50 protein-coding genes (2 of these 50 cut by a window edge) are annotated in these 57,671 nt (G+C 55.6%); 33 read left to right on the forward strand and 17 right to left on the reverse strand.

The window, feature by feature from the left end; translation table 11 throughout:
• The 22 genes from ilvI to mutT all read left to right on the forward strand — a co-directional run.
• A protein-coding gene (gene ilvI, locus ACMGG5_RS09395; protein ID WP_061715972.1) for an acetolactate synthase 3 large subunit crosses the window boundary here: on the forward strand, positions 1–531 show its final stretch. 1,194 nt of this gene lie to the left of the window's left edge; 531 of the gene's 1,725 nt are visible here — the last part of the coding sequence; its start codon lies off the left edge, out of view; it ends in the stop codon at positions 529–531.
• Between the two features lies 1 nt (position 532).
• Positions 533–1,024: an acetolactate synthase small subunit gene (ilvN, locus tag ACMGG5_RS09400; RefSeq protein WP_008501994.1), complete on the forward strand. Its 492-nt coding sequence runs from the start codon at positions 533–535 to the stop codon at positions 1,022–1,024.
• A gap of 179 nt (positions 1,025–1,203) precedes the next feature.
• Positions 1,204–2,211: a catabolite repressor/activator gene (cra, locus tag ACMGG5_RS09405; RefSeq protein ID WP_008501993.1), complete on the forward strand. Its 1,008-nt coding sequence runs from the start codon at positions 1,204–1,206 to the stop codon at positions 2,209–2,211.
• A 600-nt stretch (positions 2,212–2,811) separates the two neighbouring features.
• Positions 2,812–3,270 carry a division/cell wall cluster transcriptional repressor MraZ gene (gene mraZ / locus ACMGG5_RS09410; protein ID WP_021240528.1) on the forward strand — a complete coding sequence of 153 codons (459 nt, stop codon included), beginning with the start codon at positions 2,812–2,814 and terminating at the stop codon, positions 3,268–3,270.
• A 2-nt stretch (positions 3,271–3,272) separates the two neighbouring features.
• On the forward strand, positions 3,273–4,214 hold the full coding sequence (rsmH, locus tag ACMGG5_RS09415) for a 16S rRNA (cytosine(1402)-N(4))-methyltransferase RsmH (RefSeq protein WP_021240527.1): 942 nt from the start codon (positions 3,273–3,275) through the stop codon (positions 4,212–4,214).
• Entirely contained in the window at positions 4,211–4,576 is a 366-nt protein-coding gene (gene ftsL, locus ACMGG5_RS09420; RefSeq protein WP_008501989.1) for a cell division protein FtsL, read from the forward strand. The genes rsmH and ftsL overlap by 4 nt, the downstream gene beginning before the upstream one ends.
• Positions 4,577–4,591: 15 nt before the next feature.
• Complete coding sequence (locus ACMGG5_RS09425) at positions 4,592–6,358, forward strand: peptidoglycan glycosyltransferase FtsI (protein WP_420277781.1); 1,767 nt, start codon at positions 4,592–4,594, stop codon at positions 6,356–6,358.
• Positions 6,345–7,832 carry a UDP-N-acetylmuramoyl-L-alanyl-D-glutamate--2,6-diaminopimelate ligase gene (gene murE, locus ACMGG5_RS09430; protein ID WP_420277782.1) on the forward strand — a complete coding sequence of 496 codons (1,488 nt, stop codon included), beginning with the start codon at positions 6,345–6,347 and terminating at the stop codon, positions 7,830–7,832. Before ACMGG5_RS09425 ends, murE begins: the two co-directional genes overlap by 14 nt.
• A complete protein-coding gene (gene murF / locus ACMGG5_RS09435; RefSeq protein WP_420277783.1) occupies positions 7,829–9,187 on the forward strand; it encodes a UDP-N-acetylmuramoyl-tripeptide--D-alanyl-D-alanine ligase in 1,359 nt (452 codons plus the stop codon). The genes murE and murF overlap by 4 nt, the downstream gene beginning before the upstream one ends.
• Positions 9,181–10,263, forward strand: a complete 1,083-nt coding sequence (gene mraY / locus ACMGG5_RS09440) for a phospho-N-acetylmuramoyl-pentapeptide-transferase (protein ID WP_008501985.1) — start codon at positions 9,181–9,183, stop codon at positions 10,261–10,263. The genes murF and mraY overlap by 7 nt, the downstream gene beginning before the upstream one ends.
• A 2-nt stretch (positions 10,264–10,265) precedes the next feature.
• On the forward strand, positions 10,266–11,582 hold the full coding sequence (gene murD, locus ACMGG5_RS09445; protein WP_420277784.1) for a UDP-N-acetylmuramoyl-L-alanine--D-glutamate ligase: 1,317 nt from the start codon (positions 10,266–10,268) through the stop codon (positions 11,580–11,582).
• A complete protein-coding gene (ftsW, locus tag ACMGG5_RS09450; protein WP_420277785.1) occupies positions 11,582–12,826 on the forward strand; it encodes a cell division protein FtsW in 1,245 nt (414 codons plus the stop codon). The genes murD and ftsW overlap by 1 nt, the downstream gene beginning before the upstream one ends.
• Positions 12,823–13,887 carry an undecaprenyldiphospho-muramoylpentapeptide beta-N-acetylglucosaminyltransferase gene (gene murG / locus ACMGG5_RS09455; RefSeq protein ID WP_023334504.1) on the forward strand — a complete coding sequence of 355 codons (1,065 nt, stop codon included), beginning with the start codon at positions 12,823–12,825 and terminating at the stop codon, positions 13,885–13,887. The genes ftsW and murG overlap by 4 nt, the downstream gene beginning before the upstream one ends.
• A 56-nt stretch (positions 13,888–13,943) precedes the next feature.
• The gene (murC, locus tag ACMGG5_RS09460) at positions 13,944–15,419 is read left to right on the forward strand and encodes a UDP-N-acetylmuramate--L-alanine ligase (protein WP_420277786.1); all 1,476 of its coding nucleotides are present in this window, start codon (positions 13,944–13,946) and stop codon (positions 15,417–15,419) included.
• Positions 15,412–16,332: a D-alanine--D-alanine ligase gene (locus ACMGG5_RS09465; RefSeq protein ID WP_420277787.1), complete on the forward strand. Its 921-nt coding sequence runs from the start codon at positions 15,412–15,414 to the stop codon at positions 16,330–16,332. The genes murC and ACMGG5_RS09465 overlap by 8 nt, the downstream gene beginning before the upstream one ends.
• A 1-nt stretch (position 16,333) precedes the next feature.
• Entirely contained in the window at positions 16,334–17,176 is an 843-nt protein-coding gene (gene ftsQ, locus ACMGG5_RS09470; RefSeq protein ID WP_024907461.1) for a cell division protein FtsQ, read from the forward strand.
• The gene (ftsA, locus tag ACMGG5_RS09475; protein ID WP_023334508.1) at positions 17,173–18,429 is read left to right on the forward strand and encodes a cell division protein FtsA; all 1,257 of its coding nucleotides are present in this window, start codon (positions 17,173–17,175) and stop codon (positions 18,427–18,429) included. The genes ftsQ and ftsA overlap by 4 nt, the downstream gene beginning before the upstream one ends.
• A 63-nt stretch (positions 18,430–18,492) precedes the next feature.
• Positions 18,493–19,644 carry a cell division protein FtsZ gene (gene ftsZ, locus ACMGG5_RS09480; protein ID WP_008501978.1) on the forward strand — a complete coding sequence of 384 codons (1,152 nt, stop codon included), beginning with the start codon at positions 18,493–18,495 and terminating at the stop codon, positions 19,642–19,644.
• A gap of 101 nt (positions 19,645–19,745) precedes the next feature.
• The gene (lpxC, locus tag ACMGG5_RS09485) at positions 19,746–20,663 is read left to right on the forward strand and encodes a UDP-3-O-acyl-N-acetylglucosamine deacetylase (protein ID WP_008501977.1); all 918 of its coding nucleotides are present in this window, start codon (positions 19,746–19,748) and stop codon (positions 20,661–20,663) included.
• Positions 20,664–20,942: 279 nt separating this feature from the next.
• On the forward strand, positions 20,943–21,446 hold the full coding sequence (secM, locus tag ACMGG5_RS09490) for a secA translation cis-regulator SecM (protein WP_073961640.1): 504 nt from the start codon (positions 20,943–20,945) through the stop codon (positions 21,444–21,446).
• Positions 21,447–21,504: 58 nt separating this feature from the next.
• The gene (secA, locus tag ACMGG5_RS09495; protein WP_024907463.1) at positions 21,505–24,210 is read left to right on the forward strand and encodes a preprotein translocase subunit SecA; all 2,706 of its coding nucleotides are present in this window, start codon (positions 21,505–21,507) and stop codon (positions 24,208–24,210) included.
• Between the two features lie 57 nt (positions 24,211–24,267).
• Positions 24,268–24,660 carry an 8-oxo-dGTP diphosphatase MutT gene (gene mutT, locus ACMGG5_RS09500; RefSeq protein WP_023310403.1) on the forward strand — a complete coding sequence of 131 codons (393 nt, stop codon included), beginning with the start codon at positions 24,268–24,270 and terminating at the stop codon, positions 24,658–24,660.
• Positions 24,661–24,694: 34 nt separating this feature from the next.
• Here the strand turns inward: mutT and yacG are convergent, their stop codons facing one another.
• From yacG to coaE, 3 genes are read right to left on the reverse strand one after another with little or no spacing between them, the layout of a single operon-like run.
• Complete coding sequence (gene yacG / locus ACMGG5_RS09505; protein WP_045401034.1) at positions 24,695–24,889, reverse strand: DNA gyrase inhibitor YacG; 195 nt, start codon at positions 24,887–24,889, stop codon at positions 24,695–24,697.
• Positions 24,890–24,898: 9 nt separating this feature from the next.
• Entirely contained in the window at positions 24,899–25,642 is a 744-nt protein-coding gene (gene zapD, locus ACMGG5_RS09510; protein WP_252073773.1) for a cell division protein ZapD, read from the reverse strand.
• A complete protein-coding gene (gene coaE, locus ACMGG5_RS09515; RefSeq protein ID WP_048989643.1) occupies positions 25,642–26,262 on the reverse strand; it encodes a dephospho-CoA kinase in 621 nt (206 codons plus the stop codon). The genes zapD and coaE overlap by 1 nt, the downstream gene beginning before the upstream one ends.
• A 228-nt stretch (positions 26,263–26,490) precedes the next feature.
• Here coaE and ACMGG5_RS09520 point away from each other — a divergent pair, with 228 nt between their 5' ends.
• The gene (locus tag ACMGG5_RS09520) at positions 26,491–27,534 is read left to right on the forward strand and encodes a GMP reductase (protein WP_023310407.1); all 1,044 of its coding nucleotides are present in this window, start codon (positions 26,491–26,493) and stop codon (positions 27,532–27,534) included.
• Positions 27,535–27,577: 43 nt separating this feature from the next.
• Here ACMGG5_RS09520 and hofC read toward each other — a convergent pair whose 3' ends face one another.
• The 4 genes from hofC to nadC form a co-directional block, all read right to left on the reverse strand.
• Positions 27,578–28,762, reverse strand: coding sequence for a protein transport protein HofC (gene hofC, locus ACMGG5_RS09525; protein WP_420277788.1), 1,185 nt, complete (start codon positions 28,760–28,762; stop codon positions 27,578–27,580).
• Complete coding sequence (gene gspE, locus ACMGG5_RS09530) at positions 28,752–30,134, reverse strand: type II secretion system protein GspE (RefSeq protein WP_420277789.1); 1,383 nt, start codon at positions 30,132–30,134, stop codon at positions 28,752–28,754. The genes hofC and gspE overlap by 11 nt, the downstream gene beginning before the upstream one ends.
• Positions 30,135–30,144: 10 nt before the next feature.
• Positions 30,145–30,582, reverse strand: coding sequence for a prepilin peptidase-dependent pilin (gene ppdD / locus ACMGG5_RS09535; protein ID WP_024907471.1), 438 nt, complete (start codon positions 30,580–30,582; stop codon positions 30,145–30,147).
• 174 nt (positions 30,583–30,756) lie between these two features.
• Entirely contained in the window at positions 30,757–31,650 is an 894-nt protein-coding gene (gene nadC / locus ACMGG5_RS09540; RefSeq protein WP_248166007.1) for a carboxylating nicotinate-nucleotide diphosphorylase, read from the reverse strand.
• 87 nt (positions 31,651–31,737) lie between these two features.
• Here nadC and ampD point away from each other — a divergent pair, with 87 nt between their 5' ends.
• Together ampD and ampE are read left to right on the forward strand one after the other, a co-directional pair.
• Entirely contained in the window at positions 31,738–32,289 is a 552-nt protein-coding gene (ampD, locus tag ACMGG5_RS09545; protein WP_420277790.1) for a 1,6-anhydro-N-acetylmuramyl-L-alanine amidase AmpD, read from the forward strand.
• 9 nt (positions 32,290–32,298) lie between these two features.
• Entirely contained in the window at positions 32,299–33,153 is an 855-nt protein-coding gene (gene ampE, locus ACMGG5_RS09550) for a beta-lactamase regulator AmpE (protein ID WP_048989638.1), read from the forward strand.
• Between the two features lie 18 nt (positions 33,154–33,171).
• On the opposite strand, the gene ACMGG5_RS09555 is transcribed toward ampE, so the two are convergent.
• The 4 genes from ACMGG5_RS09555 to ACMGG5_RS09570 all read right to left on the reverse strand — a co-directional run bounded on the left by ACMGG5_RS09555 (position 33,172) and on the right by ACMGG5_RS09570 (position 37,339).
• On the reverse strand, positions 33,172–34,122 hold the full coding sequence (locus ACMGG5_RS09555) for a family 43 glycosylhydrolase (protein WP_420277791.1): 951 nt from the start codon (positions 34,120–34,122) through the stop codon (positions 33,172–33,174).
• 10 nt (positions 34,123–34,132) lie between these two features.
• Positions 34,133–35,530: a glycoside-pentoside-hexuronide (GPH):cation symporter gene (locus tag ACMGG5_RS09560; RefSeq protein ID WP_061715960.1), complete on the reverse strand. Its 1,398-nt coding sequence runs from the start codon at positions 35,528–35,530 to the stop codon at positions 34,133–34,135.
• 164 nt (positions 35,531–35,694) lie between these two features.
• Positions 35,695–37,065 carry an aromatic amino acid transporter AroP gene (gene aroP / locus ACMGG5_RS09565; protein WP_024907477.1) on the reverse strand — a complete coding sequence of 457 codons (1,371 nt, stop codon included), beginning with the start codon at positions 37,063–37,065 and terminating at the stop codon, positions 35,695–35,697.
• Between the two features lie 46 nt (positions 37,066–37,111).
• Complete coding sequence (locus tag ACMGG5_RS09570; RefSeq protein ID WP_081112054.1) at positions 37,112–37,339, reverse strand: hypothetical protein; 228 nt, start codon at positions 37,337–37,339, stop codon at positions 37,112–37,114.
• Positions 37,340–37,602: 263 nt separating this feature from the next.
• On the opposite strand from ACMGG5_RS09570, the gene pdhR reads away from it, so the two are divergent.
• The 4 genes from pdhR to lpdA all read left to right on the forward strand — a co-directional run bounded on the left by pdhR (position 37,603) and on the right by lpdA (position 44,664).
• Complete coding sequence (gene pdhR / locus ACMGG5_RS09575; RefSeq protein WP_014882565.1) at positions 37,603–38,367, forward strand: pyruvate dehydrogenase complex transcriptional repressor PdhR; 765 nt, start codon at positions 37,603–37,605, stop codon at positions 38,365–38,367.
• 123 nt (positions 38,368–38,490) lie between these two features.
• A complete protein-coding gene (gene aceE, locus ACMGG5_RS09580; protein WP_061715959.1) occupies positions 38,491–41,154 on the forward strand; it encodes a pyruvate dehydrogenase (acetyl-transferring), homodimeric type in 2,664 nt (887 codons plus the stop codon).
• A 14-nt stretch (positions 41,155–41,168) separates the two neighbouring features.
• Positions 41,169–43,064 (forward strand): pyruvate dehydrogenase complex dihydrolipoyllysine-residue acetyltransferase, encoded by a 1,896-nt coding sequence (gene aceF, locus ACMGG5_RS09585; protein ID WP_032649787.1) that lies wholly within the window; start codon positions 41,169–41,171, stop codon positions 43,062–43,064.
• Positions 43,065–43,239: 175 nt separating this feature from the next.
• Complete coding sequence (lpdA, locus tag ACMGG5_RS09590) at positions 43,240–44,664, forward strand: dihydrolipoyl dehydrogenase (protein ID WP_003856313.1); 1,425 nt, start codon at positions 43,240–43,242, stop codon at positions 44,662–44,664.
• A gap of 52 nt (positions 44,665–44,716) precedes the next feature.
• Here the strand turns inward: lpdA and ACMGG5_RS09595 are convergent, their stop codons facing one another.
• Both ACMGG5_RS09595 and ACMGG5_RS09600 read right to left on the reverse strand, forming a co-directional pair.
• The gene (locus ACMGG5_RS09595; protein WP_420277792.1) at positions 44,717–45,508 is read right to left on the reverse strand and encodes a DUF2950 family protein; all 792 of its coding nucleotides are present in this window, start codon (positions 45,506–45,508) and stop codon (positions 44,717–44,719) included.
• Positions 45,509–45,518: 10 nt separating this feature from the next.
• Positions 45,519–47,081 (reverse strand): DUF3300 domain-containing protein, encoded by a 1,563-nt coding sequence (locus ACMGG5_RS09600; protein WP_061715958.1) that lies wholly within the window; start codon positions 47,079–47,081, stop codon positions 45,519–45,521.
• Between the two features lie 399 nt (positions 47,082–47,480).
• Between ACMGG5_RS09600 and acnB the strand changes: the two genes are divergently transcribed.
• Entirely contained in the window at positions 47,481–50,078 is a 2,598-nt protein-coding gene (gene acnB, locus ACMGG5_RS09605) for a bifunctional aconitate hydratase 2/2-methylisocitrate dehydratase (protein WP_420277793.1), read from the forward strand.
• Positions 50,079–50,268: 190 nt separating this feature from the next.
• Positions 50,269–50,631, forward strand: coding sequence for a protein YacL (gene yacL / locus ACMGG5_RS09610; protein ID WP_024907483.1), 363 nt, complete (start codon positions 50,269–50,271; stop codon positions 50,629–50,631).
• Positions 50,632–50,662: 31 nt separating this feature from the next.
• Here the strand turns inward: yacL and speD are convergent, their stop codons facing one another.
• The 3 genes from speD to ACMGG5_RS09625 form a co-directional block, all read right to left on the reverse strand.
• On the reverse strand, positions 50,663–51,457 hold the full coding sequence (speD, locus tag ACMGG5_RS09615; RefSeq protein ID WP_023334531.1) for an adenosylmethionine decarboxylase: 795 nt from the start codon (positions 51,455–51,457) through the stop codon (positions 50,663–50,665).
• A complete protein-coding gene (gene speE, locus ACMGG5_RS09620; RefSeq protein WP_420277794.1) occupies positions 51,458–52,327 on the reverse strand; it encodes a polyamine aminopropyltransferase in 870 nt (289 codons plus the stop codon). It abuts the gene before it with no gap.
• Between the two features lie 114 nt (positions 52,328–52,441).
• A complete protein-coding gene (locus ACMGG5_RS09625) occupies positions 52,442–52,789 on the reverse strand; it encodes a YacC family pilotin-like protein (RefSeq protein ID WP_014882582.1) in 348 nt (115 codons plus the stop codon).
• Positions 52,790–52,934: 145 nt separating this feature from the next.
• Between ACMGG5_RS09625 and cueO the strand changes: the two genes are divergently transcribed.
• The gene (gene cueO, locus ACMGG5_RS09630) at positions 52,935–54,503 is read left to right on the forward strand and encodes a multicopper oxidase CueO (protein WP_420277795.1); all 1,569 of its coding nucleotides are present in this window, start codon (positions 52,935–52,937) and stop codon (positions 54,501–54,503) included.
• Positions 54,504–54,653: 150 nt separating this feature from the next.
• Here the strand turns inward: cueO and ACMGG5_RS09635 are convergent, their stop codons facing one another.
• Positions 54,654–57,044, reverse strand: a complete 2,391-nt coding sequence (locus ACMGG5_RS09635) for a glucose/quinate/shikimate family membrane-bound PQQ-dependent dehydrogenase (RefSeq protein WP_090419026.1) — start codon at positions 57,042–57,044, stop codon at positions 54,654–54,656.
• Positions 57,045–57,252: 208 nt separating this feature from the next.
• Between ACMGG5_RS09635 and hpt the strand changes: the two genes are divergently transcribed.
• A protein-coding gene (gene hpt / locus ACMGG5_RS09640; protein ID WP_008501948.1) for a hypoxanthine phosphoribosyltransferase crosses the window boundary here: on the forward strand, positions 57,253–57,671 show its 5' portion. The gene runs 118 nt beyond the window's last position; the window shows 419 of its 537 coding nt (coding positions 1–419); its start codon is at positions 57,253–57,255; the stop codon falls past the right edge of the window.

The raw sequence follows: 57,671 nt of genomic DNA on the forward strand, positions 1-57,671 counted from the left end.
CAGATGTTTGCCGCCCTGTATTACCCGTTTGATAAACCGCGACACTGGATCAACTCCGGTGGTTTAGGAACCATGGGCTTTGGTCTGCCTGCCGCGCTGGGCGTGAAGCTGGCGTTGCCGAATGAAACCGTCGTCTGCGTGACCGGTGATGGCAGTATTCAGATGAACATTCAGGAGCTGTCTACCGCGCTGCAATATGAACTGCCGGTACTGGTGCTGAACCTGAATAACGGGTATCTCGGTATGGTGAAGCAGTGGCAGGATATGATCTACTCTGGCCGTCATTCTCAGTCATACATGAAATCGCTGCCGGACTTTGTTCGTCTTGCTGAAGCTTACGGCCATGTAGGCATGCGGGTAACCGATCCGGCTGAGCTGGAAGCGAAGCTCGCGCAAGCGCTTGAGCACGTTAAAAACAACCGCCTCGTCTTTATGGATGTGATTGTTGATGGGACCGAACACGTTTATCCGATGCATATTCGTGGTGGTGGTATGGATGAAATGTGGTTAAGCAAAACGGAGAGAACCTGATATGCGCCGGATATTATCTGTTTTACTGGAAAACGAGTCTGGCGCACTGTCGCGCGTCATTGGTCTTTTTGCGCAGCGCGGCTATAACATTGAAAGCCTGACCGTTGCCCCGACGGAAGACCCGACGCTGTCGCGCATGACGATCCAAACCGTCGGCGATGCCAAAGTGCTTGAGCAGATTGAGAAACAGCTGCATAAGCTGGTTGATGTGCTGCGCGTGAGCGAGCTGGGGCAGGGGGCCTACGTTGAACGAGAGGTCATGCTGGTGAAAATCCAGGCCAGCGGCTACGGGCGTGAAGAAGTTAAACGCAATGCGGATATTTTCCGCGGACAGATTATTGACGTCACCCCTTCTCTTTATACGGTTCAGCTGGTTGGGACAAGCGACAAGCTGGATGCTTTCCTGGCGTCAGTGCGGGATGTCGCAAAAATTGTCGAGGTCGCGAGATCGGGTGTAGTCGGTCTGTCACGCGGCGAGAAAATCATGCGTTAGTTGTCAAAAAGGTTCGCCTCTTTCTGCCCGGTCACCAAAGCCGGGCTTTTTTTTGCGTAATCAGCCGACAACGCAGATAAAAGCGGTTGCCGCGAAGGCTTTTCTGCGTTTAGATGTTAAAAGATTTAACCATAACCTTGACAGGGCCATGGACTCTTTTCTTTTTTTAAGGGGCAATTGTGAAACTGGATGAAATCGCCCGGCTAGCCGGCGTGTCACGAACAACGGCCAGCTATGTGATTAACGGTAAAGCAAAGCAGTACCGTGTTAGCGACAAGACCGTTGAAAAAGTTATGGCGGTGGTTCGTGAGCATAACTACCATCCGAATGCTGTCGCAGCCGGTCTGCGTGCCGGGCGTACCCGCTCTATTGGTCTGGTGATCCCTGACCTGGAAAACACCAGCTATACCCGTATCGCCAACTATCTTGAACGTCAGGCGCGTCAGCGCGGCTATCAGTTGCTGATTGCCTGCTCAGAAGACCAGCCCGATAACGAGATGCGCTGCATTGAGCATCTGCTCCAGCGTCAGGTGGATGCCATTATCGTGTCGACCTCCTTGCCGCCAGAGCATCCGTTCTACCAGCGCTGGGCGAATGACCCGTTCCCAATTGTGGCGCTGGATCGCGCGCTCGATCGCGAGCATTTCACCAGCGTGGTGGGTGCGGATCAGGATGATGCAGAAATGCTGGCCGCAGAGTTGAGAACGTTCCCCGCGGAAACGGTGCTGTATCTTGGCGCGTTGCCCGAGCTTTCCGTGAGCTTCCTGCGTGAGCAGGGATTCAGAACCGCCTGGAAAGACGATCCGCGCGAGGTTCACTACCTCTATGCCAACAGCTACGAGCGTGAAGCCGCCGCGCAGCTGTTCGAGAAATGGCTGGAAACGCATCCGATGCCTCAGGCGTTGTTCACCACGTCGTTTGCGCTGTTGCAGGGCGTCATGGACGTGACCTTACGCCGGGAAGGTAAACTGCCCTCCGACCTGGCGATTGCCACGTTCGGGGATAATGAGCTGCTCGACTTCCTCCAGTGCCCGGTGCTGGCGGTAGCACAGCGTCACCGCGATGTGGCTGAACGCGTGCTGGAGATTGTGCTGGCAAGCCTGGATGAGCCGCGCAAGCCGAAACCGGGCCTGACGCGTATCAAACGTAATCTCTACCATCGCGGAATTTTAAGCCGCCAAAAATGAAAATGACCGGGGCGGCGAAATCTGCCCCCTTTTGTTGCGATAATTCGTGCAGATAATTCCCGGAGAGAAATTAGGATAATTCTTGAGGGATCCTAATCACCTATTTTTCTTAATTCATTCTGGCTTTTAAATTGTCTTTTTAAGAACGTCCGGTCGATTTTAAACGGCATTCTTTGTATTATTTTGTTACAAACCCTTTTCGGTCGATGAATAATCAGACGTTTTTCCTCCTCCTTTGCCAGCTTACGTGGCAACCGCTGAGCTTACCGAGTGCCTGGGTGAATCTGGCGCTGTTATCCCCTGAGAATCTGTCATAAAATGCTGCCCGCGTCGCAAACTGACACTTTATATTTATCTGCGATGATATTGAGTGAGCTTTAACGCTAGTGTGCATATTCGGTTTTTTTCTTACAAATATTCATAACGTTAATTTTGCCTCGCCAGTTGTGCAGTTATTAACCAGGACTGTTTATCTCTGTAAATAGAGGGCTTCCGAGTCCTTATATGGAGAGTCCTGGCTTGACAAGCTTTTCCCTCGCTCCGTAAACTCCTTTAGGTGGGAATTTGTGGGTTAAAGTGGTGAGGAGGGGTGAGACTGGCATGTTCCGTGGAGCTACGTTAGTCAATCTCGACAGCAAAGGGCGTTTATCGGTACCAACCCGATACCGCGACCAGCTGATTGAGAACGCTGCGGGTCAAATGGTTTGCACCATTGACATTAACTCCCCCTGCCTGCTGCTTTACCCCTTGCCTGAATGGGAAATTATTGAGCAAAAGCTGTCGCGACTGTCGAGCATGAACCCGCAGGAACGCCGCGTACAGCGGCTGTTATTGGGACATGCCAGTGAATGTCAGATGGATAACGCAGGGCGATTACTGATTGCCCCTGTGTTGCGGCAACATGCCGGTCTGACCAAAGAAGTGATGCTGGTCGGGCAGTTCAACAAGTTTGAACTGTGGGATGAAACGACCTGGTATCAACAGGTCAAGGAAGATATCGACGCTGAGCAGTCTGATTCCGCGACATTATCGGAACGGCTGCAGGACTTGTCTCTATAAATATGATGGAAAATTATAAACATAAAACGGTGTTACTGGACGAGGCCGTAAACGGCCTGAATATTCGTCCGGATGGCATCTACATTGATGGCACGTTTGGTCGCGGTGGTCACTCACGTTTGATTCTCTCCCAGCTTGGAGAGGAAGGACGTCTGCTGGCAATCGATCGCGATCCGCAGGCTATTGCCGTTGCACAGACCATCAATGACCCACGCTTTTCCATCGTGCATGGACCTTTCTCTGCGCTCGCGGATTATGTCGCTGAACGCGGCCTGACGGGCAAGATCGACGGGATTCTTCTCGATCTTGGCGTCTCTTCACCCCAACTTGATGATGCTGAACGTGGTTTCTCCTTTATGCGTGATGGTCCGCTGGACATGCGGATGGACCCGACGCGCGGTCAGTCTGCCGCTGAGTGGCTACAGACCGCTGACGAAGCCGATATTGCATGGGTCATCAAAACGTTCGGCGAAGAGCGCTTTGGCAAACGTATTGCGCGCGCCATCGTCGAGCGCAATCGCATTGAGCCAATGACCCGCACTAAAGAGTTGGCCGAAGTGATCGCGGCGGCGACACCGGTGAAGGATAAGCACAAACATCCCGCGACCCGTACCTTCCAGGCGGTTCGCATCTGGGTAAACAGTGAACTGGAGGAAATAGAGCTGGCGCTAAAAAGCTCGCTCGACGTGCTGGCCCCGGGTGGGCGGTTATCCATCATCAGCTTCCATTCGCTGGAAGACCGTATTGTGAAACGCTTCATGCGTGAACAAAGCCGCGGTCCGCAGGTGCCAGCGGGGCTGCCGATGACGGAAGAACAACTCAGGAAGCTGGGTGGCCGTCAGTTGCGAGCATTAGGCAAGTTGATGCCGGGCGAAGAAGAAGTGGCAGAGAATCCACGCGCCCGTAGTTCAGTGCTGCGTGTTGCAGAGAGGACGAACGCATGATCGGCAGAGTGACAGAGACCCTAAGCAAAGTTAAGGATTCGTTAGGAAGCAACGAGCGCCATGCCTTGCCTGGCGTGATCGGCGACGATCTTTTGCGGTTTGGGAAACTGCCACTCTGTCTGTTCATTTGCATCATTGTCACGGCAGTTACGGTGGTGACCACCGCCCACCATACACGTTTATTGACTGCGCAACGCGAGCAGATGGTACTGGAACGCGATGCGCTGGATATTGAATGGCGAAATCTGATCCTTGAAGAAAACGCGCTCGGCGATCATAGCCGGGTTGAACGGATCGCAACGGAAAAGCTGCAGCTGCAGCATGTTGATCCTTCGCAGGAAAATATCGTAGTACAAAAATAAGGGAAAACGCGACGCATGAAAGCAGCGGCAAAAACGCTAAAACCAAAACGTCAGGAAGAACAGGCCAACTTTGTCAGTTGGCGTTTTGCGTTGCTTTGCGGCTGCATTTTACTGGCGCTGGGTTTCCTGCTCGGACGCGTGGCCTGGCTACAAATCGTCGCCCCTGACATGCTGGTTCGCCAGGGCGATATGCGCTCTCTGCGCGTCCAGGAAGTGTCGACATCCCGTGGGATGATCACCGACCGCTCGGGTCGTCCGCTGGCGGTGAGCGTGCCGGTGAAGGCTATCTGGGCCGATCCGAAAGAACTGCATGATGCTGGCGGCATCACGCTTGATAACCGATGGAAGGCCCTTGCGGATGCGCTGAAGATGCCGCTGGACCAGTTATCTTCACGCGTGAATACCAACCCGAGAGGGCGCTTTATCTATCTGGCGCGTCAGGTGAATCCTGACATGGCAGACTACATCAAAAAATTGAAGCTGCCGGGGATCCATCTGCGCGAAGAATCCCGCCGGTACTATCCATCCGGCGAAGTGACTGCTCACCTCATTGGCTTTACTAACGTTGATAGCCAGGGGATTGAGGGCGTTGAAAAAAGCTTTGATAAATGGCTGACCGGTCAGCCCGGTGAGCGCATTGTGCGTAAAGACCGCTATGGTCGCGTGATCGAGGATATTTCCTCAACGGACAGCCAGGCAGCACACAACCTTGCGCTGAGTATCGATGAGCGGTTACAGGCGCTGGTTTACCGCGAGCTGAACAACGCCGTGGCCTTTAACAAAGCGGAATCGGGCAGTGCCGTGTTAGTTGATGTCAACACGGGTGAAGTGCTGGCGATGGCCAATAGCCCGTCCTACAACCCTAACAATCTTACCGGTACGCAAAAGGATATTATGCGTAACCGTACCATCACCGACGTGTTCGAACCGGGTTCGACCGTTAAGCCGATGGTCGTCATGACTGCACTTCAGCGCGGTATCGTTAATGAAAATACCGTACTGAATACCGTTCCTTACCGAATTAACGGTCACGAAATCAAAGACGTGGCGCGCTACAGCGAATTGACCCTGACCGGGGTGTTACAGAAGTCGAGTAACGTCGGTGTTTCAAAGCTGGCGTTAGCGATGCCGTCCTCAGCGTTAGTAGAGACTTACTCACGTTTTGGGCTTGGAAAGGCGACCAATTTGGGGTTGGTCGGAGAACGCAGTGGCTTATATCCTCAAAAACAACGGTGGTCTGACATAGAGAGGGCCACCTTCTCTTTCGGCTACGGGCTAATGGTGACACCGTTACAGTTAGCGCGAGTCTACGCAACGATCGGCAGCTATGGCGTTTATCGTCCGCTGTCGATTACCAAAGTTGATCCACCGGTTCCCGGTGAGCGTATCTTCCCGGAATCGACCGTCCGTACTGTTGTTCATATGATGGAAAGCGTGGCGCTGCCCGGCGGCGGCGGCGTGAAGGCGGCAATCAAAGGTTATCGCATCGCTATCAAGACCGGTACGGCGAAAAAAGTGGGGCCGGATGGCCGCTATATCAACAAATACATTGCCTATACCGCAGGCGTTGCGCCTGCAAGCAATCCGCGTTTTGCGCTGGTGGTCGTTATTAACGATCCACAGGCGGGTAAATACTACGGCGGCGCCGTCTCCGCGCCTGTGTTCGGGGCTATCATGGGCGGCGTGTTACGTACCATGAACATTGAACCGGATGCGCTGGCGACGGGCGAAAAAAGTGAATTTGTAATTAATCAAGGCGAGGGTACAGGTGGCAGATCGTAATTTGCGCGACCTTCTCGCTCCGTGGGTGCCAAATGCACCGGAGCGAGCACTGCGAGAGATGATACTGGACAGCCGCGTGGCTGCTTCTGGCGATCTTTTTGTGGCGGTGGTCGGTCATCAGGCGGACGGGCGTCGTTATATCCCGCAGGCGATTGCGCAAGGTGTGGCTGCCATTATTGCTGAGGCTAAAGATGAGGCAACCGACGGTGAGATCCGTGAAATGCACGGGGTGCCGGTTATCTATCTCAGCCAGTTAAACGAGCGTCTTTCCGCACTGGCGGGGCGTTTTTATCACGAACCTTCCGACCAGCTGCGCCTGGTTGGCGTGACGGGTACCAACGGTAAAACCACCACCACGCAGCTGATGGCGCAGTGGGCCAAGCTGCTGGGTGAAACCGGTGCGGTGATGGGGACCGTGGGTAATGGCCTGCTGGGCAAAGTGAGCCCAACGGAAAACACCACCGGCTCCGCGGTAGACGTACAGCATGTGCTTGCCGGTCTGGCAGGGCAGGGGGCAACCTTTGCTGCGATGGAGGTCTCTTCGCACGGTCTGGTACAGCACCGCGTCGCGGCGCTGAAATTTGCCGCTTCCGTGTTTACCAATTTGAGCCGCGATCATCTTGATTATCATGGTGATATGGAGCATTACGAAGCCGCGAAATGGCTGCTGTTCTCTACTCACCATTACGGACAAGCCATCATCAACGCCGACGACGAAGTGGGCCGCCGCTGGCTGGCGAAGCTGCCGGATGCGGTTGCAGTGTCGATGGAAGACCATATCAATCCAAACTGCCACGGCCGCTGGCTGAAGGCGGTTGAAGTGAATTACCACGACAGCGGGGCGACAATCCGCTTTGCCTCTTCCTGGGGTGAAGGTGAAATTGAAAGCCGCCTGATGGGCGCGTTTAACGTCAGCAACCTGCTGCTGGCGCTGGCGACGCTGCTGGCGCTGGGGTATCCAATGGCTGAGCTGCTGAAAACCTCAGCACGTCTGCAGCCAGTTTGCGGCCGTATGGAAGTGTTCAGCGCGCCGGGCAAACCGACCGTTGTGGTTGATTATGCCCACACGCCGGACGCGCTGGAAAAAGCGCTGGAAGCGGCGCGCCTGCACTGCACAGGGAAGCTCTGGTGCGTGTTTGGCTGCGGCGGCGATCGCGACAAAGGCAAACGCCCGCTGATGGGGGCTATTGCCGAGCAGTTTGCAGATATTCCGGTAGTCACCGATGACAACCCGCGTACGGAAGAGCCGCGCGCCATCATTAATGACATTCTGGCGGGCATGCTGGACGCGGGCCGCGCTCGCGTGGTGGAAGGCCGTGCGGAAGCCGTGACTAACACCATCATGCAAGCGCGGGAGAATGATGTTGTCCTGCTGGCGGGTAAAGGCCATGAAGATTATCAGATCGTTGGCAATCGCCGTCTGGACTACTCGGACCGCGTAACGGCAGCACGTCTGCTGGGAGTCGTGGCATGATTAGCATCACGTTAAGCCAGGCCGCTGCCATTCTGCAGGGCGACCTGCACGGGCAAGACCTGACGATTGATGCCGTCACGACGGACACCCGCAAAATCACCGCAGGCTGTCTGTTTGTGGCGCTGAAAGGCGAGCGTTTTGACGCGCATGATTTTGCTGAACAGGCCAAAGAGAACGGCGCCGGTGCGCTGCTGGTCAGCCGCAAGCTGGATATCGAACTGCCGCAAATTGTGGTGAAAGATACGCGTCTCGCGTTCGGTGAGCTGGCCGCCTGGGTCCGTCAGCAGGTCCCTGCGCGCGTTGTCGCCCTGACCGGATCATCAGGCAAGACGTCGGTGAAAGAGATGACGGCGGCGATCCTCAGCCAGTGCGGGAATACGCTTTATACCGCGGGCAACCTCAATAATGACATCGGCGTGCCGATGACATTACTCCGCCTGACCAAAGAACATGAATTTGCGGTGATCGAGTTAGGGGCAAACCACCAGGGCGAAATCGCCTGGACCGTGAGTCTGACTCGCCCGGAAGCCGCACTGGTGAATAACCTCGCGGCTGCGCATCTGGAAGGCTTTGGCTCGCTGGAAGGCGTAGCAAAAGCCAAAGGTGAGATTTACACCGGCCTGCCGGATGACGGTATCGCCATCCTGAACGCCGATAACAACGACTGGCTGAACTGGCAGAGCATTATTGGTTCGCGTAAAACCTGGCGCTTCTCGCCGAATGCGGTCAACAGTGATTTTACCGCGACCAATATCCACGTGACGTCGCACGGCACAGAATTCACCCTCACCACCCCAACGGGTGGTGTCGATGTGCTGCTGCCGCTGCCGGGTCGCCATAACATCGCCAATGCGCTTGCGGCGGCGGCGTTGTCGACGGCGGTGGGCGCGTCGCATGAAGCGATTAAAACCGGGCTGGCGAACCTGAAAGCCGTGCCGGGACGTCTGTTCCCGATTCAGCTTTCGGAAAATAAGCTGCTGCTGGATGACTCCTACAACGCGAACGTTGGCTCGATGACGGCGGCGGTGCAGGTGTTATCTGAAATGCCGGGCTATCGCATCATGGTAGTTGGCGATATGGCAGAGCTGGGCGACGAAAGCGAAGCCTGTCATACCCAGGTCGGTGAAGCGGCGAAAGCGGCGGGGCTGGACTGTGTGCTGAGCGCAGGAAAACTGAGCCAGGCGATTAGCTATGCCAGCGGCGTTGGCGAGCATTTTGCTGACAAAGCCGCGTTGATAGAGCGCCTCAAAGCGTTGATTGCAGAAAAACAAATTGTGACTGTGTTAGTGAAAGGTTCACGTAGTGCCGCCATGGAAGAGGTTGTGCACGCATTACAGGAGAACGGGACATGTTAGTTTGGCTGGCCGAACATTTGGTCAAATATTATTCAGGCTTTAACGTCTTTTCATATCTGACGTTTCGCGCCATCGTCAGCCTGCTGACTGCGCTGTTCATCTCGTTGTGGATGGGCCCGCGCATGATTGCCCGTCTGCAAAAACTCTCTTTCGGTCAGGTTGTACGTAACGACGGTCCGGAATCGCACTTCAGCAAACGCGGCACGCCGACCATGGGCGGGATCATGATCCTGACCGCCATCGTCGTTTCCGTGCTGCTGTGGGCCTATCCCTCCAACCCGTACGTCTGGTGCGTTCTGACGGTACTGGTGGGTTACGGGATCATCGGTTTTGTTGATGATTACCGCAAAGTTGTTCGTAAAGACACCAAAGGCCTGATTGCCCGCTGGAAATATTTCTGGATGTCGGTGATTGCGCTGGGCGTGGCCTTCGCGCTGTATCTGGCCGGGAAAGATACGCCAGCCACCGAGCTGGTCGTGCCGTTCTTTAAGGACGTGATGCCACAGCTGGGGCTGTTCTACATCCTGCTGGCCTACTTTGTGATTGTCGGTACCGGCAACGCCGTAAACCTGACCGACGGTCTGGATGGCCTGGCCATTATGCCAACCGTCTTTGTCGCCGCCGGTTTTGCGCTGGTGGCATGGGCGACCGGTAACATGAACTTTGCGAACTACCTGCACATCCCTTATCTGCGCCACGCGGGTGAGCTGGTGATCGTCTGTACGGCGATTGTCGGCGCGGGGCTGGGCTTCCTGTGGTTCAACACTTATCCGGCGCAGGTCTTTATGGGGGACGTCGGTTCTCTGGCTTTGGGCGGTGCGCTCGGCATTATCGCCGTACTGCTGCGTCAGGAGTTCCTGCTGGTGATCATGGGCGGTGTGTTTGTGGTTGAAACCCTGTCGGTGATTTTGCAGGTCGGTTCCTTCAAGCTGCGCGGTCAGCGCATCTTCCGTATGGCGCCGATTCACCACCACTATGAACTGAAAGGCTGGCCGGAGCCGCGCGTGATTGTGCGCTTCTGGATTATTTCGCTGATGCTGGTGCTGATTGGCCTGGCAACGCTGAAGGTACGTTAATCATGGCAGATTACCAGGGCAAAAAAGTCGTTATCATCGGGCTGGGCCTTACGGGGCTCTCCTGCGTGGACTTTTTCCTCGCGCGTGGCGTGACGCCGCGCGTGATGGATACGCGTGTCTCTCCGCCGGGTCTGGACAAACTGCCTGAACAGGTTGAACGCCACCTTGGTGGTCTGAATGATGACTGGCTGCTGGCAGCCGATCTGATTGTCGCCAGCCCGGGAATGGCGCTGGCGCATCCTTCACTGAGCGCTGCCGCGGATGCGGGCGTTGAGATTATCGGCGATATTGAGCTGTTCTGCCGCGAAGCACAGGCGCCCGTTATCGCCATTACCGGTTCTAACGGTAAAAGCACCGTCACTACCCTGGTGGGTGAAATGGCGAAAGCGGCGGGCATGAACGTCGGCGTTGGCGGTAACATTGGTTTACCCGCTCTGATGCTGCTGGACAAAGGCTGTGAGCTGTATGTTCTCGAGCTTTCCAGCTTCCAGCTGGAAACAACCTCCAGCCTGCACGCTGCGGCTGCGACAATCCTCAACGTGACTGAAGATCACATGGACAGATATCCATTTGGTCTGCAGCAGTACCGTGCCGCCAAGCTGCGCGTTTATGAGAATGCCAAAGTCTGCGTAGTGAATGCCGATGATGCGCTGACCATGCCGGTGCGTGGCGCAGACGATCGCTGCATCAGCTTCGGTATTACGATGGGGGATTACCACCTGAACCGCCAGCTGGGCGAAACCTGGCTGCGCGTGAAGGGTGAGAAAGTGCTGAACGTGAAAGAGATGAAGCTCACTGGTCAGCACAACTATACCAATGCCCTGGCGGCGCTGGCGCTGGCAGATGCAGTAGGGTTGCCACGCTCCTCCAGCCTGAAAGCATTAACCACGTTTTCTGGGCTGGCACACCGTTTCCAGCTGGCGCTGGAGCACAACGGCGTACGCTGGATCAACGACTCTAAAGCCACCAACGTGGGCAGCACGGAGGCCGCGCTGAACGGCCTGCACGTTGACGGCACGCTGCATTTGCTGCTGGGCGGCGACGGTAAATCAGCGGATTTCTCCTCCCTGAAACCGTATCTTTCCGGTGATAACGTCCGTCTGTACTGCTTCGGCCGTGACGGCAGCGAGCTGGCTGCACTGTGCCCTGAGGTCGCCGAGCAAACCGAAACCATGGAACAGGCGATGCGGCTGATTGCTCCTCGCGTGAAGCCAGGCGATATGGTGCTGCTCTCTCCGGCCTGCGCCAGCCTCGATCAATTCAAGAATTTCGAACAGCGTGGTGATGTCTTTACCCGCCTGGCGAAGGAGTTAGGCTGATGCGTTTATCTCTCCCTCGCCTGAAAATGCCGCGCCTGCCAGGATTTGGGATCCTGGTGTGGTTGTTTGCGGCACTCAAAGGCTGGGTGATGGGCTCTCGTCAAAAAGATAACGATAGCCTGGTCATGTACGATCGCACGCTGTTCTGGCTCACGATGGGGCTGGCAGCGGTCGGCTTTATTATGGTGACGTCAGCCTCAATGCCTGTCGGGCAGCGTCTGGCGAACGATCCTTTCCTGTTTGCCAAGCGTGATGGTCTGTACATCATCCTGGCGTTTTGCCTGGCGCTGGTGACCTTGCGTCTGCCAATGGAGTTCTGGCAGCGGCACAGTACGGCGATGCTGATCGCCTCGATTATTATGCTGCTGATCGTACTGGTGGTGGGGAGCTCTGTTAACGGGGCATCGCGCTGGATCGCCTTTGGCCCGCTGCGTATTCAACCTGCGGAATTTACCAAGCTCTCCCTGTTCTGCTACCTGGCTAACTACCTGGTGCGTAAGGTAGATGAAGTGCGTAACAACCTGCGCGGCTTCTTAAAACCGATGGGCGTGATTCTGGTGCTGGCGGTATTACTGCTGGCGCAGCCTGACCTCGGTACCGTTGTCGTGCTGTTCGTTACCACCCTGGCGATGCTGTTCCTGGCGGGCGCGAAGCTGTGGCAGTTCATCGCTATCATCGGAATGGGGATTTCGGCGGTTGTGCTGCTGATCCTCGCCGAGCCTTACCGTATTCGCCGTGTAACCTCGTTCTGGAACCCGTGGGAAGATCCGTTCGGCAGCGGTTATCAGCTGACTCAGTCGCTGATGGCCTTTGGTCGCGGCGAAGTCTGGGGACAGGGTCTGGGTAACTCGGTACAGAAACTGGAGTATTTACCGGAAGCGCACACTGACTTCATCTTCTCCATTATTGCGGAAGAACTGGGTTATATCGGTGTGGTATTAGCGCTATTAATGGTATTCTTCGTCGCTTTCCGCGCCATGTCCATCGGCCGGAAAGCGCTGGAGATCGATCACCGCTTCTCAGGATTCTTAGCCTGTTCAATTGGTATCTGGTTTAGCTTCCAGGCATTGGTTAACGTCGGGGCCGCAGCGGGTATGCTGCCGACCAAAGGTCTGACGTTGCCGTTGATCAGTTATGGTGGTTCCAGTCTGTTGATTATGTCGACGGCCATCATGCTGTTGTTACGCATAGATTATGAGACGCGTCTGGAAAAAGCCCAGGCGTTTACACGAGGTTCACGATGAATCAACCGAAGCGGTTAATGGTGATGGCAGGCGGTACCGGCGGACACGTGTTCCCGGGACTGGCGGTTGCGCACCATTTAATGGATCAGGGCTGGCAGGTACGCTGGCTGGGAACCGCAGACCGCATGGAAGCCGATCTGGTACCGAAGCACGGTATCGAGATCGACTTTATTCGTATTTCCGGCCTTCGGGGCAAAGGCCTCAAGGCAATGCTGCTGGCACCGGTGCGTATTTTTAACGCCTGGCGTCAGGCGCGCACCATCATGAAGCGCTTTAAGCCGGATGTGGTGCTGGGCATGGGCGGCTATGTCTCGGGTCCTGGCGGGCTGGCGGCGTGGTCGTTAGGTATTCCCGTTGTGCTGCATGAGCAGAACGGTATTGCCGGTCTGACCAACAAATGGCTGGCGAAAATCGCCACCAAAGTTATGCAGGCGTTTCCCGGCGCGTTCCCGAAAGCGGACGTCGTAGGTAACCCGGTGCGTGTGGACGTGCTGGCGCTGCCGCTGCCGGACGCTCGTCTGACGGGCCGTGAAGGGCCGGTGCGTGTACTGGTCGTCGGCGGCTCTCAGGGCGCGCGCATCCTAAACCAGACGATGCCGCAGGTTGCCGCAAAGCTGGGGGATGCCGTGACGATCTGGCACCAGAGCGGAAAAGGCGCTCAGCAGACCGTTGAGCAGGCTTACGCAGACGAAGGTCAGCCGCAGCATAAAGTCACAGAGTTTATCGACGACATGGCGGCAGCGTATGCCTGGGCCGATGTCGTGGTCTGTCGTTCAGGTGCCCTGACGGTGAGCGAGATCGCCGCCGCCGGTCTGCCTGCCCTGTTTGTGCCGTTCCAGCACAAAGACAGACAGCAGTACTGGAATGCGCTGCCGCTTGAGAAAGCCGGTGCCGCGAAGATATTTGAGCAGCCACAATTTACCGCCGACGCGGTCGCCACCACCCTGGCGGGCTGGAACAGAGACGCACTGCTGGAGATGGCGCAACGCGCGCGCGCGGCCGCTATCCCTGATGCGACGGAACGGGTGGCAAAAGAAGTGAGCCTGGCAGCCCAGGCTTAACCCTCGCAGCGCGTGAAGCGCGGCACGAATTTTAAGTAGTCGATGGCGTTTAGAGAATGAATACACAACAACTGGCAAAACTGCGTTCAATCGTGCCCGAGATGCGTCGCGTCCGGCACATTCACTTTGTTGGCATCGGTGGTGCTGGCATGGGCGGTATTGCCGAAGTGTTAGCTAACGAAGGCTATCAGATCAGCGGGTCTGACCTGGCGCCAAACCCTGTTACGCAGCAGCTGGCGTCGCTTGGGGCGACTATCTATTTCAACCATCGTCCGGAAAACGTGCGCGATGCGAGCGTGGTGGTGGTCTCAAGCGCCATCTCCTCTGACAATCCGGAAATCGTTGCCGCGCATGAAGCGCGCATTCCGGTGATCCGCCGTGCAGAAATGCTGGCGGAACTGATGCGTTTCCGTCACGGCATCGCTATTGCCGGGACCCACGGTAAAACCACGACCACGGCGATGGTCTCCAGTATTTATGCGGAAGCGGGTCTCGATCCGACCTTCGTCAACGGCGGTCTGGTCAAAGCCGCAGGCGTACATGCGCGTCTGGGCCACAGCCGTTATCTGATTGCCGAAGCGGATGAGAGCGACGCGTCGTTCCTGCACCTGCAGCCAATGGTGGCGATTGTCACCAACATCGAAGCTGACCATATGGATACCTACCAGGGCGACTTCGAAAACCTAAAGCAGACCTTCATCAACTTCCTGCACAACCTGCCGTTCTATGGACGCGCGGTGATGTGCGTAGACGATCCGGTGATCCGCGAGCTGCTGCCGCGCGTGGGTCGTCAAATCACCACTTACGGCTTCAGCGAAGACGCTGATGTCCGCGTGGAAGAGTACAAACAGATTGGTGCGCAGGGGCATTTCACGCTGGCGCGTCAGGACAAAGAACTGCTGCACGTCACGCTGAATGCGCCAGGTCGCCATAACGCCCTCAATGCCGCAGCGGCAGTGGCCGTCGCGACGGAAGAAGGCATTGATGATGATGCGATTCTGCGCGCGCTGGAAAGCTTCCAGGGCACCGGCCGTCGTTTCGACTTCCTCGGTGAATTCCCGCTGGACGCCGTGAACGGTAAAGCCGGCACAGCGATGCTGGTGGACGACTACGGCCACCATCCGACCGAAGTGGACGCCACCATCAAAGCCGCACGTGCAGGCTGGCCTGACAAAAATCTGGTGATGATCTTCCAGCCGCACCGCTTCACGCGTACGCGCGATCTGTACGACGATTTCGCCAGCGTCCTGTCACAGGTTGATACCTTGTTAATGCTGGATGTTTATTCAGCGGGCGAAACTCCGATTCCGGGCGCAGACAGTCGTTCTTTATGTCGCACCATCCGTGGACGCGGTAAAGTGGACCCTATTCTGGTTTCTGACCCTGCACAGGTGGCGGAAATTCTGGCACCGGTCCTGGCAGGTAACGATCTGATTCTGATTCAGGGCGCGGGAAATATCGGCAAAATCGCCCGTACCTTAGCTGAAATCAAACTGAAGCCGCAAACTCAGGAGGATGAGCATCATGGCTGATAAGATTGCTGTCCTGTCTGGCGGCACCTCCGCCGAGCGTGAGGTTTCCCTGAATTCCGGCGCGGCTGTGCTCGCGGGCCTGCGTGAAGGGGGCGTCAATGCGCACCTGGTCGACCCAAAAGAGGTCGACGTGAAGCAATTAAAAGCCATGGGCTTCGATAAAGTCTTTATCGCTTTGCATGGTCGCGGCGGTGAAGATGGCACCCTGCAGGGGCTTCTGGATTTGATCGGCATGCCGTACACCGGCAGCGGCGTGATGGCCTCCGCTATCTCTATGGATAAACTGCGCAGCAAACTCCTGTGGCAGGGCGCGGGGTTACCCGTTGCGCCATGGGTTGCGCTGACGCGTCGCGAATTTGAATTGGGCCTGCCGGATAGCGTTAATACACGCATTGCTGAACTGGGCTTACCGGTTATTGTAAAGCCCAGCCGGGAAGGCTCCAGTGTGGGAATGTCCAAAGTCGACAAAGCTGAAGATCTTTCGTCCGCTTTAGCACTGGCATTTCAACATGATGAAGAAGTTCTGATTGAAAAATGGCTCAGCGGGCCAGAATTTACCGTCGCGATGCTTGGCGAAGAAATTTTACCGTCAATCCGCATCCAACCCGCTGGAGTCTTCTATGATTATGAGGCGAAGTATCTCTCTGATGAGACGCAATATTTCTGCCCTTGTGGTCTTGAAGCCGAGCGTGAAGCAGATTTACAGTCCCTGGTGCTTAAAGCCTGGCATGTTCTGGGATGCCGCGGCTGGGGACGCATCGACGTGATGCAGGACAGTGATGGGCAATTTTATTTGCTGGAAGCCAATACCTCTCCGGGAATGACCAGTCACAGCCTTGTGCCGATGGCTGCGCGTCAGGCGGGGATGAGTTTCTCGCAGTTAGTCGTACGCATTCTGGACCAGGCAGGCTGATATGTCTCAGGCTGCATTGAACACGCGCAACCGCGATGACGAGGACGAATACACCTCTTCACGCCGCAGTAATGGAACGCGTCTTGCAGGCATCATTTTCCTGCTCGGGGTGTTGTGCACTGTGTTTATCAGCGGCTGGATGGTCCTGGGCTGGATGGAAGATGCGCAGCGGTTGCCGCTCTCTAAGCTGGTGGTCACCGGCGAGCGCCACTACACGCGTAACGACGATATTCGTCAGTCAATACTGGCGCTGGGCTCGCCTGGCACCTTTATGACGCAGGACGTCAATATTATCCAGAGCCAGATAGAACGTCTGCCATGGATAAAACAGGCGAGCGTAAGAAAGCAATGGCCTGATGAATTGAAGATTCATCTGGTTGAATATGTGCCCATTGCGCGTTGGAATGATCAGCACATGGTTGACGTAGACGGAAATTCCTTCAGCGTCCCGACCGATCGTGTCAACAAGCAAAATTTACCGATGTTGTATGGCCCTGAAGGCAGCGAAAACGAAGTGTTACAGGGTTTTCGCGAGATGGGTCAGGTGCTGGCGAAGGACAGGTTTACGTTAAAAGATGCTGCCATGACGGCGCGCCGTTCCTGGCAGCTGACGTTAACGAACGGCATTAAGCTCAACCTGGGACGCGGAGACACAATGAAGCGTCTGGCGCGTTTTGTCGAACTTTACCCGGTTTTACAGCAGCAGGCACAGACTGACGGCAAACGGATAAGCTACGTTGATTTGCGCTATGACTCAGGCGCAGCAGTCGGTTGGGTACCGGCTCCGGTCGAGGAACCTAATCAGCAACAGAATCAGGCACAGGTACAGGCAGAACAACAATGATCAAGGCGACGGACAGAAAACTGGTAGTTGGACTGGAGATTGGCACCGCGAAGGTTGCCGCTTTAGTAGGGGAAGTTCTGCCCGACGGTATGGTCAATATCATTGGCGTAGGCAGTTGCCCGTCCCGTGGTATGGATAAAGGTGGGGTAAACGATCTTGAATCGGTGGTGAAATGCGTTCAGCGCGCCATCGATCAGGCTGAATTGATGGCAGATTGCCAGATTTCTTCTGTCTATCTGGCCCTTTCTGGTAAGCACATTAGCTGCCAGAACGAAATTGGTATGGTGCCGATTTCTGAGGAAGAAGTGACGCAGGAAGACGTTGAAAACGTCGTGCACACGGCGAAGTCCGTGCGCGTCCGCGATGAGCATCGCGTGCTGCATGTCATCCCGCAGGAATATGCGATTGACTACCAGGAAGGGATCAAGAACCCGGTCGGTCTTTCTGGCGTACGTATGCAGGCAAAAGTGCACCTGATCACATGTCACAACGATATGGCGAAGAACATTGTAAAAGCCGTTGAACGTTGTGGCCTGAAAGTTGACCAACTTATTTTCGCGGGTCTGGCGGCAAGTTATTCCGTGCTGACCGAAGATGAACGTGAACTGGGTGTCTGTGTGGTCGATATTGGTGGTGGTACAATGGATATCGCCGTATATACCGGCGGTGCGTTGCGCCACACCAAAGTGATCCCGTACGCAGGGAACGTCGTGACCAGCGATATTGCTTACGCTTTTGGTACGCCGCCGAGCGATGCAGAAGCGATTAAAGTGCGCCACGGCTGTGCGCTGGGGTCTATTGTTGGCAAAGATGAGAGCGTTGAAGTGCCGAGCGTTGGTGGTCGTCCACCGCGCAGCCTGCAGCGCCAGACGTTGGCAGAGGTGATTGAGCCGCGCTATACCGAGCTGCTCAACCTGGTCAACGAAGAGATTTTACAGTTACAGGAACAGCTTCGTCAGCAGGGCGTTAAACATCATCTTGCGGCGGGGATTGTATTAACCGGCGGCGCAGCGCAAATTGAAGGTCTTGCGGCCTGTGCACAGCGCGTGTTCCATACGCAGGTGCGTATTGGTGCGCCGCTGAATATCACCGGTTTAACGGATTATGCTCAGGAGCCGTATTATTCAACGGCCGTGGGCCTGCTCCACTACGGGAAGGAATCTCATCTCAGTGGTGAAGCAGAAGTGGAAAAACGCGTCTCAGTGGGGTCGTGGGTCAAACGACTGAACAACTGGTTGCGAAAAGAGTTTTAATTTTTTTAAGAGACCGGAGAGAATTAGCGGTCTCGGGCGACAGGCACAACGGAGAGAGAAATTATGTTTGAACCTATGGAACTGACCAACGACGCGGTGATTAAAGTCATCGGCGTCGGTGGCGGCGGCGGTAACGCCGTAGAGCATATGGTGCGTGAACGCATTGAGGGTGTTGAGTTCTTCGCAGTTAACACCGATGCACAGGCACTGCGTAAAACGGCTGTAGGCCAGACTATCCAGATCGGCGGTGGTATCACCAAAGGGCTGGGAGCAGGGGCTAACCCGGAAGTGGGTCGCAATGCGGCTGAAGAAGATCGTGAAGCCCTGCGCGCTGCACTGGAAGGTGCGGACATGGTCTTCATCGCAGCAGGTATGGGTGGCGGTACCGGTACCGGCGCAGCACCTGTTGTGGCTGAAGTGGCAAAAGATTTAGGTATCCTGACCGTTGCTGTCGTGACCAAGCCTTTCAACTTTGAAGGCAAGAAGCGTATGGCGTTCGCGGAGCAGGGTATCACCGAGCTGTCCAAGCATGTGGACTCGCTGATCACCATCCCGAACGATAAGCTGTTGAAAGTTCTGGGTCGCGGTATCTCCCTGCTGGACGCATTCGGTGCAGCAAACGACGTGCTGAAAGGTGCGGTTCAGGGTATCGCTGAACTGATTACCCGTCCTGGCCTGATGAACGTTGACTTTGCAGACGTTCGCACCGTGATGTCCGAAATGGGCTACGCGATGATGGGCTCTGGCGTGGCGAGCGGTGAAGACCGTGCAGAAGAAGCGGCTGAAATGGCTATCTCTTCTCCACTGCTGGAAGATATCGATCTGTCTGGTGCGCGCGGCGTGCTGGTCAACATTACCGCTGGCTTCGACCTGCGTCTGGATGAGTTCGAAACCGTGGGTAACACTATCCGTGCGTTCGCCTCTGACAACGCTACCGTGGTAATCGGTACTTCCCTTGACCCTGAAATGAACGACGAGCTGCGTGTTACCGTTGTTGCGACCGGTATCGGTATGGACAAACGTCCTGAGATCACCTTAGTGACCAACAAGCAGACTCAGCAACCGGTAATGGATCGTTACCAGCAGCACGGTATGTCTCCTCTGACTCAGGAGCAGAAACCGGCCGCGAAAGTGGTGAACGACCCAACGCCGCAAACGGCGAAAGAGCCAGATTATCTGGATATCCCGGCGTTCCTGCGTAAGCAAGCTGACTAAGAATTGGCTGGAATTAGGGGATTTGCGCTCTTTGTGCTAAACTGGCCCACCGTTAGTGATATACACTCTCGGTTGGATAGTTAATTTGGCGAGATTATACGATGATCAAACAAAGGACACTTAAACGTATCGTTCAGGCGACAGGTGTCGGTTTACATACCGGCAAGAAAGTCACGCTGACGTTACGCCCTGCGCCGGCCAATACCGGGGTCATCTATCGTCGCACCGACTTGAATCCACCGGTAGATTTTCCGGCCGATGCCAAATCTGTGCGTGATACTATGCTCTGTACTTGTCTGGTGAACGAGCATGACGTGCGGATTTCTACCGTAGAGCACCTGAACGCCGCCCTGGCGGGTCTGGGTATCGACAACATTATTGTTGAAGTCGATGCGCCAGAAATCCCGATTATGGATGGCAGTGCTGCACCGTTCGTCTATCTGTTGCTGGATGCCGGCATCGAAGAACTGAACTGCGCGAAGAAATTTGTACGCATCAAAGAGACCGTTCGCGTCGAAGATGGCGACAAGTGGGCTGAATTCAAACCGTACAATGGTTTCTCGTTGGACTTTACCATCGACTTTAACCATCCGGCAATTGACTCCAGCACCCAACGCTATGCGATGAACTTCTCTGCTGATGCGTTTATGCGCCAGATCAGCCGAGCCCGTACATTTGGCTTCATGCGTGATATCGAATATCTGCAGTCCCGCGGCCTGTGCCTGGGCGGCAGCTTCGATTGTGCCATCGTTGTTGACGATTATCGCGTACTGAACGAAGACGGCCTGCGTTTCGAAGATGAATTCGTTCGTCACAAAATGCTGGATGCTATCGGCGACCTGTTCATGTGTGGTCACAACATCATTGGTGCATTTACCGCGTTCAAATCCGGTCATGCGCTGAACAACAAACTGTTGCAGGCCGTCCTGGCAAAACAGGAAGCCTGGGAATATGTGACCTTCGAAGACGAAGCTGAACTGCCGCTGGCTTTCAAAGCACCAAGCATGGTTCTGGCGTAACGGTTCAAACCGTTTCGTAAAAAAATCGACTGGTTAACCTGGTACTCTCTCCGACCAGGAAGACCAGTCGTTTTTATTTTTACCCTTCTTCGTTTGCCCCGGCGTTATCTCTCGTTTGTCTTACGCAGAAAATGTGTGCGTTAGCTGCATTCTTGACCGTTTTTTCCCGCGGCGGCACCTCATTCCTGCTGATGTACATTAGCTTTAGTGGTACTATCTGGGCGCTAAAAAGAATAACTGAACTCAGCCTCTGCAAGGCTGGCTTATTGGGTGGAGCAGGTGAGCGGAATACTGACGCGCTGGCGACAATTTGGCAGACGTTACTTCTGGCCGCATCTCTTATTAGGGATGGTCGCGGCGAGTTTCGGCTTGCCTGCGCTCAGCAACAGTGCCGAAGCGGCGACGCCCGCGAAAACCTCTACCACCAAACACGATCTCAACACGCGGGTTAACTTTACAAACCTCGCGTGGCTTGAAGCCAGCCGCCGCCCGAATTTCTCCGTTGATTACTGGCACCAGCACGCTATCCGCACGGTTATCCGTCATCTCTCCTTCGCGATGGCACCACAGGCCATGCCTGTTGCGGAAGAGACGCTTCCGGTGCAGGCACAGCATCTTGCGCTGCTGGACACGCTCAACGCGCTGCTCACGCAGGACAGCCAGCCGCCGGTTATGGTTCGCCAGACGACGCAGCTCGCGCTCGTTCCGCCTGTCTCATTCTCTGTCTCAACCTGGATTAGCCAGACTCACGGCATTCGTGCCGGGCCGCAACGCCTCAGCTAAATTAACTTTTTCAATACCTTAATTTATCTGCCCACGATGGGGCGTTTGAGAATTTATTATGCTAATCAAATTGTTAACTAAAGTTTTTGGTAGTCGTAACGATCGTACCCTGCGCCGTATGCGCAAAGCTGTTGCCGTCATCAACGGGATGGAACCGGCGATGGAGAAGCTCTCTGATGATGAGCTGAAAGCGAAAACGGCGGAATTCCGTGCGCGTCTGGAAAAAGGCGAAACCTTAGAAAGCCTGATCCCGGAAGCGTTTGCTGTTGTGCGTGAAGCAAGTAAGCGCGTATTCGGCATGCGTCACTTCGACGTTCAGCTGCTGGGCGGTATGGTGCTTAACGAGCGCTGCATCGCGGAAATGCGTACCGGTGAAGGTAAAACCCTGACCGCAACGCTGCCGGCTTACCTGAACGCGCTGACCGGTAAAGGCGTTCACGTGGTAACCGTCAACGACTATCTGGCGCAGCGTGACGCCGAAAACAACCGTCCACTGTTCGAATTCCTCGGTATGACCGTCGGCATCAACATGTCCGGCCTGCCTGCGCCAGCCAAGCGTGAAGCGTATAACGCGGACATTACCTACGGTACCAACAACGAATACGGCTTCGACTACCTGCGTGACAACATGGCGTTCAGCCCGGAAGAGCGCGTGCAGCGTAAACTGCACTATGCGCTGGTGGATGAGGTGGACTCCATCCTGATCGATGAAGCGCGTACTCCGCTTATCATCTCCGGCCCGGCTGAAGACAGCTCCGAGATGTACCGTAAGGTCGACAAAATCATTCCACACCTGCTGCGTCAGGAGAAAGAGGACTCGGATACCTTCCAGGGTGAAGGCCACTTCTCCGTTGATGAAAAAGCGCGCCAGGTGAACCTGACCGAACGTGGTCTGGTGAAAATTGAAGAGCTGCTGGTCGCTGAAGGCATTATGGAAGAGGGCGAGTCTCTGTACTCCCCGAGCAACATTATGCTGATGCACCACGTGACCGCCGCGCTGCGTGCCCACGCGCTGTTCACCCGCGACGTCGACTACATCGTAAAAGACGGTGAAGTGATCATCGTCGATGAGCACACCGGCCGTACCATGCAGGGACGTCGCTGGTCTGACGGTCTGCACCAGGCTGTGGAAGCCAAAGAAGGTGTGGATATTCAGAATGAAAACCAGACGCTGGCGTCTATCACCTTCCAGAACTACTTCCGTCTGTACGAGAAACTGGCGGGGATGACCGGTACTGCTGATACCGAAGCGTTTGAATTCAGCTCTATCTACAAGCTGGATACCGTGGTCGTTCCAACCAACCGTCCGATGATCCGTAAGGATATGCCGGACCTGGTGTACATGACCGAAGCGGAAAAAATTCAGGCGATCATCGAAGATATTCGCGACCGTACTGCCAATGGCCAGCCGGTTCTGGTGGGGACCATCTCCATCGAGAAATCCGAAGTGGTTTCGCACGAGCTGACGAAAGCGGGTATCCAACACAACGTTCTTAACGCCAAATTCCACGCCAAAGAAGCGGATATTGTTGCGCAGGCGGGTTATCCGGCTGCCGTAACCATCGCCACCAACATGGCGGGTCGTGGTACCGACATTATGCTGGGCGGTAGCTGGCAGGCTGAAGTGGCGGAGCTGGAAAACCCAACGCCAGAACAGATTGCCCAGATCAAAGCCGACTGGCAGGTTCGTCATGACGCCGTTCTGGCTTCCGGCGGTCTGCATATCATCGGTACAGAGCGTCATGAATCCCGTCGTATCGATAACCAGCTGCGTGGTCGTGCGGGTCGTCAGGGTGATGCCGGTTCATCCCGTTTCTACCTGTCTATGGAAGATGCGCTGATGCGTATTTTTGCCTCCGACCGTGTATCCGGCATGATGCGTAAGCTGGGGATGAAACCTGGCGAAGCTATTGAGCACCCGTGGGTCACCAAAGCGATCGCTAACGCACAGCGTAAAGTGGAAAGCCGCAACTTTGATATCCGTAAGCAGCTGCTGGAATATGATGATGTGGCTAACGATCAGCGCCGTGCGATCTACACCCAGCGTAACGAACTGCTGGACGTGTCCGACGTGAGCGAAACCATCAACAGCATTCGTGAAGATGTGTTCAAAGCCACCATCGACGCGCATATTCCACCGCAGTCTCTGGAAGAGATGTGGGATATTGAAGGCCTGCAGGAACGTCTGAAAAATGACTTTGACCTCGAACTGCCAATCAAAGAGTGGCTGGACAAAGAGCCTGAGCTGCACGAAGAGACCCTGCGTGAACGTATCTTTGAAACCGCGCTGGACGTTTACAAGCGTAAGGAAGAGGTTGTTGGCGCTGAAATGATGCGTCACTTCGAAAAAGGCGTGATGCTGCAGACCCTGGACTCCCTGTGGAAAGAGCATCTGGCGGCGATGGACTACCTGCGTCAGGGTATCCACCTGCGTGGCTATGCGCAGAAAGATCCGAAGCAGGAATACAAGCGTGAATCCTTCTCCATGTTTGCGTCTATGCTGGAGTCACTGAAGTACGAAGTGATCAGCACCCTGAGCAAGGTTCAGGTGCGTATGCCGGAAGAAGTGGAAGCGATGGAGCAGCAGCGTCGTGAAGAAGCCGAGCGTCTGGCACAAATGCAACAGCTGAGTCATCAGACCGACGACAGCGAAGCCGCAGCGGCGATCGCCGCGCAGACCGGCGATCGTAAAGTGGGCCGTAACGATCCGTGCCCGTGTGGTTCCGGTAAAAAGTACAAGGCGTGCCACGGCCGTCTGAGCTAAGTTCATAAAAAAACAAAAAGGCGCAGACATCTGCGCCTTTTTTATGGAAGTAACAATATGAAAATACTGCAAATTGCCGTCGGGATTATTCGCAACCCGCAAAACCAAATCTTCATCACCCAGCGTGCTGCCGACGCCCATATGGCGAACAAGTGGGAGTTTCCGGGCGGTAAAATCGAGTCAGGTGAAACGCCGGAAGAGGCGCTGGTTCGGGAACTTCAGGAAGAGGTGGGGATCACTCCGCTTGGCGCTACGCTGTTTGATAAGCTTGAGTACCAGTTTCCGGACAGGCACATCACGCTGTGGTTCTGGCTGGTGGAAAACTGGGAAGGTGAACCCTGGGGAAAAGAGGGACAGCCGGGTAACTGGGTAGAGCTTCAGGCAAGTGATGCCGAAAAATTCCCGCCAGCTAATGAACCTGTGATCCTGCGGTTAGTCGCACAACCGTAGGCCTGCTGAGCGACGCGCCAGCAGGCTTTACAGATTACTGCTGGGTTTCACTCCAGTCGTCGCTGTCGGAGAGATCGCCTTTACTCGGAATGCGTTTCTCTTCCGCCGCCCATTCGCCCAGGTCAATAAGCTGGCAGCGTTTGCAGCAGAATGGGCGGAACGGACTCACTTCGCCCCAGACAACGGTTTTGCCACAGGTAGGGCAGCTTACGGTGGTGACATCAGACATCGGCACTCCTTAACAACAGGCCAGTTCAAAATCGAGACGTTCCGGCACGGTGCCATTTTCACTGTCCAGCGGCATAAAGCGAATCGCAAAGCGGCTCTTATGCCCGGAAATCTGTGGGTAAAGCTGTTCGCCAAGAGACAGATTGAGACGCAGAAGATCGGCATCATCACCGTTATCCTGGTAGAAACCATTCAGGCTGGTTTGCTTGCGGAACGGCGCTGAGTTACGGATCAGATCGAGGATCAGCGACAGCGCCTGGTGCATCGGCTCCAGGCTTGCCAGCCAACTGTTCACCTGCGCGTCACGCTGGGCTTGTGGCATATGGAGCCACATATGCAGCGTCGGCAGGTCGAAGCTGCAGCAACCGCCAGGGATGCTCAGGCGCTGGCGCACCAGGCCAATCAGGCGGTCCTCACGCAAAAACTGCCCGACGCGCGGTGCAGCCATCAGGATGCTGCTGCTGGTTTTAAGCTGCTGGCGAAGGGAATCGATACGGCTTACATCCACCCCCGGAACCTCAGCCCATGCCTGTAATTTACGCTGCTGGCGCTCCAGCTCTTTAAGCAATTCTGTGCGGACATCGCCGCGTTCAATCACATCCAGCAGATCGCCTACATTGCGGAAGAAATGCAACGCCGTAGCGTGATCGTTAACCGGCAGATGTTGTGAAAGCTGCTGAATGAGGAATTCGATGCGCAGCCAGGTACGCATTTTTTCGTTGAGCGGATGCTCAAAAAGGATGTGTGTCGACATTATGGTTTTTCCTGTGCAACGGCCTGCGCGGCAAACGTCAGATACTGCGCGTGCAGACGGGCAACATCCGATGCAATGGCATCTGGTGCGCCGTTATTATCAATGACATCATCCGCCACGGCAAGGCGCTGAGCGCGCGTAGCCTGAGCGGCAAGAATGTGTTCAGCATGCTCCCGCGAGACATGGTCGCGCGTCATGGTTCTCTGGATTTGCGTTTCGGGAGAGACATCAATCACCAGCACCCGATCGGCTTTCTTCTGCAGCTGATTTTCAACCAGTAGCGGAACCACCCATAAGACATAGGGCGAGCGGGCCGCGGCGATCTGACGCTGAGTTTCCAGGTGGATGATGGGGTGGAGAAGGCTATTAAGCCAGGCTTTTTCCGCGGAATCGGAAAAAATGCATTCACGAAGCTGACGGCGATTCAGTGTGCCATCGGCATTGATGATGGCCTGACCAAAATGTTCTGCGATGGCCTTTAGCGCGGGTGTATTGGGCTCTACCACCTGGCGGGCAATGATATCGGCATCGATAATCGTGATACCCAAACGAGAGAAAGCGTCAGCAACGGTACTTTTGCCACTACCGATGCCGCCGGTTAATGCGACGATATACCCCATTAAATCAAATCCTGGGAATTATTCATTTTTAAAATCAGTTGATTAAAATTCTTGCGTGCGCCAGCCACTGTTGAGCCCCGTTTACCGGCTTTTTACCAGGTAAATTTATAGGATTGTAGCGTAAAAAAAGAGAATTTCGCAGTCTTGCGGAGCAGGTATTAGTGCGTATGATAACGTCACTGGAGTTGTGCTTTTAACATATTTGCCTCTAACCCCAGGAATCCGCACATGCGTATCGAAGAAGATCTGAAGTTAGGTTTCAAAGACGTTCTTATCCGCCCTAAACGCTCTACACTGAAAAGTCGCTCAGACGTTGAACTCGAACGTCAATTCACCTTTAAGCATTCCGGTCAGACCTGGTCTGGCGTGCCGATCATCGCTGCCAACATGGATACTGTGGGAACGTTTGAGATGGCAACCGCCCTGGCACAGTTCGACATTCTCACAGCCGTGCACAAACATTACAGCCCTGAAGAGTGGAATGCGTTCGTTGCGTCCGCGTCTGCTGACGTGGTGAAGCATGTGATGGTCTCTACCGGTACCTCCGATGCGGATTTCGAGAAGACCAAACAGATCCTGAATGCTAACCCGGCACTCAACTTCGTTTGTATTGATGTGGCGAATGGTTACTCCGAGCACTTCGTGCAGTTCGTCAGCAAGGCGCGTGAGGCCTGGCCGACGAAAACCATCATCGCGGGCAACGTGGTGACCGGTGAAATGTGTGAAGAGCTGATCCTCTCCGGTGCAGATATCGTGAAAGTAGGTATTGGCCCGGGCTCCGTATGCACCACGCGCGTCAAAACTGGCGTCGGTTATCCGCAGCTCTCCGCCGTCATTGAATGTGCCGACGCGGCGCACGGGCTCGGCGGCCAGATCATCAGCGACGGCGGTTGCACCATGCCGGGTGATGTTGCGAAAGCCTTCGGTGGCGGTGCGGACTTCGTGATGCTCGGCGGTATGCTGGCAGGTCACGAAGAGAGCGGTGGTACCGTGGTTGAAGAGAACGGCGAGAAATTTATGCTGTTCTACGGCATGAGCTCTGAATCCGCGATGACCCGTCACGTCGGTGGCGTGGCAAAATACCGTGCGGCAGAAGGTAAAACCGTGAAGCTGCCTCTGCGCGGCCCGGTTGAATACACCGCGCGCGATATCCTCGGCGGCCTGCGCTCGGCCTGCACCTACGTTGGGGCATCCCGCCTGAAAGAGCTGACAAAACGTACAACGTTTATTCGCGTTCAGGAACAGGAAAACCGCGTATTCAATAGCCTGTAATGGTTTTCGCTGGCGCATGCCCATGCGCCAGCACTGTTCTGCACTAGCCCGCACTCATCGCATCTCCCAGATGGAAAATCGGCAGGTACATTGCCACCACCAGCGTGCCGATGATGACCCCAGTCACAATCAGAAGCACCGGCTCGAGAAGCGCCGCCAGGTTATCTGCTCGTTGAAAGGTCTGTTCCGTGTGGTGTCGGGCGAGGTTTGCCAGCATGATGTCCAGCGCACCTGACATTTCGCCGGTTCGTAAAAGCTGAATACACAGCGGGGTAAACAATGCCGCCTTCTGAAAGGATGACCAGACGGGCAGACCTTTTTCAATGTCCTCCCGCACGCTGCGAAGTATCCCTTGCCAGTACCGGTTCTCAACAGTTTCTTCTGCACTCTCCAGGCCCTGTAAAAAGGGGATGCCCGCCTGTTGCGTGAGTGACAGCACGGTAAAGATATGTCCCAGTTTTTGACCTTTTGCCAGTGCGCCGAACACGGGAGTGAGCATCAGGATGCGCTGCCAGCGAGGGTTCTGCCGCAGAATCCAGGCGGTGGCTAAGGGCGCGAGTAACGCGGCGAACAACGCAAGGGCATATGACCGCATAAATGCGGCCATCCCCATGACCATTTGCGTCAGCAGCGGAAGCGGAGTGTTAAACGTTTTGTAGATCGCGGCAAACTCGGGCAAGACCAGGATGACCATCGCCAGCACCACGAGTACGGCCAGGGTCAGGACGATCGCCGGGTAGCGCAGCGCCTTTTTCACTTTCGCACTGAGCTGCTGCTGCGCTTTTTGCTGCTGCGCGAGCTGGCGACAGCACTCCTCCAGCTTCCCTGTGAGCTCACCGGTTTTCACCATCGAGACATGCAGTGGGCTAAAAACGGCTGGCCACTTTTTTAGCGACTCAGAAAAGGGAGCTCCCTCACTAAGCTCATCGGCAATGCTTTGCAGCAGCGCCTGCCACGGTTTTAACGGATGTTGTTCTGCCAGCATCTGCAGGCTGTGGGACAATGTCAGCCCGGCCTGCAGAAGCGTTGCGAGCTGGCGAAACATCTCGTAGCAGTGGTGTGGCCGCCAGCGGTGTCTCTGAGCGCATCGGGTCAGCGTCAGAGGATGGAGGCCGCTGTGCATCAGCCGGGTGAAGGCGGCATTGCGGTCTGTGGCCCAGAGAGTCCCGCTTCGGGGTTCTCCTTCCAGGGTGAGCGCTCGCCAGCGCCAGAGCTGATTAGCAGCCATCCGGCATGCCCAGGACGCGCACCAGCTCTTCGATCGTGGTCATCCCCTGTTCGACGGCCATGCAGCCGTGCTCAAAAAGAGAAATCATTCCCGCCTGCCGGGCGCTCGCCTCTATCACTTCTGTTCCCGCCCCGCTGGCAATGGCCTGCCGCAGGGCATTGTCGATCGCGAGTACCTCAAAAATGGCCACGCGGCCATAAAAACCGTGATAACAACGCTCACAGCCGATGGGCTGCCAGCGTGGAAGCGGTCTGGACCATACGGCGCGCGGTAATTCAGCATGCTCGCTGGCTTCCCGGCAACAGTGCCGGCACAGACGCCGGACCAGCCGCTGGGCAATCACCATCGACAGCGCGGAAGATATCATCCAGCGCGCCACGCCCATCTGCTCCAGGCGAGTCAGGGCTTCCGTCGTCGAGTTGGTGTGCAGCGTTGATAGCACCAGGTGCCCGGTCTGGGCAGCATTAATGGCAATCCCGGCCGTTTCACCGTCACGAATTTCGCCGACCATAATGATGTCTGGATCCTGGCGTAGCAGCGCCCGCAGCACGCTCTGGAATGTTAAACCCGCCCGGGGATTAATCTGCGTCTGGTTTAATCCCGCAAGGGGGATCTCAATGGGATCCTCCACGCTACAGATGTTGACGTCAGGGGTGTTACGCGCCTGCAGCGCGCTATACAGCGTCACGGTTTTGCCGCTGCCGGTAGGGCCGGTAACCAGAATTAGCCCCTGCGGCTGGTGGAGGGCCTCATTAAAACAGGCCAGTTGTTCAGCACTCATGCCAAGCGCTTTTGGCTCAAGGGCCTGCTGAACCTGATGCAGGAGACGCAGCACAATTTTCTCGCCGCCGCTGCAGGGAAGCGTCGCGATCCGAAACGAGACCGGCGCGTTCGCCAGCTCAATCGTAAACTGACCGTCCTGTGGCAAACGACGCTCTGCAATATCCAGGTTACCCAGCACTTTTAAACGTGCGCTGAACTGGCTTGCCAGCGAGGCGGAAAGCGGAGGCTGGGGGCAAAGAACCCCGTAGATGCGTAAACGGATCTGGCACGCGTGCTCCATCGGTTCGATATGAATGTCGGAGGCGCGCTGGTTGATTGCCTGCTGCAGCGTGTGGTTGAGGATATCTACCGTTGAGTGCGTTTGCGAAACAACGGGCAGATGGGATTGTGACGTTAGCTGTCGCTGTTTTTCCATGCGCTCAGCACTCCAGCACTCAATATCAATTCGTTTCTGGGTGGCGAAACGCAGCGCCTCCATCAGTTCAGCCGCGGGGTTGCCTACAACGGCGATGCTGACCATGTCACTGTCGCTGTTGAGCAGCAGAGCGTGATGACGCAGGCAAAGCGCCACGAGTTGATCGGTATTCATTTTCCGCTCCTCAGTTATTGTCGAAGCGGAAAACGTCTTCGCAGGCCTGCTTCAGGGCGCTGTCAGCACTGATGCTGCAGTCACGCGTCCAGCCCGTCATACCGTTGCCGTCGCTCCACCGTGGCGTCATGGTTACCGTCAGCCCGTTAAGACTTTCCTGTCCTGTTAAGGTCACGACCCCTTTCGCTACGCTCATTCCCGAAACGTAGCGTGTCGTGGTGGGGGAAGGGATGCCGTTGCTGCCGGCATCGCAGCTTTCCACACCACCGTGATCCAGCGCGCAAAGCTCGATGGCGGTGCGGTAGGGAACGAAGGTTTGCAGCATATCGGTCAGCGCCGCCTTGCGCAGGTAATTCTGATAGGCGGGGACGCCGATGGCGCTCAGAATCGCAATAATGCCAATGACCACCATCAGCTCAATGAGTGTGAAGCCTTGTTGTCTGTCCATATCTGCTCCTTATGCAAAGTGGCGCTACTTTGTCAGCGGGAAAGAGCAGAAACGAGGGGTAAAAAAGGGAACGGGAAGGGGGCTTCAGAGAATTTATTCAGTGTTGCAGGGAAAAGCTGCGGATCTGCGAGCGGGGCAGAAATTCCCCTCTCCGGGTGGAGAGGGGAGAATGCGTTATTTAAAGCGCATTGAGAGGTCGAGAGCGCGAACGTGTTTGGTTAGCGCACCGACGGAGATGTAATCCACGCCGGTTTCGGCGAATTCACGGATCGTTTCGAAAGTGACGTTCCCGGACACTTCAAGCTGAGCCCGGCCGTTTGTCAGTTTGACCGCCTCGCGCATCTGCTCTGTTTCGAAGTTATCGAGCATGATGATATCGGCCCCGGCCTTAATCGCCTGCTCCAGCTCGTCCAGGTTTTCCACTTCCACTTCAACCGGCACATCCGGGTGCAGCCAGAAGGCTTTCTCCACCGCCTGACGCACGGAGCCAGAGGCAATAATGTGGTTCTCTTTAATCAGGAAGGCGTCGGACAGGCCCAGACGATGGTTTGCGCCCCCGCCGCAGAGCACCGCATATTTCAGCGCGGTGCGCAGGCCCGGCAGCGTTTTGCGGGTATCCAGCAGCTGAGTGCGGGTACCGGCCAGCAGGTCAACGTAGCGACGCACTTCGCTGGCCACGCCTGAGAGCGTTTGTACAAAATTGAGCGCGGTACGTTCGCCGGTCAGCAAGACGCGGGAAGGTCCGTCCAGTTCGAACAGCGGCTGGTTGGCCTTGACTGCATCGCCGTCTTCCACGTGCCAGGTCACCTGCACATCGTCGCCTGCCAGTTGTGTAAAGACCTCTTCAACCCAACGCTTGCCGCAAAAAACACCGTCTTCACGGGTGATAATGACCGCGTGGGAGCGTGTCTCTTTTGGCAACAATTGTGCGGTAATATCCTTATCAGCATTAACGTCACCGCCCAGATCTTCTTTCAAAGCATGGGAGACGCTTGCCGGAATATCCATATTAATACGTTCCAGAAGCGCTTCACGTCGGTGGTCGGGGTTATAGCGGCGAGGCGGCATGATAAAACTCCAAATTGGTAACGAATCATAATATTGAAACATGCTACTCTGAACCGAGTCTTTGCACCATACAGAAGGAGTTCCAGCATGTTGTTAGAAAACGGATGGCTGGTGGATGCGCGGCATGTGCCCTCGCCGCACCACGATTGCCGCCCGGAGGATGAAAAGCCCACACTGCTGGTGGTTCATAATATTAGTCTCCCGCCGGGTGAATTTGGCGGCCCGTGGATCGATGCGTTATTCACGGGAACGATTGATCCCGCTGCTCATCCCTTTTTTGCTGAAATTGCGCATCTGCGCGTATCGGCTCACTGCCTGATTCGTCGCGATGGTGAAGTGGTTCAGTATGTTCCCTTTGATAAGCGCGCCTGGCATGCCGGGGCGTCGATGTATCACGGGCGCGAACGGTGCAACGATTTTTCTATCGGGATTGAACTGGAAGGCACGGATACCACGCCCTATACCGATTCACAGTATCAACAGCTAGCGGCCGTGACCCGCACGCTTATCGGACTCTACCCGGCTATCGCCGACAATATCACGGGGCACAGTGATATTGCCCCGGAGAGAAAAACCGATCCCGGCCCGGCCTTTGACTGGCCCCGGTTTCGCGCCATGCTCACCGCGTCGTCAGAATAAGGAGATACCATGACGTTGTTTACCATGCTGCTGGTTATCATCGCTGAACGCCTGTTCAAGCTCGGCGAGCACTGGCATCTGGATCACCGGCTGGAGGTGTTTTTCCGCCGGATTAAGCACTTTTCCATGCTGCGCACGCTGCTGATGATGGCGGGCGTGATGGTCATTACGTTCCTGCTCCTGCGCTCGCTGCACGGACTGTTTTTCAACGTACCGCTGCTGGTGGTGTGGATCCTGCTTGGGGTGCTGTGCATTGGTGCGGGCAAGGTGCGTTTGCACTATCACGCTTACCTGAAAGCCGCCTCCCGTGACGATGCCCATGCGCGCGGTGCCATGGCGAGTGAGCTGACGATGATCCACGGCGTGCCGCCGGACTGCGACGAGCGCGAATTTCTGCGCGAGCTGCAGAACGCGCTGCTGTGGATTAACTTCCGTTACTACCTGGCGCCGCTGTTTTGGTTTGTGGTGGGCGGCCCGTGGGGACCGGTACTGCTGATGGGGTATGCGTTCCTGCGCGCCTGGCAGACCTGGCTTGCTCGTTATCTGACGCCGCATGAACGTTTGCTGTCCGGCATCGATGCCATCCTGCACGTGCTCGACTGGCTTCCGGTGCGTCTGGTGGGCGTGGTGTACGCGTTAATTGGTCACGGTGAAAAAGCGCTGCCCGCTTGGTTTGCGTCTCTTGCCGATCGCCATACGTCGCAGTACCAGGTGCTAACGCGTCTGGCGCAGTTCTCGCTGGCGCGTGAGCCGCATACCGACAAGATTGAAACACCGAAAGCCGCTGTCTCCATGGCGAAGAAAACGTCGTTTGTGGTGGTGGTTATCGTGGCGCTGCTGACGATTTACGGCACGCTGGTGTAAGCCAGCGCGCCGCAAAGACTACAGCGTATCCGCGGGCGGGATGCCGAAATCAGGCATCCCGTTTTCATCCCAGCGGACGAGCTTCAGGCGGGTGTGGCGGTTCGGATCGTACAGCGGATCGCCCTCAATTTCGGTGTAATTACGCGCGTGATACACCAGCACGTCTTCCCCTTCCTGCGTTTGCGTAAAGCTGTTGTGTCCCGGGCCGAACTGGCGGTTTTCATAGCTGGTAACGAACACCGGACGCGGGGATTTGTGCCAGTTTGCCGGGTTTTTCGGATCGGCATTCAGGTCTATCCACAGTAGCCCCATGCAGTAGTTCTCGTCGGTGGCGCTGGCGGAATAGCTGATAAACAGCTTATCGCCGTGAACCAACACAGCCGGGCCTTCGTTAACCCAGAACCCGCGACATTCCCAGTCATACTCCGGCTTGCTGAGCATCACCGGCTCGCCTTTTAGCGTCCACGGGTTCGCCATTTCGCACAGGTAAAGGTTGGAGTTCCCGGTGATATCCGGCGCTTTTTGCGCCCACAGATACCAGCGTTTTCCCTGATGCACAAAGGTGGTGGCGTCCAGAGCGAAGGTGTCGAAAGGCGTTTTAATCTGCCCTTTTTCCACCCACGCGCCGGTGAGCGGATCGTCGTCAGCACATTCAATGGCGAACATCCGGTGCTGGAACATCCCGAGCGCGTCGAGCGCCTGGGTGTGCGTCGCGGCAAAGTAGATGTACCACTTGCCGTCAATGTGGTGCAGTTCCGGCGCCCAGATCAGCTGGCTCATGGGTCCGGTCTCGGGTTTGCGCCAGACCACAACTTCTTCAGCATGGCGTAAGCCTTCCAGCGACGCTGCGCGGCGGATCGCCAGCCTGTCGTACTGCGGCACGGAGGCGATAAAATAGTACTCCCCCTCATGGCGTAAAATGTACGGGTCGGCGCGTTGTTCGATAAACGGGTTTGGCCACTGATGCATTTGGCTCTCCTTATTTTGTCTCTGCGGCTTTCAGTTCCTGATAGTCGCTCAGTTCACGGTAATTGGTGCGACGTTTTTCCAGGTCTTCCTGAATGCGTTTCATCGTTTCACGGTCCACCTTCAGCAGACGTACCACGCCCGCGGTAATTAAGTATCCAATGCCGGGAATAACGGTAAAGAGCAGCACGATCCCGTTAATGGCGTCCGCGCTCTGCGCTTTCGCGCCCGCGTCATAACCGTACCAGGAGAGCAGGAAGCCGACCATCGCCCCGGCAATCGCCAGCCCCAGTTTGAGAAAGAAGATGTTGCCGGAGAAGCTGATGCCGGTAATGCGCTTCCCGGTCTTCCACTCGCCGTAGTCGTCCACGTCGGCCATCAGCGACCAGTGCAGCGGAGACGGGATCTGGTGCAGGATGTTCAGCAGGAAGTAGAGCACCACAATGGTGACGGTGGCTTTCGGGTCGAAGAAGTAGAAGGCGCAGGAGAAAATCGCCAGCACGATGTTGGTCCAGAAGAAGACCTTCAGCTTACACCAGCGGTCGGTCAGCACTTTTGCCAGCACGCTGCCGAGCATCATGCCGACCACGCCCAGGCTGATAAACAGCGTAGCGAAGTGGGTGCTCTGGCCCATCACCCAGGTGACGTAATACATGGTGGCCGCCATACGGATAAAGCCCGGGCAGACGTTGCAGAGCGTCAGCAGCAGAATGCGTACCCACTGGTCGTTCTTCCACACGTCTTTCAAATCGTTTTTCAACTCGTCGTTGGTCTGTACCGCCGGGCGCACGCGCTCGCGCACGGTGGCGAAGCAGAACAGGAACATGCAGGTGCCAATCAGCGCCAGCACGGTCATCGCCATCTGGTAGCCTTTGGCTTTGTTATCCCCGCCAAACCAGTCGGCCATCGGCAGCAGCGTTAATGAGAGCAGCAGCGTGGCGATGCCGACCAGCACGAAGCGATACGACTGGCAGGCCACGCGTTCTTTTGGATCGTTGGTGATTACCCCTCCTAAGGAGCAGTAGGGGATGTTGATTGCCGTATAGGTCAAAGAGAGCAGGAAGTAGGTGACAAACGCATAGATAACTTTGCTGTTATAGCTCCACTCCGGCGTGGTGAACATCAGGATGCTGAACAGCGCGTAGGGGAAGGCGATCCACAGCAGCCATGGACGAAACCGGCCATATTTACTGCGGGTACGGTCGGCAATCGCGCCCATGATCGGGTCCGTTACGGCGTCAATTACGCGGACGGACAGCAGCAGCACGCCGACCAGCGCAGGCGCGAGGCCAAAAATATCCGTATAAAAATAGTTAACAAACAGCATGATGGCGCCAAAGATAATGTTGCATCCGGCGTCGCCCATCCCATAGCCGATCTTTTCTTTTACTGACAGTGTGTTGTTATCCATCGACAGCTCTCCGGTTTACGGTATGGAGAGAATTATTCGCTGGCGAAGGGATATATGCGTTGCAGTATCAGGGCGGTGATATGGATAAATGCGCTGTGGGCGCGAAAGTGTGAGGGAGGTAACAACGCGCGGTACCCGTAAAAGCAGGTACCGCGGAGGGAGGCTTAGTGCGCCTTCATGGCATTACGGCTTTTCTGACTGAAGAGATAGCCCACGCCCAGGATCGCAATCCAGACCGGGATCAGGTAGACGGAAATCGCCATACCCGGCGTGATCAGCATGATCACCAGCACGGCCGCCATAAATAGCAGGCAGATCCAGTTACCCAGCGGATAGAGCAGGGCAGGGAAGCGCGTGGTGACGCCCTGCTGCTGTTTCGCGCGGCGGAATTTGATGTGTGCCAGGCTGATCATCGCCCAGTTGATGACCAGGGCAGAGACCACCAGCGCCATCAGCAGGCCAAACGCCGATTCTGGTGCCATGTAGTTAATGAGCACGCACAGGGCGGTCACGATGGCGGAAACAATGATGGTATTCACCGGTACGCCGCGTTTATCAACGTTAAGCAGCATCTTCGGCGCGTTGCCCTGTTGGGCAAGGCCGAACAGCATACGGCTGTTGCAGTATACGCAGCTGTTGTATACGGAGAGCGCTGCGGTCAGCACCACGATGTTCAGGGCGTTGGCGACAAAGGTGTCGCCCAGCTCGTGGAAGATCAGCACAAACGGGCTGGTGTCAGCGGTGACGCGCGTCCATGGCAGCAGGGAGAGCAGCACGGCCAGTGAGCCCACATAGAAGATCAGAATACGGTAGATAACCTGGTTAGTGGCTTTTGGAATGCTCTGCTCCGGGTTGTCGGCTTCAGCGGCGGTGATACCCACCAGCTCCAGACCGCCAAAGGAGAACATAATGATGGCCATCATCATCACCAGACCGGTCATGCCGTGAGGCAGGAAGCCACCCTGTTCCCAGAGGTTGCGCACGGTGGCCTGCGGTCCGCCGTTGCCGCTGAACAGCAGCCAGCCGCCAAAGATAATCATCGCCACCACGGCAATGACTTTGATGATGGCGAACCAGAACTCCATCTCACCGAACACTTTAACGTTGGTCAGGTTAATGGCGTTAATAATGACAAAGAAGGCCGCAGCAGAAGCCCAGGTTGGGATTTCGGGATACCAGAACTGAATGTATTTTCCGACGGCGGTAAGCTCAGCCATGGCAACCAGAACGTACAGCACCCAGTAGTTCCAGCCTGAGGCGAAACCGGCAAAGCTGCCCCAGTATTTATAGGCAAAGTGGCTGAAGGAGCCTGCGACCGGCTCTTCAACGACCATTTCGCCCAGCTGGCGCATGATCAGAAAAGCAATGAAACCCGCAATCGCGTAACCCAAAATAATACCCGGACCGGCAGACTGGATAACGGATGCGCTGCCCAGAAACAGGCCGGTACCTATCGCACCGCCCAGTGCGATGAGCTGAATATGGCGGTTTTTAAGCCCGCGCTTTAGCTGATCGCCGTGCTGTTGAGCTTCCATTTGAAACCTCGTGTGTGGTTGTTATGTTCACGCTGTGCGTGTGTAATTATGAAAATCCATATTCTGTATTTATTTCTTTACGGTTAACGAGACCGAAAAAAGCGGAGATGACTTCCGTAAGCGCAAGAATAGTGGTAAGCGCCTGCGAATGCACCTGCTTTATGAAGGGGTGATGACGACTTGAATAAAAAGAAAGCATTTGTAAATCGGCCCGCTCGTTGTTCCTAACCCAACCTATAGAATAGAAATGCGCCGTAAGTGGGCGAATTTTCATTATTTGCCTTGTTGAATCGCTTCAGATTGCAAAAACCCTCGTTTCATTATGGTTAAAACTCCCTCTTTAGGAGTAATCAACTCATTTGTGCAAAGTTACATTTCTGAAACGTTATTTCTGTAAGGTTGTTAAAATGTGCAAGGTTTACTGATTTCAATCAAAACCAATATGGACAGAAGGTGAATACTTTGTTACTTTAGCGATACGAAATAGAAATTGGTAAGACCAATTGACTCCGGGCAAAAAGGCGTAAGACAGGGAATATGGCCTACAGCAAAATTCGCCAACCAAAACTATCTGATGTGATTGAGCAGCAGCTGGAGTTTTTAATCCTCGAAGGGACTCTGCGCCCGGGTGAGAAACTTCCACCAGAACGCGAGCTGGCAAAACAGTTCGACGTTTCACGTCCCTCTCTGCGTGAGGCGATTCAACGTCTCGAAGCAAAGGGCTTGCTGCTTCGTCGCCAGGGCGGCGGAACCTTTGTGCAAAACAGCCTGTGGCAGAGCTTCAGCGATCCGCTGGTAGAACTTCTCTCTGACCACCCAGAATCCCAGTTTGACCTGCTTGAGACCCGTCACGCGCTTGAAGGGATTGCGGCCTATTACGCCGCCCTTCGCAGCACTGATGAAGATCGCGTGCGTATCCGCGAACTGCATCAGGCCATTGAACGGGCACAGCAGTCCGGCGATTTAGACGCCGAGTCCAGCGCCGTCGTCCAGTATCAAATCGCCGTCACCGAAGCGGCACACAATGTGGTGCTCCTCCATCTGCTACGCTGCATGGAGCCGATGCTGGCCCAGAACGTTCGTCAGAATTTTGAATTGTTGTATGCCCGTCGGGAGATGCTCCCACTGGTAAGCAACCATCGCACCCGAATATTCGAGGCGATAATGGCCGGGGAACCGGAGCAGGCGCGTGAAGCGTCGCACCGCCATCTGGCTTTCATTGAGGAAATCTTGCTGGACCGCAGCCGTGAACAATCGCGACGCGAACGTTCATTACGCCGCATACAGCAACGAAAGGATTAAGCGCCAGGTACTTTTAGAGCGCGGCAACTAAACGCAGAACCTGTCTTATTGTGTTCTTGCTCAAGAGCACAATGGGACAGGTTCCAGACAAATCAACGTATTAGATAGATAAGGAATACCCCCATGTCAGAACGTCTCCAAAATGACGTGGATCCGATCGAAACTCGCGACTGGCTACAGGCGATCGAATCGGTCATCCGTGAAGAAGGTGTTGAGCGCGCTCAGTATCTGATTGATCAGCTGCTTTCTGAAGCCCGCAAAGGCGGTGTGAAGGTTGCTTCAGGTGCAGGGGCTAGCAACTACGTAAACACGATTGCCGTCGAAGACGAACCGGAATACCCGGGCAATCTGGATCTGGAACGTCGTATCCGTTCTGCAATCCGCTGGAACGCCATCATGACCGTTCTGCGCGCCTCCAAGAAAGACCTGGAGCTGGGTGGCCACATGGCGTCCTTCCAGTCTTCTGCGACCGTTTACGAAGTGTGCTTCAACCACTTCTTCCGTGCAGCGAACGAGAAAGACGGCGGCGACCTGGTGTACTTCCAGGGCCACATCTCTCCGGGCATCTATGCACGTGCCTTCCTGGAAGGTCGTCTGACTGAAGAGCAGATGAACAACTTCCGTCAGGAAGTTCACGGTAAAGGTCTGTCTTCTTACCCGCACCCTAAACTGATGCCTGAATTCTGGCAGTTCCCGACCGTATCTATGGGTCTGGGCCCAATCGGTGCGATCTACCAGGCTAAATTCCTGAAGTATCTGGAACACCGTGGTCTGAAAGACACCTCTGAGCAGACCGTTTACGCCTTCCTGGGCGACGGCGAAATGGATGAGCCAGAATCTAAAGGTGCGATCACCATCGCAACCCGTGAGAAGCTGGACAACCTGTGCTTCATCATCAACTGTAACCTGCAGCGTCTGGATGGTCCGGTAACCGGCAACGGCAAGATCATCAACGAACTGGAAGGCATCTTCGCGGGTGCTGGCTGGAACGTGATCAAAGTCATGTGGGGCGGTCGTTGGGATGAGCTGCTGCGTAAAGACACCAGCGGTAAACTGATCCAGCTGATGAACGAAACCGTTGACGGTGACTACCAGACCTTCAAATCCAAAGACGGTGCCTACGTTCGTGAGCACTTCTTCGGCAAATACCCTGAAACCGCAGCCCTGGTTGCAGACTGGACTGATGAGCAGATCTGGGCCCTGAACCGCGGTGGTCACGATCCGAAGAAAGTCTACGCTGCACTGAAAAAAGCGCAGGAAACCAAAGGTAAAGCGACTGTAATCCTGGCCCACACCATCAAAGGTTACGGCATGGGTGATACCGCAGAAGGTAAAAACATCGCTCACCAGGTTAAGAAAATGAACATGGACGGCGTGCGTTATATCCGCGACCGTTTCAACGTTCCAGTGACCGATGAGCAGGTAGAAAACCTGTCTTACATCACCTTCCCGGAAGGTTCTGAAGAGCATAAGTACCTGCACGAACGTCGTCAGGCGCTGAAAGGCTACCTGCCAGCTCGTCAGCCAAACTTCACCGAGAAGCTGGAACTGCCAGCGCTGGAAGACTTCTCTCAGCTGCTGGAAGAGCAGAACAAAGAGATCTCTACCACTATCGCTTTCGTTCGTGCCCTGAACGTGATGCTGAAGAACAAGTCGATCAAAGATCGTCTGGTTCCAATCATCGCCGACGAAGCGCGTACTTTCGGTATGGAAGGTCTGTTCCGTCAGATCGGTATCTACAGCCCGAACGGCCAGCAGTACACCCCGCAGGACCGTGAGCAGGTTGCATACTACAAAGAAGACGAGAAAGGTCAGATCCTGCAGGAAGGTATCAACGAGCTGGGCGCAGGCGCATCCTGGCTGGCTGCTGCGACTTCTTACAGCACCAACAACCTGCCGATGATCCCGTTCTACATTTACTACTCCATGTTCGGGTTCCAGCGTATCGGTGACCTGTGCTGGCAGGCAGGCGACCAGCAGGCTCGCGGCTTCCTGGTAGGTGGTACTTCCGGTCGTACGACCCTGAACGGTGAAGGTCTGCAGCACGAAGATGGCCACAGCCACATTCAGTCTCTGACTATCCCTAACTGTATCTCTTACGACCCGTCTTACGCATACGAAGTGGCAGTCATCATGCATGACGGTCTGCAGCGCATGTACGGTGAAGCGCAAGAGAACATTTACTACTACATCACCACCCTGAACGAAAACTACCACATGCCGGCAATGCCAGCAGGTGCCGAGGAAGGTATCCGTAAAGGTATCTACAAACTCGAAACCATTGAAGGTAGCAAAGGTAAAGTTCAGCTGCTGGGCTCCGGTTCTATCCTGCGTCACGTACGTGAAGCAGCGCAGATCCTGGCGAAAGACTACGGTGTCGGTTCCGATGTGTACTCTGTTACCTCCTTCACTGAGCTGGCGCGTGATGGCCAGGATTGTGAGCGCTGGAACATGCTGCACCCAATGGAAACCCCACGCGTTCCGTACATCGCTCAGGTGATGAACGACGCGCCAGCGGTGGCGTCTACTGACTATATGAAACTGTTCGCTGAGCAGGTTCGTACTTACGTTCCAGCTGATGATTATCGCGTTCTGGGTACTGACGGCTTCGGTCGTTCTGACAGCCGCGAAAACCTGCGTCACCACTTCGAAGTTGATGCTTCTTACGTGGTTGTAGCAGCACTGGGCGAACTGGCTAAACGTGGCGAAATCGATAAGAAAGTGGTTGCAGACGCAATCACCAAATTCAACATCGATGCAGAAAAAGTTAACCCGCGTCTGGCGTAAGAGGTAAAAGAATAATGGCTATCGAAATCAATGTACCGGACATCGGGGCTGATGAAGTTGAAATCACCGAGATCCTGGTCAAAGTTGGCGACAAAGTTGAAGCTGAACAGTCGCTGATCACCGTAGAAGGCGACAAAGCCTCTATGGAAGTCCCGTCTCCTCAGGCTGGCATCGTTAAAGAGATCAAAGTCTCTGTTGGCGATAAAACCGAGACCGGCAAACTGATCATGATTTTCGATTCCGCCGACGGTGCAGCAGCTGCTGCACCTGCGCAGGAAGAGAAGAAAGCCGCTCCGGCCGCCGCTGCTCCAGCAGCTGCCGCGAGCGCGAAAGAAGTGAACGTGCCTGACATCGGCGGTGACGAAGTTGAAGTCACTGAAATCCTGGTGAAAGTGGGCGACACCGTTGCGGCCGAGCAGTCACTGATCACCGTAGAAGGCGACAAAGCCTCTATGGAAGTGCCAGCGCCGTTCGCCGGTACCGTTAAAGAGATCAAGATCAACACCGGTGACAAAGTGTCTACTGGCTCCCTGATTATGGTCTTCGAAGTGGCGGGTGCAGAAGGCGCTGCCGCGCCTGCACAGGCCGCTGCTCCGGCTCCAGCCGCAGCACCAGCCGCTGCTGGCGGCGCGAAAGACGTTAACGTACCGGACATCGGCGGTGACGAAGTTGAAGTCACCGAAGTGATGGTGAAAGTGGGCGACAAAGTTGCCGCTGAACAGTCACTGATCACCGTTGAAGGCGACAAGGCTTCTATGGAAGTCCCTGCGCCGTTCGCGGGTACGGTTAAAGAGATCAAAATCAGCACCGGCGACAAAGTGTCTACCGGCTCTCTGATCATGGTCTTCGAAGTGGAAGGCGCTGCGCCTGCCGCAGCTCCGGCTGCCGCGGCTGCTCCAGCACCTGCTGCTGCGCCGGCTCAGGCTGCTAAACCAGCCGCTGCCCCTGCTGCTAAAGCAGAAAAATCTGAGTTCGCTGAAAACGACGCTTACGTCCACGCTACCCCGCTGATTCGTCGCCTGGCGCGCGAATTCGGTGTGAACCTGGCGAAAGTAAAAGGGACTGGCCGTAAGGGGCGTATCCTGCGCGAAGACGTTCAGACCTACGTGAAAGACGCGGTGAAACGTGCCGAAGCTGCACCAGCTGCAGCCGCTGGCGGCGGTATCCCGGGCATGCTGCCATGGCCGAAAGTGGACTTCAGCAAGTTCGGCGAAATCGAAGAAGTGGAGCTGGGCCGTATCCAGAAAATCTCTGGTGCGAACCTGAGCCGTAACTGGGTGATGATCCCGCACGTTACGCACTTTGATAAGACCGATATCACCGATCTGGAAGCGTTCCGTAAACAGCAGAACGCCGAAGCCGAGAAGCGCAAACTGGACGTGAAATTCACCCCAGTGGTCTTCATCATGAAAGCGGTTGCTGCGGCTCTGGAACAGATGCCACGCTTCAACAGCTCCCTGTCCGAAGACGGTCAGAAGCTGACGCTGAAGAAATACATCAACATCGGTGTTGCGGTTGATACGCCAAATGGTCTGGTTGTTCCGGTCTTCAAAGACGTGAACAAGAAGAGCATTACCGAGCTGTCCCGTGAACTGACCGTGATCTCCAAGAAAGCGCGTGATGGTAAGCTGACTGCCGGCGAAATGCAGGGCGGCTGCTTCACTATCTCCAGCATCGGCGGCCTGGGTACTACCCACTTCGCGCCGATTGTGAACGCGCCGGAAGTGGCTATCCTCGGTGTGTCCAAGTCCGCGATGGAGCCGGTGTGGAATGGCAAAGAGTTCGTACCGCGTCTGATGATGCCAATCTCTCTGTCCTTCGACCACCGCGTAATCGACGGTGCTGATGGTGCGCGTTTCATCACCATCATCAACAACATGCTGAGCGACATTCGCCGCCTGGTGATGTAATCGAAAAGCCGGCCAGTCGGCCGGCTTTTTTCTGATAATCTCATGGGGTTTGTGAGGTTATTGGCGAAAGCGACAATTCGTGAGCCGTTTGTTGTTTCAAAATTGTTAACAATTTTGTAAACTGCGGGCGGATAGAACGACCCGGTGGACGACGGGTATAAATTAAGAGGTCATGATGAGCACAGAAATCAAAACTCAGGTCGTAGTACTTGGGGCAGGCCCGGCAGGTTACTCCGCAGCATTCCGCGCCGCGGATTTAGGTCTGGAAACCGTCATCGTAGAGCGTTACAGCACCCTCGGCGGTGTTTGTCTGAACGTCGGCTGTATCCCTTCTAAAGCGCTGCTGCACGTAGCGAAAGTTATCGAAGAAGCCAAAGCGCTGGCTGAACACGGTATCGTCTTCGGCGAGCCGAAAACCGATATCGACAAAATTCGTACCTGGAAAGAGAAAGTTATCACTCAGCTGACCGGCGGTCTGGCGGGTATGGCCAAAGGCCGTAAAGTGAAAGTGGTAAACGGTCTGGGTAAATTCACCGGTGCGAACACCCTGGAAGTGGAAGGCGAAAACGGCAAAACCGTGATCAACTTCGATAACGCGATCATCGCGGCAGGCTCTCGCCCAATCGAACTGCCATTCATTCCGCATGAAGATCCACGCGTGTGGGATTCCACCGATGCGCTGGAGCTGAAAACCGTTCCTAAGCGTCTGCTGGTTATGGGCGGCGGTATCATCGGTCTGGAAATGGGTACCGTGTACCATGCGCTGGGTTCAGAGATCGACGTGGTTGAAATGTTCGACCAGGTTATCCCGGCTGCCGACAAAGACATCGTTAAGGTCTTCACCAAACGCATCAGCAAGAAATTTAACCTGATGCTGGAAACTAAAGTGACTGCCGTTGAAGCGAAAGAAGACGGTATTTACGTTTCCATGGAAGGCAAAAAAGCCCCATCCGAACCACAGCGTTACGACGCCGTGCTGGTGGCTATCGGCCGTGTGCCGAACGGTAAAAACCTCGACGCGGGCAAAGCCGGTGTGGAAGTGGACGACCGTGGCTTTATCCGCGTTGACAAACAGCTGCGCACCAACGTGCCGCACATCTTTGCTATCGGCGATATCGTCGGTCAGCCAATGCTGGCGCACAAAGGTGTTCACGAAGGTCACGTTGCCGCTGAAGTTATCGCCGGCATGAAGCATTACTTCGATCCGAAAGTGATCCCATCTATCGCGTACACCGAGCCAGAAGTGGCATGGGTAGGTCTGACCGAGAAAGAAGCGAAAGAGAAAGGCATCAGCTACGAAACCGCCACCTTCCCGTGGGCTGCTTCTGGCCGTGCTATCGCTTCCGACTGCGCAGACGGTATGACCAAACTGATCTTCGACAAAGAGACTCACCGCGTGATCGGTGGTGCGATTGTCGGTACCAACGGCGGCGAGCTGCTGGGTGAAATCGGTCTGGCTATCGAAATGGGCTGTGACGCTGAAGACATCGCGCTGACCATCCACGCTCACCCGACTCTGCACGAGTCCGTGGGCCTGGCGGCAGAAGTGTTTGAAGGTAGCATCACCGACCTGCCGAACGCGAAAGCGAAGAAGAAATAAGTTTCTTCAGATGAAAAAAGCGGCCTCAGGCCGCTTTTTTTATGCGCTAGGTTCAGGGGGCCACAGGCTGCCAGGTTTTATCAGGACTATAGGCGGTTAACGCCCGAGCTTTCTGCTCAGAATCGCTGCCGAGATCGGACTGATACACCTTATCATCCTGATTTATCACAAAGCTCATGACGCCCGTCTGACCATAGCTGACTGGCCAGGCCACCATCGCGAAACCGTTATTATCCGGCAGGATGCGGAAACGATAGCCGTGATAACCGGTACCCGGCTCTTTTGGGCTAAATGCCGGTCCGAGCGGACTGGGCGCTTCGCCGGGAGAGGCGGGCCAGTACAAACCGTCTTTTTTCCCTTTCGAGCTGACAATCTTCTGCGCGAATTTCTGGTTCATCGCAAAGTAGCTTTGCTGCGCATCAACATAGGCATGTAAGGCTTCAATGGCGGCAAGTTCGTTACGCCCGATTTCGCGGGTCAGGATCTCTTCGGCCCCTTCTTTGATATCGAATTGCCAACCGGCAGAGGTTTTGATCACCGGGATAGGAAGCTGCCAGCTGTTGTCACCGACAACCAGATGCGCCGTATCCCCTTCGACAACCGTGTTATGACGGACTTTCCAGTCGCGAAGGAAACGATCGACGGCATCCGGGTCAACGCCTTCAGGGGGCAGAAAATCGCGCCAGTTCTCTCCAAGCAGGTTGCTCATCGCGCGCTCATTATGCTCACTAATGGCTTTGGTCAGCGCATCGGTTGCCTGATCGGGGGTGCTAAAGGATTGCTGCGCCATCACCGAAGCCGAAAGCATGAACAACACCATGCCACTGAGTAGTTTACTTTTCATGTCGGTTCCCTTAGCGATGTCGAATTTCACGGCGTTCAGCGCGTCCACCAGACGCCTGACGTGGCTGCTGCTGGCGAGCCGCAAGCTGTCTGCTTTGCGCACCGCGCTGCTGCTGCGCCTGCCAGTTCGCGGAGCGGCTGTCGTTGCCGCTCAGCGCATTGGCCCGGGGCTGGCTGTTTCGCTGCTGGAGAGCGCGTTGCTGCGCCGGCTGCGAACCCCGTTTCTCTTGTCTCTGCGCGGTGGTCTGGCGATTTTCTCGCTGCTGCGTGGCGGTTCGCTTCGTCGTCTGCGGTTTGGTGTCGTAGCCACGGTAGTTATTGCGCTGCGAAATCTGCTTCAGCTGTTCACTTGAGGCCTGACGCTGCACATCTTTCGTACCGGGACGCGCCGTTTGGGGGAAAGTTTTGCCCGTGGACTTCTCCATCTGGCTCAGGGCAGCCTGACGCTGGCTATCGCGGTTAACCGGTTTTTGCTGCGTTGAGCTTAGTCCGGTAGCCGTGCTGGTGGAGTGGAAACGGTTGTTGAGCTGGCTAGTCGGATAAGGCACGCCTTCACGATAGGCTGGGTTATGCTGCCAGGTACGGTTGGCGTCCGTCAGACGCTGCCCGCTGATTTTATTGAAGTTCTCAACGTTGATATTGATGTTGTTATCACCGTTGCGGTTATAGCCGCCGTGATTATCCCAGTCGTCATGGTGATGATCCCAGTCATCGTCATCATCCCAGTCGATGTTGCTGAAGATGGCATAGGTTGTGGCGACGCCCAGGCTGAAGCCTAAGCCGTTGACGAAGCTGTTGCCAAACTGCTCCCCGGGTGTAGGCGGGAGATAAGTAGGTGGATAGGCGGTGTTTGGCCAGGTCCCGTAAACCGTATTGGGGTTATAGGTAGGGACGTAAACAACCTGCGGATCGGCAGATTCAATTTTGATTACCGTTGGGGCCGGCGCGGGCGTTGCTGCTGTGGTTGTCGTTGTCTCGGTGGTGCTGGTTTTCGCTGGTGCCGGTTTTGTCACGGTGGTGACCGTCTGCTGAGGCGTGGATTGCAAAGCGCCGGTCTTTTGCGCCAGCGCGCGCAGGCGTTGAACGGAATCCATTACGTCCTTCGGCTGCGCGAGAAACGCATCGCCCAGATTTTGTACCCACGGCGGGTTTTCACCCATCAGGGACATGAGCTGAGGAAACGCGACCAGCGATTTTACGCTGGGATCCCAGGGCTGGCTGGCAACGGCCTGAATGGCGGCATCCCCTTCCATTTTAGGGTTGTCTTTTGACCACTGCGCCGCCTGGATCACGTTGGCCGGGTAAGTCGAGGCCATCAGGATTTGCGACAGCAGGGCATCCGGGTAGAGCGCGATGGGAGCAACCCACTGATCGATTTGCGCGGCAGTATAGGTTGGCGCGACAACAGGAGCGGGCTGGGTTGCGGCAGGCGCAGGTGCCGCCGGTTGTTGAGCGACGGGGGCCGGCGCAACGGGTTCCGTTGCACGACTTTTGACAAACATGACGCCTGAGGCGGCAAGCAGCCCGGCACTGCACAGAAGGACGAGCAGATGTGGCTTAAAGGGCAACTTCATAAAATGACTCCAACGAGACAAGCGCTGTGCCGTGAGGCGTTACGGTTGGCGTGAGTATTATTCACCCGTCTTTTACTGTTTTGACTTTTATTGGGAAGCGTCCGGTACGTCCGGATAAAGATTGTGAGTATTTATTACACAATTATATCTGATGGAAAAAAAACTGATGCGTCACGGTGCATAAGAAACCGTATAACGATGCCCAAAATCGTCGCTACACCATGCTTAACGATTCAGCAAATTTTTTAATGTTGCTTTTTTGTAAACGGATTAACACTGTGCAGAAATCCTGCTATGCTGCCCGACGCGGTATCGGGCATTTACCCTACAAACTGCTGTCTCACAGGAGCGTGAAGAGAACGCCCGCCGCATATGACAATGAGAGCGAGGAGAACCGTCGTGCTAGAAGAATACCGTAAGCACGTAGCAGAACGTGCCGCCGAGGGAATTGTACCCAAACCTTTAGATGCAACCCAAATGGCCGCGCTCGTCGAGCTGCTGAAGAACCCGCCTAAGGGCGAAGAAGAATTCCTGTTAGATCTGCTGATCAACCGCGTACCGCCTGGCGTAGATGAAGCTGCCTACGTAAAAGCCGGATTCCTTGCTGCTATCGCCAAAGGCGAAGCCACCTCCCCACTGGTTACTCCTGAAAAAGCCATTGAACTGCTCGGCACCATGCAGGGTGGTTACAACATTCATCCGCTGATTGACGCGCTGGATAACGACAAGCTGGCACCGATTGCCGCTAAAGCGCTCTCTTCCACGCTGCTGATGTTCGATAACTTCTACGATGTAGAAGAAAAAGCCAAAGCAGGCAACGTCTATGCGAAGCAGGTGATGCAGTCCTGGGCGGATGCCGAATGGTTCCTGAACCGTCCTGCGCTGGCTGAAAAAATCACCGTTACCGTCTTCAAAGTGACCGGTGAAACCAACACCGATGACCTCTCTCCGGCACCGGACGCGTGGTCTCGCCCGGATATCCCTCTGCACGCCCTGGCGATGCTGAAAAACGCCCGTGAAGGCATTGAGCCGGATCAGCCTGGCAGCGTTGGCCCGATCAAACAGATCGAAGCCCTGCAGAAAAAAGGGTTCCCGCTGGCCTACGTGGGTGACGTTGTAGGTACCGGTTCTTCCCGTAAGTCCGCCACCAACTCCGTGCTGTGGTTCATGGGCGACGACATTCCGCACGTGCCAAACAAACGCGGCGGCGGCCTGTGCCTTGGCGGCAAAATTGCACCGATCTTCTTCAACACCATGGAAGATGCGGGCGCCCTGCCGATCGAAGTGGACGTCTCCAACCTGAACATGGGCGACGTGATTGACGTTTACCCGTACAAAGGTGAAGTGCGTAACCACGAAACTAACGAGCTGTTGGCGAGCTTTGAGCTGAAAACCGACGTGCTGATCGACGAAGTGCGTGCCGGTGGCCGTATTCCGCTGATCATCGGCCGTGGCCTGACCACCAAAGCGCGTGAAGCGCTGGGTCTGCCGCACAGTGATGTATTCCGTCACGCGAAAGACGTGGTGGAAAGCAATCGCGGTTACTCTCTGGCGCAGAAAATGGTCGGTCGCGCCTGCGGCGTCGCCGGTGTTCGTCCTGGCGCATACTGCGAGCCGAAGATGACCTCCGTAGGCTCTCAGGACACCACTGGCCCAATGACCCGTGACGAACTGAAAGACCTGGCGTGCCTGGGCTTCTCTTCCGATCTGGTGATGCAGTCCTTCTGCCACACTGCGGCGTATCCGAAGCCGGTTGACGTAACCACGCACCACACGCTGCCAGACTTCATCATGAACCGCGGCGGCGTTTCCCTGCGTCCGGGCGACGGCGTAATTCACTCCTGGCTGAACCGCATGCTGCTGCCGGATACCGTGGGTACCGGCGGTGACTCCCATACCCGTTTCCCAATCGGTATCTCCTTCCCGGCGGGCTCCGGTCTGGTGGCGTTTGCTGCGGCGACGGGCGTGATGCCGCTGGATATGCCGGAATCGGTGCTGGTGCGCTTCAAAGGTAAAATGCAGCCGGGTATCACCCTGCGCGACCTGGTTCACGCGATCCCGCTGTATGCGATTAAACAGGGTCTGCTGACCGTTGAGAAGAAAGGGAAGAAAAACATCTTCTCTGGCCGTATCCTGGAAATCGAAGGTCTGCCGGATCTGAAGGTTGAGCAGGCGTTCGAGCTGACCGATGCCTCCGCTGAGCGTTCAGCTGCGGGCTGTACCATCAAGCTGAACAAAGAGCCGATTATTGAGTATCTGAACTCTAACATCGTGCTGCTGAAGTGGATGATCGCAGAAGGCTACGGCGACCGTCGTACGCTGGAGCGTCGTATCCAGGGCATGGAGAAATGGCTGGCCGATCCGCAACTGCTGGAAGCTGATGCTGACGCAGAGTACGCGGCGGTGATCGACATCGATCTGGCGGATATCAAAGAGCCAATCCTGTGTGCACCGAACGATCCGGACGACGCGCGTCCGCTGTCTGAGGTTCAGGGCGAGAAGATCGACGAAGTGTTCATCGGATCCTGCATGACCAACATCGGTCACTTCCGTGCGGCCGGTAAGCTTCTGGATACCCACAAAGGCCAGCTGCCAACCCGTCTGTGGGTGGCGCCGCCAACCCGTATGGATGCGGCTCAGCTGACCGAAGAGGGCTACTACAGCGTGTTTGGTAAGAGCGGGGCGCGTATCGAAATTCCTGGCTGTTCCCTGTGCATGGGCAACCAGGCGCGCGTAGCCGACGGTGCGACGGTGGTTTCCACCTCTACCCGTAACTTCCCGAACCGTTTAGGTACCGGTGCGAACGTCTTCCTGGCCTCTGCGGAGCTGGCGGCGGTTGCGGCGCTGATTGGCAAACTGCCAACGCCGGAAGAGTACCAGACCTTTGTGGCTCAGGTGGATAAGACCACGGTGGATACCTATCGCTATCTGAACTTCGACCAGCTCTCTCAGTACACCGAGAAGGCCGACGGGGTTATCTTCCAGACGGCGGTATAAACAGCAAAACCGTCTCCACGAGACGGTTTTTAGTGTTTGCACCCTCTCCCGTGGGAGAGGGACGGGGTGAGGGCATCAGGCCGCAGGGTCTTGCTCTCACCTTTTTATTTTCATTCCTCCCACCTCTCACGCTTTTTTTCTTCCTCGCTGCTGCGATAATTACCTTAATGGCTTTGCAGAGGAAAACACTATGGATTACGAATTTCTGCGCGACATCACCGGAGTGGTGAAAGTGCGTATGTCGATGGGCCACGAAGCCGTTGGACACTGGTTTAACGAAGAGGTGAAAGAAAATCTCGCACTTCTTGATGAGGTTGAACAGGCGGCAAATACGGTGAAAGGCAGTGAACGCTCCTGGCAGCGCGCCGGTCATGAATACACGCTGTGGATGGACGGTGAAGAGGTCATGGTGCGCGCCAACCAGCTCGAGTTTTCAGGTGACGAGATGGAGGAGGGGATGAGCTACTATGATGAAGAAAGTCTGTCGATGTGCGGCGTGGAAGACTTCCTTCAGGTGGTGCATGCCTACCGCGAGTTTATGAAACAGCGGTAACTTTCCGAAGCGTCCCTGCTCCGGGCAACACTTACACGGCCGGAATATTACGGCCGTAGTAGATCTCGCGCATTTCTTTCCAGAGCAGGTCGGTAATCGCCTTACGCTCTTCTTCGCTCAAATCTTCCGGCTTCGTGTGGAACATATAGTGCTTAAGGTCGAATTCCTTAAGTAACATCTTGGTATGGAAGATGTTTTCCTGGTACACGTTCACGTCCATCATGTCATACAGCGATTTCATGTCGTCGGACATGAAGTTCTGAATAGAGTTGATTTCGTGGTCGATGAAGTGCTTCATACCGTTGATATCACGAGTAAAACCGCGCACGCGGTAATCAATCGTGACGATATCCGATTCCAGCTGATGGATGAGATAGTTCAGCGCGTTCAGCGGGGAAATCACGCCGCAGGTCGACACTTCAATATCGGCGCGGAACGTACACAGCCCACCTTCCGGGTGACTCTCCGGGTAGGTATGGACGCAGATATGGCTTTTATCCAGGTGGGCAACAACCACTTCCGGCAGCGGGCCCGGATGTTCCGTTTTGTCGATAAGCTTGGGATCGACCGGCTCTTCGCTGACCAGGATGGTCACGCTGGCGCCCTGGGGTTCATAATCCTGTCGGGCGATGTTCAGGATGTTGGCGCCGATAATGGAACAGGTTTCTGACAGGATCTCGGTCAGACGGTTGGCGTTGTAGAGTTCGTCGATATAGGCGATGTAACCATCGCGTTCTTCCGCTGTTTTGGCATAGCAGATATCGTAAATACAAAAACTCAGGCTTTTCGTCAGGTTGTTAAAGCCATGCAGTTTAAGCTTTTTCAATTAGCTCACCCCCTTAGTGGATAATGCGTCTTGCAGGTACTGCGGCAGAGCAAACGCTGCGGTATGAATAGCCGGATTGTAGTATCGGCACTGAAGACCGGCCTGGTGGAAGCGGGCCTGAATAATTTCGGTGGAGAGATGACGTAATACGTCGTTATCCGTCGCCCAGGCAAAGGTCATGATCCCGCCGTAGTACGTCGGAATAGCGGCCTGATAGAAGCTGACATCATCGAAATAGGTGCTGAGCTTACGATGGCTATCCAGCGCTTCATCCTGCTGCAGGAAGCAGACGCCATTTTGGGCGACGAAGATCCCGCCCGGGTTCAGGCAGCGCTTGCAGCCCTCGTAGAAGGAGGAGGTAAACAGTGACGCGCCGGGGCCGATAGGGTCGGTGCAGTCGGAGATGATCACGTCAAAGGTCTGCGAGGTCTGGTTAACGAAGTTAACGCCGTCGTCAATCACCAGGCTAAAGCGCGGATCGTCATAGCTGCCGGCATTGTGGTTGGGCAGGTACTGGCGGCAGAAAGAGACGACGCCCGCATCGATTTCCACCATGGTGATGGTTTCAATGGAACGATGGCGGGAAACTTCACGCAGCATTGCGCCGTCGCCACCGCCGATAATCAGGACATGCTTCGCGTGGCCGTGCGCCAGCAGCGGGACGTGGGTCATCATCTCATGATAGATAAACTCATCTCGCTCGGTGGTTTGCACGACGCCGTCCAGCGCCATGACGCGGCCAAAGGCAGCATTCTCGAAGATGATCAGATCCTGGTGATCGGTTTTCTCATGATAGAGCACGTTATCAACGGCAAAGTGCTGACCAAACTGGTCATGCAAGGTTTCATGCCACAACGTGTGGTCGGCCATAGCGAACTCCTCCTGTGTAAACATCCGTTACGCTCACAAAAAATGAGCGAAACATGATAGCTAACTCTAACCGCGGTTGCACGGTCAGAGGTTCAACGGGGGGCGTCGGGAAGGTTATTTGACGTAGGCGAGCAGGCTGAGTGAGTCGCGAGCCAGCGCTTTGCATTTTTTGGCAGTGGGAATACCAATACCGCTTAGGTCGCGGTAGCTGTCTTCGCCGAGCGCCTTCATGTCGAAGCTGTCGTAGTTGCTGAGATCCCACTGGTTCTGCTGGGCAAAAAAGACCAGCGCGCGGCGAATTTGCCCGTTGGGTAAATTCTGGTAGCCGCAATCATTTTTCAGGAATACAAAAACCGCCGTTAAATCGGCCATATCTTCCGCTTCATTTTCACTTAGCGCATAGCTGTTCGCACACATTGCCATCAGGCTACCGAACAAAATTGTCCTGAAAAACGTCTTCATTGCTTCTACCACTTCTTCACGGAAAATTAACGTTAGCATACTTGATGCCAGTGCGACGATCTTTATTATTGCCGCTTGACTTGACCTTCCGGTAAGGGGAGGGTTTATGCTCAAAAGATCGCCTGCTGGAAATAAGGAAATGAACATGCAACGTCGTGATTTTTTAAAATATTCCGTGGCGCTGGGTGCTGCCAGCGCATTGCCTCTCTGGAGCCGCGCGGTTTTCGCGGCTGACAGGCCTGCCTTACCCATCCCTGACTTGCTGACCGCGGATGCCCGTAGCCGTATCAAGCTTGTTGTTCAGTCCGGCAACACGCTGTTCGGTGCGCACAACGCCACGACCTGGGGGTATAACGGCAATCTGCTCGGCCCGGCGCTGCAGCTGCGCAAAGGGAAGACGGTGACGGTGGATATCCACAACACGCTTGCCGAAGAGACGACGCTGCACTGGCACGGGCTGGAAGTGCCGGGCGAGGTAGACGGCGGGCCGCAGGGCGTCATCAAAGCGGGCGGCACGCGCAGCGTCACCTTTACGCCCGACCAGCGCGCGGCGACCTGCTGGTTCCATCCGCATCAGCATGGCAAAACGGGCCATCAGGTGGCGATGGGGCTGGCGGGGCTGGTGCTGATTGAAGACGACGAAAGTCGCCTGCTGCGCCTGCCGAAACAGTGGGGCATCGACGACGTACCGGTGATTGTGCAGGACAAGAAATTCACCGCGGACGGGCAAATTGACTACCAGCTGGACGTGATGAGCGCGGCGGTAGGCTGGTTTGGCGACACGCTGTTGACCAACGGCGCCATTTATCCTCAGCACGCCGCACCCAAAGGCTGGCTGCGCCTGCGTCTGCTCAACGGCTGTAACGCGCGTTCGCTGAACTTCGCCGCCAGCGATAAGCGTCCTCTGTACGTGGTCGCCAGCGACGGCGGCCTGCTGCCGGAGCCGGTGAAAGTAAGCGAACTGCCGATGCTGATGGGCGAGCGCTTCGAGGTGCTGGTGGATATCAGCGACGGCAAGGCGTTTGATCTTGTGACCCTGCCGGTTAGCCTGATGGGGATGGCGGTCGCACCGTTTGACAAGCCGCATCCGGTGCTGCGTATTCAGCCGTTACTGGTGACCGCTTCCGGCACGCTGCCTGATACGTTAACCACTCTGCCGGCACTTCCGTCGCTTGATGGGCTTACGCAACGCAAGCTGCAGCTCTCCATGAACCCAATGCTCGATATGATGGGCATGCAGGCGCTGATGGCGAAATATGGCGATAAGGCGATGGCGGGGATGCATCACGGGCAGATGATGGGTCATATGAATATGGACCACGGCAAAATGGGCGGCATGGGGAACATGGATCACGGCGACCATGGCTTTGATTTTCACAACGCCAATATGATTAACGGCAAAGCGTTCGACATGAACACGCCGATGTTTGCTGCGACAAAGGGTCAGTTTGAGCGCTGGGTGATTTCGGGCGAAGGGGACATGATGCTGCATCCGTTCCACATTCACGGTACGCAGTTCCGCATTCTCTCAGAAAACGGTAAAGCGCCGGACGCGCATCGCGCGGGCTGGAAAGATACGGTGAGAGTGGAAGGTGGCGTCAGCGAGGTGCTGGTGAAGTTTGACCACGACGCGCCGAAGGAGTTTGCCTATATGGCGCACTGCCATCTGCTGGAGCATGAAGATACGGGGATGATGCTGGGCTTTACCGTATAAAAAAGCCGGATGGTCGCAGGTGCGGCCTGATGCCCTCACCCTGACCCTCTCCCACCTGGAGAGGGAACAAACACAAAAACGGCAACCGAAGTTGCCGTTTTGCATTTTTCCGTAGGCCGGGTAAGGCGTAGCCGCCACCCGGCTTTTCAGTTACTTACTTTCATCAGGCAGCGCATACGCGACGATATAGTCGCCCATCTTCGTGCCAAACGAACCGTGACCACCTGCAGAGATGACAACGTACTGCTTGCCATTTACTTCATAGGTCATCGGCGTAGCCTGTCCGCCAGCCGGCAGACGGCCTTGCCACAGTTTTTCACCGTTGGTCATGTTGTACGCGCGCAGGTAGTTATCTGCGGTTGCCGCGATGAACAGCACGTTACCGGCGGTGGAAATTGGGCCACCCAGCATCGGCATACCCATATTAAACGGCACCGGAACCGGCATCGGGAACGGCATGCTGTCCTGCGGGGTACCAATACGTTTTTTCCACACGATCTGATTGGTTTTCAGATCCAGGCCGGAGATATAACCCCAGGCAGGCTGTTTACACGGCAGGCCAAACGGCGACAGGAACGGGTTCAGCGTTACGCCGAACGGTACGCCATACTGCGGCTGAATACCGGCTTCGGTACCGCTGCCTTTCGCGTCTTTCGGCTGCTCCATTGGGTTGCCCGGACCGCGTGGGATCAGACGGGAAACGAACGGCAGCGCCATTGGGTTGGCAATCGCGACCTGACGGTTCGGGTCAACGGAGATCCCGCCCCACTCGAACATCCCCAGGTTACCCGGGAAGACCAGCGTGCCCTGCTCAGAAGGCGGCGTGAAGATGCCTTCATAGCGCAGCTGATGGAACATCACGCGGCACACCAGCTGGTCAAACATGGTGGCACCCCACATGTCTGCCCCGCTGAGGTCTTTCTTCGGACGGAAGCTCAGATCGGAGAACGGCTGGGTTTTGCTAACGTAATCGCCTTTCGCCGCGCCCTGCGGAACCGGTTTTTCCGGTGCCGGCACAACCAGCTTGCCGTTGCTGCGATCCAGAACGAAGATGTTGCCGGTCTTGGCCGGGGCGTAAATCACCGGAACGGTTTTGCCGTCAACGGTAATGTCCGCCAGCGTCGGCTGGGACGGCATATCCATATCCCACAGATCGTGGTGTACGGTCTGATAGCTCCAGGCCAGCTTACCGGTGGTCGCGTTCAGCGCCACGATAGCGCTGGCGTAACGTTCCTGCTCCGGCGTGCGGTTACCGCCCCAGATATCTGGCGTAGTAACGCCCATCGGCAGGTAGACCAGGTCCAGCTTCGCGTCATACGCAGCCGGGGCCCAGGAGTTTGGCGAGTTAAAGGTAAAGGTGTGCTCGTCCGACGGGATCGCGTTTGGATCTTTCGCGCCCGGGTCAAAGGCCCACAGCAGTTTACCGGTGTTCACGTCGAAACCGCGGATAACGCCGGAGGTTTCACGCGTGGAGAAGTTATCCGTTACCGAACCGGCAATCACGATGGTTTTATCGGTGATGATCGGCGGCGAGGTTGGCTCATACAGACCCGGCGTGGTGTCCGGCATGTTGGTCTGCAAATTCAGGATACCTTTGTTGGCAAAGGTTTCGCACAGCTTGCCCGTTTCGGCATTGATGGCGAACAGACGGCCATCGTTGACCGGCAGCATGATGCGGCGCGGACAGTCGGCAACCACTTCCGGGCTCGCATTGTCGGCACGCGCTTCGTGGTAAGAGACGCCGCGGCAGGTGACGTGCTGGAAGGACGGGTTGGAGTTCAGCTGCGGATCGAAGTGCCATTTCTCTTTACCCGTGGCCGCGTCGAGCGCGAACAGACGCTGGTGCGCCGTACACAGATAAAGCATATCGCCGACTTTAATTGGCGTCACTTCGTTGGTCAGCTCGCCCGGATCGTTCGGCATCTTCAGGTCGCCGGTACGGAATACCCAGGCTTCTTTCAGGTTCTTAACGTTGTCCGCGTTGATCTGCTTCAGCGGAGAGTAGCGTTGACCTTCCTGATTACGACCATAGGCAGGCCAGTCGCCGTCCGCCACCTGCGAGATAGCCGCCGCAGGCGTCGATTCTGCGTTCAGCGTACCGTTGATCTCCTGCGGGTCGTTAAAACCGGCCCAGGTCAGAATGCCGCCGGTAATCAGCAGGGCAACAACCAGGCCCGCCACAGCACCGCTGGAAGGCACAATCAGGCGACGCCACACGAACGGCAGGATCAGCCAGATACCGAAGAAGACCAGGATGTCGCTGCGCGGCGTCAGCGCCCAGAAGTCAAAGCCGACTTCCCAGACGCCCCAGATCATGGTGGCAAGAAGGAGTGCGGCATACAGCCACAGTGCAGATTGTTTTCTACGCCAGAGCAGGACGGTTACGCCAAGCATAACCAGGCCCGCAATCGGGTAGTACCAGGAGCCGCCGATCGCGACCAGCCAGACGCCACCGATTAACAGATACAGCGCGCAGAAGGCTGCGAACGCCGCTGTTAATGTTACCAGTAGACGCGGCTGTTTAGAGTTTGTTTCAGCCATAGAAAGTGTACTCGTCAGTTTTTGTTAATAATTTGCTAGCAACTAATTATAGGTATTAACAAGTGTGATCGGAATCACAATATTTGCTTTTTATAACTCATACGCCAGGGTTATCCATTTGCTGATATAATGGCTGGCTTGCGTATCAGTGCTGGATATTAACTCATCCGTATTGAGAGATTTTCATCAAAATCATTTGGTTAGTAATATGAAACATACTGTTGAAGTGATGATCCCGGAAGCCGAGATCAAAGCGCGTATCGCCGAACTGGGTCGTCAAATCACCGAACATTACAAGGACAGCGGCAGCGAAATGGTGCTGGTCGGTCTGTTGCGCGGCTCTTTCATGTTCATGGCGGACCTGTGCCGTGAAGTGCATGTGCCCCATGAGGTCGATTTTATGACCGCCTCCAGCTACGGCAGCGGCATGTCCACCACCCGTGATGTGAAAATCCTGAAAGATCTGGATGAAGATATTCGTGGCAAAGATGTGTTGATCGTGGAAGACATCATCGACTCCGGCAACACGCTGTCAAAAGTGCGCGAGATCCTGAGCCTGCGTGAGCCAAAATCGCTGGCGATTTGCACCCTGCTGGATAAGCCTGACCGCCGTGAAGTGCAGGTGCC

This window comes from Enterobacter sp. BNK-34, assembly GCF_048684445.1.
Lineage (GTDB): Bacteria > Pseudomonadota > Gammaproteobacteria > Enterobacterales > Enterobacteriaceae > Enterobacter > Enterobacter pseudoroggenkampii.

What these genes read in the sequence shown, in the direction of transcription:
- aceF (WP_032649787.1), top strand. Translation starts at nt 41,169, where the DNA reads ATGGCTATCGAAATCAATGTACCGGACATCGGGGCTGATGAAGTTGAA.
- hofC (WP_420277788.1), bottom strand. Translation starts at nt 28,762, where the DNA reads ATGGCTGCTAATCAGCTCTGGCGCTGGCGAGCGCTCACCCTGGAAGGA.
- ACMGG5_RS09560 (WP_061715960.1), bottom strand. Translation starts at nt 35,530, where the DNA reads ATGGATAACAACACACTGTCAGTAAAAGAAAAGATCGGCTATGGGATG.
- murG (WP_023334504.1), top strand. Translation starts at nt 12,823, where the DNA reads ATGAATCAACCGAAGCGGTTAATGGTGATGGCAGGCGGTACCGGCGGA.
- mutT (WP_023310403.1), top strand. Translation starts at nt 24,268, where the DNA reads ATGAAAATACTGCAAATTGCCGTCGGGATTATTCGCAACCCGCAAAAC.
- murC (WP_420277786.1), top strand. Translation starts at nt 13,944, where the DNA reads ATGAATACACAACAACTGGCAAAACTGCGTTCAATCGTGCCCGAGATG.
- lpdA (WP_003856313.1), top strand. Translation starts at nt 43,240, where the DNA reads ATGAGCACAGAAATCAAAACTCAGGTCGTAGTACTTGGGGCAGGCCCG.
- ftsA (WP_023334508.1), top strand. Translation starts at nt 17,173, where the DNA reads ATGATCAAGGCGACGGACAGAAAACTGGTAGTTGGACTGGAGATTGGC.
- ACMGG5_RS09555 (WP_420277791.1), bottom strand. Translation starts at nt 34,122, where the DNA reads ATGCATCAGTGGCCAAACCCGTTTATCGAACAACGCGCCGACCCGTAC.
- rsmH (WP_021240527.1), top strand. Translation starts at nt 3,273, where the DNA reads ATGATGGAAAATTATAAACATAAAACGGTGTTACTGGACGAGGCCGTA.
- murD (WP_420277784.1), top strand. Translation starts at nt 10,266, where the DNA reads ATGGCAGATTACCAGGGCAAAAAAGTCGTTATCATCGGGCTGGGCCTT.
- ppdD (WP_024907471.1), bottom strand. Translation starts at nt 30,582, where the DNA reads ATGGACAGACAACAAGGCTTCACACTCATTGAGCTGATGGTGGTCATT.
- secA (WP_024907463.1), top strand. Translation starts at nt 21,505, where the DNA reads ATGCTAATCAAATTGTTAACTAAAGTTTTTGGTAGTCGTAACGATCGT.
- cueO (WP_420277795.1), top strand. Translation starts at nt 52,935, where the DNA reads ATGCAACGTCGTGATTTTTTAAAATATTCCGTGGCGCTGGGTGCTGCC.
- zapD (WP_252073773.1), bottom strand. Translation starts at nt 25,642, where the DNA reads ATGTCGACACACATCCTTTTTGAGCATCCGCTCAACGAAAAAATGCGT.
- ftsQ (WP_024907461.1), top strand. Translation starts at nt 16,334, where the DNA reads ATGTCTCAGGCTGCATTGAACACGCGCAACCGCGATGACGAGGACGAA.
- aceE (WP_061715959.1), top strand. Translation starts at nt 38,491, where the DNA reads ATGTCAGAACGTCTCCAAAATGACGTGGATCCGATCGAAACTCGCGAC.
- ACMGG5_RS09600 (WP_061715958.1), bottom strand. Translation starts at nt 47,081, where the DNA reads ATGAAGTTGCCCTTTAAGCCACATCTGCTCGTCCTTCTGTGCAGTGCC.
- ACMGG5_RS09520 (WP_023310407.1), top strand. Translation starts at nt 26,491, where the DNA reads ATGCGTATCGAAGAAGATCTGAAGTTAGGTTTCAAAGACGTTCTTATC.
- ampD (WP_420277790.1), top strand. Translation starts at nt 31,738, where the DNA reads ATGTTGTTAGAAAACGGATGGCTGGTGGATGCGCGGCATGTGCCCTCG.
- yacG (WP_045401034.1), bottom strand. Translation starts at nt 24,889, where the DNA reads ATGTCTGATGTCACCACCGTAAGCTGCCCTACCTGTGGCAAAACCGTT.
- mraY (WP_008501985.1), top strand. Translation starts at nt 9,181, where the DNA reads ATGTTAGTTTGGCTGGCCGAACATTTGGTCAAATATTATTCAGGCTTT.
- mraZ (WP_021240528.1), top strand. Translation starts at nt 2,812, where the DNA reads ATGTTCCGTGGAGCTACGTTAGTCAATCTCGACAGCAAAGGGCGTTTA.
- yacL (WP_024907483.1), top strand. Translation starts at nt 50,269, where the DNA reads ATGGATTACGAATTTCTGCGCGACATCACCGGAGTGGTGAAAGTGCGT.
- murF (WP_420277783.1), top strand. Translation starts at nt 7,829, where the DNA reads ATGATTAGCATCACGTTAAGCCAGGCCGCTGCCATTCTGCAGGGCGAC.
- coaE (WP_048989643.1), bottom strand. Translation starts at nt 26,262, where the DNA reads ATGGGGTATATCGTCGCATTAACCGGCGGCATCGGTAGTGGCAAAAGT.
- ftsZ (WP_008501978.1), top strand. Translation starts at nt 18,493, where the DNA reads ATGTTTGAACCTATGGAACTGACCAACGACGCGGTGATTAAAGTCATC.
- gspE (WP_420277789.1), bottom strand. Translation starts at nt 30,134, where the DNA reads ATGAATACCGATCAACTCGTGGCGCTTTGCCTGCGTCATCACGCTCTG.
- ACMGG5_RS09465 (WP_420277787.1), top strand. Translation starts at nt 15,412, where the DNA reads ATGGCTGATAAGATTGCTGTCCTGTCTGGCGGCACCTCCGCCGAGCGT.
- aroP (WP_024907477.1), bottom strand. Translation starts at nt 37,065, where the DNA reads ATGGAAGCTCAACAGCACGGCGATCAGCTAAAGCGCGGGCTTAAAAAC.
- ACMGG5_RS09635 (WP_090419026.1), bottom strand. Translation starts at nt 57,044, where the DNA reads ATGGCTGAAACAAACTCTAAACAGCCGCGTCTACTGGTAACATTAACA.
- ftsL (WP_008501989.1), top strand. Translation starts at nt 4,211, where the DNA reads ATGATCGGCAGAGTGACAGAGACCCTAAGCAAAGTTAAGGATTCGTTA.
- ACMGG5_RS09425 (WP_420277781.1), top strand. Translation starts at nt 4,592, where the DNA reads ATGAAAGCAGCGGCAAAAACGCTAAAACCAAAACGTCAGGAAGAACAG.
- ilvN (WP_008501994.1), top strand. Translation starts at nt 533, where the DNA reads ATGCGCCGGATATTATCTGTTTTACTGGAAAACGAGTCTGGCGCACTG.
- ACMGG5_RS09570 (WP_081112054.1), bottom strand. Translation starts at nt 37,339, where the DNA reads ATGAAAATTCGCCCACTTACGGCGCATTTCTATTCTATAGGTTGGGTT.
- pdhR (WP_014882565.1), top strand. Translation starts at nt 37,603, where the DNA reads ATGGCCTACAGCAAAATTCGCCAACCAAAACTATCTGATGTGATTGAG.
- ACMGG5_RS09595 (WP_420277792.1), bottom strand. Translation starts at nt 45,508, where the DNA reads ATGAAAAGTAAACTACTCAGTGGCATGGTGTTGTTCATGCTTTCGGCT.
- speE (WP_420277794.1), bottom strand. Translation starts at nt 52,327, where the DNA reads ATGGCCGACCACACGTTGTGGCATGAAACCTTGCATGACCAGTTTGGT.
- ampE (WP_048989638.1), top strand. Translation starts at nt 32,299, where the DNA reads ATGACGTTGTTTACCATGCTGCTGGTTATCATCGCTGAACGCCTGTTC.
- ACMGG5_RS09625 (WP_014882582.1), bottom strand. Translation starts at nt 52,789, where the DNA reads ATGAAGACGTTTTTCAGGACAATTTTGTTCGGTAGCCTGATGGCAATG.
- nadC (WP_248166007.1), bottom strand. Translation starts at nt 31,650, where the DNA reads ATGCCGCCTCGCCGCTATAACCCCGACCACCGACGTGAAGCGCTTCTG.
- ftsW (WP_420277785.1), top strand. Translation starts at nt 11,582, where the DNA reads ATGCGTTTATCTCTCCCTCGCCTGAAAATGCCGCGCCTGCCAGGATTT.
- lpxC (WP_008501977.1), top strand. Translation starts at nt 19,746, where the DNA reads ATGATCAAACAAAGGACACTTAAACGTATCGTTCAGGCGACAGGTGTC.